The 55,367-nt window shown below is 60.4% G+C and carries 57 protein-coding genes and 2 tRNA genes (1 of these 59 running past the window's edge); 30 read left to right on the top strand and 29 right to left on the bottom strand.

The features are described from left to right. The 3 genes from iolE to ACODTZ_RS22505 form a co-directional block, all read left to right on the top strand. Positions 1-638, top strand: the 3' portion of a protein-coding gene (gene iolE / locus ACODTZ_RS22515; RefSeq protein ID WP_489028187.1) for a myo-inosose-2 dehydratase. It extends 262 nt beyond the left edge of the window; the window shows 638 of its 900 coding nt (coding positions 263-900); its start codon lies beyond the left edge, outside the window; its stop codon occupies positions 636-638. A gap of 274 nt (positions 639-912) precedes the next feature. Next, positions 913-1,149 (top strand): hypothetical protein, encoded by a 237-nt coding sequence (locus tag ACODTZ_RS22510; protein WP_489028185.1) that lies wholly within the window; start codon positions 913-915, stop codon positions 1,147-1,149. 36 nt (positions 1,150-1,185) lie between these two features. Further along, a complete protein-coding gene (locus ACODTZ_RS22505) occupies positions 1,186-2,346 on the top strand; it encodes a hypothetical protein (RefSeq protein ID WP_489028183.1) in 1,161 nt (386 codons plus the stop codon). Between the two features lie 88 nt (positions 2,347-2,434). On the opposite strand, the gene ACODTZ_RS22500 is transcribed toward ACODTZ_RS22505, so the two are convergent. From ACODTZ_RS22500 to ACODTZ_RS22480, 5 genes are all read right to left on the bottom strand, one after another. Next, positions 2,435-3,157, bottom strand: a complete 723-nt coding sequence (locus ACODTZ_RS22500; protein WP_489028181.1) for an Abi-alpha family protein — start codon at positions 3,155-3,157, stop codon at positions 2,435-2,437. A 246-nt stretch (positions 3,158-3,403) separates the two neighbouring features. Continuing rightward, the gene (locus tag ACODTZ_RS22495; protein WP_489028179.1) at positions 3,404-7,465 is read right to left on the bottom strand and encodes a KAP family P-loop NTPase fold protein; all 4,062 of its coding nucleotides are present in this window, start codon (positions 7,463-7,465) and stop codon (positions 3,404-3,406) included. A gap of 511 nt (positions 7,466-7,976) precedes the next feature. Next, on the bottom strand, positions 7,977-8,486 hold the full coding sequence (locus tag ACODTZ_RS22490) for a thermonuclease family protein (RefSeq protein WP_489028177.1): 510 nt from the start codon (positions 8,484-8,486) through the stop codon (positions 7,977-7,979). A 96-nt stretch (positions 8,487-8,582) separates the two neighbouring features. Beyond that, complete coding sequence (locus ACODTZ_RS22485; RefSeq protein ID WP_489028175.1) at positions 8,583-8,933, bottom strand: hypothetical protein; 351 nt, start codon at positions 8,931-8,933, stop codon at positions 8,583-8,585. Positions 8,934-9,008: 75 nt separating this feature from the next. Then, positions 9,009-9,716 (bottom strand): hypothetical protein, encoded by a 708-nt coding sequence (locus ACODTZ_RS22480; RefSeq protein ID WP_489028173.1) that lies wholly within the window; start codon positions 9,714-9,716, stop codon positions 9,009-9,011. 234 nt (positions 9,717-9,950) lie between these two features. Here ACODTZ_RS22480 and ACODTZ_RS22475 point away from each other — a divergent pair, with 234 nt between their 5' ends. The 3 genes from ACODTZ_RS22475 (at position 9,951) to ACODTZ_RS22465 (ending at position 11,598) form a co-directional block, all read left to right on the top strand. Continuing rightward, complete coding sequence (locus ACODTZ_RS22475) at positions 9,951-10,250, top strand: hypothetical protein (RefSeq protein ID WP_489028171.1); 300 nt, start codon at positions 9,951-9,953, stop codon at positions 10,248-10,250. Beyond that, positions 10,247-10,492 carry a hypothetical protein gene (locus tag ACODTZ_RS22470; RefSeq protein WP_489028169.1) on the top strand — a complete coding sequence of 82 codons (246 nt, stop codon included), beginning with the start codon at positions 10,247-10,249 and terminating at the stop codon, positions 10,490-10,492. Before ACODTZ_RS22475 ends, ACODTZ_RS22470 begins: the two co-directional genes overlap by 4 nt. 527 nt (positions 10,493-11,019) lie before the next feature. Further along, on the top strand, positions 11,020-11,598 hold the full coding sequence (locus ACODTZ_RS22465; RefSeq protein WP_489028167.1) for a hypothetical protein: 579 nt from the start codon (positions 11,020-11,022) through the stop codon (positions 11,596-11,598). 221 nt (positions 11,599-11,819) lie between these two features. Here the strand turns inward: ACODTZ_RS22465 and dcm are convergent, their stop codons facing one another. Both dcm and ACODTZ_RS22455 read right to left on the bottom strand, forming a co-directional pair. Then, positions 11,820-13,205, bottom strand: a complete 1,386-nt coding sequence (gene dcm / locus ACODTZ_RS22460) for a DNA (cytosine-5-)-methyltransferase (protein ID WP_489028165.1) — start codon at positions 13,203-13,205, stop codon at positions 11,820-11,822. A 245-nt stretch (positions 13,206-13,450) separates the two neighbouring features. After that, on the bottom strand, positions 13,451-13,729 hold the full coding sequence (locus ACODTZ_RS22455; protein ID WP_489028163.1) for a hypothetical protein: 279 nt from the start codon (positions 13,727-13,729) through the stop codon (positions 13,451-13,453). A gap of 139 nt (positions 13,730-13,868) precedes the next feature. On the opposite strand from ACODTZ_RS22455, the gene ACODTZ_RS22450 reads away from it, so the two are divergent. Continuing rightward, positions 13,869-14,438 (top strand): hypothetical protein, encoded by a 570-nt coding sequence (locus ACODTZ_RS22450; protein WP_489028161.1) that lies wholly within the window; start codon positions 13,869-13,871, stop codon positions 14,436-14,438. Between the two features lie 138 nt (positions 14,439-14,576). On the opposite strand, the gene ACODTZ_RS22445 is transcribed toward ACODTZ_RS22450, so the two are convergent. Next, positions 14,577-14,888, bottom strand: coding sequence for a hypothetical protein (locus ACODTZ_RS22445; protein ID WP_489028159.1), 312 nt, complete (start codon positions 14,886-14,888; stop codon positions 14,577-14,579). A gap of 140 nt (positions 14,889-15,028) precedes the next feature. Here ACODTZ_RS22445 and ACODTZ_RS22440 point away from each other — a divergent pair, with 140 nt between their 5' ends. Both ACODTZ_RS22440 and ACODTZ_RS22435 read left to right on the top strand, forming a co-directional pair. Further along, positions 15,029-15,271, top strand: a complete 243-nt coding sequence (locus ACODTZ_RS22440; RefSeq protein WP_489028157.1) for a hypothetical protein — start codon at positions 15,029-15,031, stop codon at positions 15,269-15,271. 348 nt (positions 15,272-15,619) lie between these two features. Further along, entirely contained in the window at positions 15,620-16,855 is a 1,236-nt protein-coding gene (locus ACODTZ_RS22435; protein WP_489028155.1) for a hypothetical protein, read from the top strand. Between the two features lie 20 nt (positions 16,856-16,875). Here ACODTZ_RS22435 and ACODTZ_RS22430 read toward each other — a convergent pair whose 3' ends face one another. Continuing rightward, entirely contained in the window at positions 16,876-17,658 is a 783-nt protein-coding gene (locus ACODTZ_RS22430) for a hypothetical protein (protein ID WP_489028153.1), read from the bottom strand. 15 nt (positions 17,659-17,673) lie between these two features. On the opposite strand from ACODTZ_RS22430, the gene ligD reads away from it, so the two are divergent. Continuing rightward, the gene (gene ligD / locus ACODTZ_RS22425) at positions 17,674-18,708 is read left to right on the top strand and encodes a non-homologous end-joining DNA ligase (RefSeq protein WP_489028151.1); all 1,035 of its coding nucleotides are present in this window, start codon (positions 17,674-17,676) and stop codon (positions 18,706-18,708) included. A 470-nt stretch (positions 18,709-19,178) separates the two neighbouring features. Here the strand turns inward: ligD and ACODTZ_RS22420 are convergent. Next, positions 19,179-19,255, bottom strand: a tRNA-Pro gene (locus tag ACODTZ_RS22420). Positions 19,256-19,524: 269 nt separating this feature from the next. On the opposite strand from ACODTZ_RS22420, the gene ACODTZ_RS22415 reads away from it, so the two are divergent. Continuing rightward, complete coding sequence (locus ACODTZ_RS22415) at positions 19,525-19,944, top strand: hypothetical protein (protein WP_111564467.1); 420 nt, start codon at positions 19,525-19,527, stop codon at positions 19,942-19,944. A 140-nt stretch (positions 19,945-20,084) separates the two neighbouring features. On the opposite strand, the gene ACODTZ_RS22410 is transcribed toward ACODTZ_RS22415, so the two are convergent. Together ACODTZ_RS22410 and ACODTZ_RS22405 are read right to left on the bottom strand one after the other, a co-directional pair. Beyond that, positions 20,085-20,777: a DUF4145 domain-containing protein gene (locus ACODTZ_RS22410; protein ID WP_156144788.1), complete on the bottom strand. Its 693-nt coding sequence runs from the start codon at positions 20,775-20,777 to the stop codon at positions 20,085-20,087. A gap of 302 nt (positions 20,778-21,079) precedes the next feature. After that, positions 21,080-21,154, bottom strand: a tRNA-Gln gene (locus ACODTZ_RS22405). Between the two features lie 187 nt (positions 21,155-21,341). Between ACODTZ_RS22405 and ACODTZ_RS22400 the strand changes: the two genes are divergently transcribed. Continuing rightward, entirely contained in the window at positions 21,342-21,638 is a 297-nt protein-coding gene (locus tag ACODTZ_RS22400; protein ID WP_489028149.1) for a cupin domain-containing protein, read from the top strand. Between the two features lie 30 nt (positions 21,639-21,668). Then, positions 21,669-22,583 (top strand): MBL fold metallo-hydrolase, encoded by a 915-nt coding sequence (locus tag ACODTZ_RS22395; RefSeq protein WP_489028147.1) that lies wholly within the window; start codon positions 21,669-21,671, stop codon positions 22,581-22,583. 19 nt (positions 22,584-22,602) lie between these two features. On the opposite strand, the gene ACODTZ_RS22390 is transcribed toward ACODTZ_RS22395, so the two are convergent. Then, a complete protein-coding gene (locus ACODTZ_RS22390; RefSeq protein ID WP_489028145.1) occupies positions 22,603-23,541 on the bottom strand; it encodes a DUF1499 domain-containing protein in 939 nt (312 codons plus the stop codon). A gap of 243 nt (positions 23,542-23,784) precedes the next feature. On the opposite strand from ACODTZ_RS22390, the gene ACODTZ_RS22385 reads away from it, so the two are divergent. Continuing rightward, positions 23,785-24,171: a hypothetical protein gene (locus ACODTZ_RS22385; protein ID WP_018899033.1), complete on the top strand. Its 387-nt coding sequence runs from the start codon at positions 23,785-23,787 to the stop codon at positions 24,169-24,171. A 6-nt stretch (positions 24,172-24,177) separates the two neighbouring features. Here the strand turns inward: ACODTZ_RS22385 and ACODTZ_RS22380 are convergent, their stop codons facing one another. After that, positions 24,178-24,423: a hypothetical protein gene (locus ACODTZ_RS22380; protein WP_018899034.1), complete on the bottom strand. Its 246-nt coding sequence runs from the start codon at positions 24,421-24,423 to the stop codon at positions 24,178-24,180. A 105-nt stretch (positions 24,424-24,528) separates the two neighbouring features. Here ACODTZ_RS22380 and ACODTZ_RS22375 point away from each other — a divergent pair, with 105 nt between their 5' ends. Beyond that, positions 24,529-24,726 (top strand): hypothetical protein, encoded by a 198-nt coding sequence (locus ACODTZ_RS22375; protein WP_018899035.1) that lies wholly within the window; start codon positions 24,529-24,531, stop codon positions 24,724-24,726. 91 nt (positions 24,727-24,817) lie between these two features. Next, positions 24,818-25,090, top strand: coding sequence for a hypothetical protein (locus ACODTZ_RS22370; RefSeq protein WP_047507856.1), 273 nt, complete (start codon positions 24,818-24,820; stop codon positions 25,088-25,090). A 3-nt stretch (positions 25,091-25,093) separates the two neighbouring features. Here the strand turns inward: ACODTZ_RS22370 and ppdK are convergent, their stop codons facing one another. The 5 genes from ppdK to ACODTZ_RS22345 form a co-directional block, all read right to left on the bottom strand. Continuing rightward, positions 25,094-27,763 (bottom strand): pyruvate, phosphate dikinase, encoded by a 2,670-nt coding sequence (ppdK, locus tag ACODTZ_RS22365; RefSeq protein WP_489028142.1) that lies wholly within the window; start codon positions 27,761-27,763, stop codon positions 25,094-25,096. A 395-nt stretch (positions 27,764-28,158) separates the two neighbouring features. Continuing rightward, a complete protein-coding gene (gene smc, locus ACODTZ_RS22360) occupies positions 28,159-31,620 on the bottom strand; it encodes a chromosome segregation protein SMC (protein WP_489028140.1) in 3,462 nt (1,153 codons plus the stop codon). Positions 31,621-31,704: 84 nt separating this feature from the next. After that, positions 31,705-32,397, bottom strand: a complete 693-nt coding sequence (locus tag ACODTZ_RS22355) for a DsbA family protein (protein ID WP_489028138.1) — start codon at positions 32,395-32,397, stop codon at positions 31,705-31,707. Between the two features lie 165 nt (positions 32,398-32,562). Next, positions 32,563-32,742: a hypothetical protein gene (locus tag ACODTZ_RS22350; RefSeq protein WP_489028136.1), complete on the bottom strand. Its 180-nt coding sequence runs from the start codon at positions 32,740-32,742 to the stop codon at positions 32,563-32,565. Between the two features lie 36 nt (positions 32,743-32,778). Continuing rightward, the gene (locus tag ACODTZ_RS22345; protein ID WP_111564363.1) at positions 32,779-33,267 is read right to left on the bottom strand and encodes a DUF721 domain-containing protein; all 489 of its coding nucleotides are present in this window, start codon (positions 33,265-33,267) and stop codon (positions 32,779-32,781) included. Positions 33,268-33,361: 94 nt separating this feature from the next. Between ACODTZ_RS22345 and mutY the strand changes: the two genes are divergently transcribed. From mutY to ACODTZ_RS22325, 4 genes are all read left to right on the top strand, one after another. Further along, positions 33,362-34,459 (top strand): A/G-specific adenine glycosylase, encoded by a 1,098-nt coding sequence (gene mutY, locus ACODTZ_RS22340; protein WP_489028134.1) that lies wholly within the window; start codon positions 33,362-33,364, stop codon positions 34,457-34,459. Beyond that, a complete protein-coding gene (locus ACODTZ_RS22335; protein WP_489028132.1) occupies positions 34,460-35,068 on the top strand; it encodes an HAD family hydrolase in 609 nt (202 codons plus the stop codon). 2 nt (positions 35,069-35,070) lie between these two features. After that, positions 35,071-35,436: a nuclear transport factor 2 family protein gene (locus ACODTZ_RS22330; protein WP_489028130.1), complete on the top strand. Its 366-nt coding sequence runs from the start codon at positions 35,071-35,073 to the stop codon at positions 35,434-35,436. A gap of 237 nt (positions 35,437-35,673) precedes the next feature. Beyond that, the gene (locus ACODTZ_RS22325) at positions 35,674-36,591 is read left to right on the top strand and encodes a hypothetical protein (protein WP_489028128.1); all 918 of its coding nucleotides are present in this window, start codon (positions 35,674-35,676) and stop codon (positions 36,589-36,591) included. A 174-nt stretch (positions 36,592-36,765) separates the two neighbouring features. Here the strand turns inward: ACODTZ_RS22325 and ACODTZ_RS22320 are convergent, their stop codons facing one another. After that, complete coding sequence (locus ACODTZ_RS22320; protein ID WP_047507873.1) at positions 36,766-37,896, bottom strand: site-specific DNA-methyltransferase; 1,131 nt, start codon at positions 37,894-37,896, stop codon at positions 36,766-36,768. Between the two features lie 143 nt (positions 37,897-38,039). Here ACODTZ_RS22320 and ACODTZ_RS22315 point away from each other — a divergent pair, with 143 nt between their 5' ends. After that, positions 38,040-38,345, top strand: coding sequence for a nucleotidyltransferase family protein (locus ACODTZ_RS22315; protein WP_489028126.1), 306 nt, complete (start codon positions 38,040-38,042; stop codon positions 38,343-38,345). 98 nt (positions 38,346-38,443) lie between these two features. Further along, positions 38,444-39,280, top strand: a complete 837-nt coding sequence (locus ACODTZ_RS22310) for a carbon-nitrogen hydrolase family protein (RefSeq protein ID WP_489028124.1) — start codon at positions 38,444-38,446, stop codon at positions 39,278-39,280. A gap of 6 nt (positions 39,281-39,286) precedes the next feature. On the opposite strand, the gene ACODTZ_RS22305 is transcribed toward ACODTZ_RS22310, so the two are convergent. Both ACODTZ_RS22305 and ACODTZ_RS22300 read right to left on the bottom strand, forming a co-directional pair. Continuing rightward, the gene (locus ACODTZ_RS22305; protein WP_489028122.1) at positions 39,287-39,640 is read right to left on the bottom strand and encodes an antibiotic biosynthesis monooxygenase family protein; all 354 of its coding nucleotides are present in this window, start codon (positions 39,638-39,640) and stop codon (positions 39,287-39,289) included. Continuing rightward, positions 39,637-39,966 (bottom strand): NIPSNAP family protein, encoded by a 330-nt coding sequence (locus ACODTZ_RS22300; RefSeq protein WP_489028120.1) that lies wholly within the window; start codon positions 39,964-39,966, stop codon positions 39,637-39,639. Before ACODTZ_RS22300 ends, ACODTZ_RS22305 begins: the two co-directional genes overlap by 4 nt. A gap of 101 nt (positions 39,967-40,067) precedes the next feature. Here ACODTZ_RS22300 and ACODTZ_RS22295 point away from each other — a divergent pair, with 101 nt between their 5' ends. Continuing rightward, on the top strand, positions 40,068-40,766 hold the full coding sequence (locus ACODTZ_RS22295; protein ID WP_489028118.1) for an ArsR/SmtB family transcription factor: 699 nt from the start codon (positions 40,068-40,070) through the stop codon (positions 40,764-40,766). 77 nt (positions 40,767-40,843) lie between these two features. Here ACODTZ_RS22295 and ACODTZ_RS22290 read toward each other — a convergent pair whose 3' ends face one another. The 3 genes from ACODTZ_RS22290 to ACODTZ_RS22280 form a co-directional block, all read right to left on the bottom strand. Then, on the bottom strand, positions 40,844-41,269 hold the full coding sequence (locus ACODTZ_RS22290; RefSeq protein ID WP_489028116.1) for a DUF1284 domain-containing protein: 426 nt from the start codon (positions 41,267-41,269) through the stop codon (positions 40,844-40,846). A 1-nt stretch (position 41,270) separates the two neighbouring features. Then, entirely contained in the window at positions 41,271-41,849 is a 579-nt protein-coding gene (locus ACODTZ_RS22285) for a biotin transporter BioY (protein WP_489028114.1), read from the bottom strand. A 201-nt stretch (positions 41,850-42,050) separates the two neighbouring features. Continuing rightward, positions 42,051-42,722, bottom strand: a complete 672-nt coding sequence (locus ACODTZ_RS22280) for a GntR family transcriptional regulator (RefSeq protein WP_413394124.1) — start codon at positions 42,720-42,722, stop codon at positions 42,051-42,053. Positions 42,723-42,936: 214 nt separating this feature from the next. On the opposite strand from ACODTZ_RS22280, the gene ACODTZ_RS22275 reads away from it, so the two are divergent. Continuing rightward, positions 42,937-43,626 carry an HAD family hydrolase gene (locus ACODTZ_RS22275; RefSeq protein ID WP_018899055.1) on the top strand — a complete coding sequence of 230 codons (690 nt, stop codon included), beginning with the start codon at positions 42,937-42,939 and terminating at the stop codon, positions 43,624-43,626. Positions 43,627-43,867: 241 nt separating this feature from the next. Here the strand turns inward: ACODTZ_RS22275 and ACODTZ_RS22270 are convergent, their stop codons facing one another. Continuing rightward, entirely contained in the window at positions 43,868-44,527 is a 660-nt protein-coding gene (locus ACODTZ_RS22270; RefSeq protein WP_489028451.1) for a hypothetical protein, read from the bottom strand. Positions 44,528-44,759: 232 nt separating this feature from the next. Between ACODTZ_RS22270 and thrC the strand changes: the two genes are divergently transcribed. The 4 genes from thrC to ACODTZ_RS22250 are packed head-to-tail and all read left to right on the top strand — an operon-like array spanning position 44,760 to position 51,039. Further along, positions 44,760-46,160, top strand: coding sequence for a threonine synthase (gene thrC, locus ACODTZ_RS22265; protein WP_113235630.1), 1,401 nt, complete (start codon positions 44,760-44,762; stop codon positions 46,158-46,160). A 27-nt stretch (positions 46,161-46,187) separates the two neighbouring features. Then, positions 46,188-47,486, top strand: coding sequence for a M16 family metallopeptidase (locus tag ACODTZ_RS22260; protein WP_489028111.1), 1,299 nt, complete (start codon positions 46,188-46,190; stop codon positions 47,484-47,486). A 29-nt stretch (positions 47,487-47,515) separates the two neighbouring features. Continuing rightward, positions 47,516-48,130: a GNAT family N-acetyltransferase gene (locus ACODTZ_RS22255; protein WP_018899059.1), complete on the top strand. Its 615-nt coding sequence runs from the start codon at positions 47,516-47,518 to the stop codon at positions 48,128-48,130. Continuing rightward, positions 48,127-51,039, top strand: coding sequence for an EAL domain-containing protein (locus tag ACODTZ_RS22250; RefSeq protein ID WP_489028109.1), 2,913 nt, complete (start codon positions 48,127-48,129; stop codon positions 51,037-51,039). Before ACODTZ_RS22255 ends, ACODTZ_RS22250 begins: the two co-directional genes overlap by 4 nt. Before the next feature lie 36 nt (positions 51,040-51,075). On the opposite strand, the gene ACODTZ_RS22245 is transcribed toward ACODTZ_RS22250, so the two are convergent. The 3 genes from ACODTZ_RS22245 to ACODTZ_RS22235 form a co-directional block, all read right to left on the bottom strand. Then, entirely contained in the window at positions 51,076-52,161 is a 1,086-nt protein-coding gene (locus ACODTZ_RS22245) for a zinc-binding metallopeptidase family protein (RefSeq protein ID WP_489028107.1), read from the bottom strand. 80 nt (positions 52,162-52,241) lie between these two features. Further along, positions 52,242-52,433, bottom strand: coding sequence for a CsbD family protein (locus ACODTZ_RS22240; RefSeq protein WP_111561915.1), 192 nt, complete (start codon positions 52,431-52,433; stop codon positions 52,242-52,244). An 87-nt stretch (positions 52,434-52,520) separates the two neighbouring features. Continuing rightward, complete coding sequence (locus ACODTZ_RS22235) at positions 52,521-53,126, bottom strand: YqgE/AlgH family protein (RefSeq protein ID WP_018899063.1); 606 nt, start codon at positions 53,124-53,126, stop codon at positions 52,521-52,523. Between the two features lie 139 nt (positions 53,127-53,265). On the opposite strand from ACODTZ_RS22235, the gene ACODTZ_RS22230 reads away from it, so the two are divergent. Together ACODTZ_RS22230 and ACODTZ_RS22225 are read left to right on the top strand one after the other, a co-directional pair. Beyond that, positions 53,266-54,102 (top strand): protein-disulfide reductase DsbD domain-containing protein, encoded by an 837-nt coding sequence (locus ACODTZ_RS22230; RefSeq protein ID WP_489028105.1) that lies wholly within the window; start codon positions 53,266-53,268, stop codon positions 54,100-54,102. An 81-nt stretch (positions 54,103-54,183) separates the two neighbouring features. Next, positions 54,184-54,669 (top strand): peroxiredoxin, encoded by a 486-nt coding sequence (locus ACODTZ_RS22225; RefSeq protein WP_018899065.1) that lies wholly within the window; start codon positions 54,184-54,186, stop codon positions 54,667-54,669. Positions 54,670-55,367 lie beyond the last annotated feature (698 nt).

Below are 55,367 nucleotides of genomic sequence, written 5' to 3'. Positions count from 1 at the left end.
AGCAGATGGAGCTGTTCAAAGCAGTGAACGCACCCTGCATCGTCTATGGCGAAACGGCCGGCACTATCCAGGGTGACCGTACCGCGCCGCTGGCCACCAAGCGAAAGCTCACGGAAGATGAAGTGAAGGTCTACGGTCGCAAGATGACCGAGTTCGCGGAATGGTGCGCCGAGCAAGGGATGCCGATCTCCTACCACCACCATATGGCGGCCCCGATTGAAACCGAGCATGAGCTTGATCTTTTGATGAAGCATTCGGGCGACGCTCTTCCGCTGCTGTTTGACACCGGTCACATGGCGTTCGCTGGCGGCGATGTTCTCCGCGTCATCGACAAACATCATGGCCGCATTACCCACGTTCACACGAAGGACGTCCGCCTCGACGTGATCAACGGGCTGGATCGGACCAAAGAGAGTTTCTTGGACGCGGTGATCAAGGGAGCGTTCACGGTGCCCGGAGATGGTAGCCTGGATTTCGAGGTCATCGTGAGGCGTCTGGCGTCCTACGGCTATGAGGGATGGTTCGTCGTGGAAGCCGAGCAAGACCCGGTCAAGAACCCGCCTCTGGAAATGGCGAAGAAGGGCCACAAGGAGCTTCTGCGAGTGATGGCCGCAGCTGGCTACCAAGTCCAAGCTTAGGGCACCGGTCACGCATTGCGACGAGATTTCTGCGTCGCAATGCGTATTACCGAGCACTCCATGAGCCTCGTGGCTAGTGCATTAGTTCGGCTCTACACCGTATAAAGGTTCGCCGCGCAGAATAGATGCAGTTCGGGTCTGCGGACGTTCGAGAATGCAGATTTCTCAATACCGAGCCTTGCGAAAGAGCGTTTGTCGACAAGAAACCGGCTTTTTGGCTTCCCCTCGATGCGTTGGACTTGCTAGAACCTCCGTCGACAAAGAGGAGTCTATCGTGAAGCCGCCAAAGAAAACTGCGAAGGTCTCGCGGCTATCTGAGATCGAAAGCGCCATCTATATGAGGATGTCGCCGGAGCTTCTCGTCCACTTCACGAAACACGCCGTAAAATACAAGGAAAGTACCAAGCTGGCCTGTGTCGAGGACTGTGGCGGTCGCTGGTATCAAAAGAAAGACCTGGACGCCTTCAACAGCTATTTGCGCCAGCATTGGCCAAAACCTCCGAACGCATAGCGTCCGAAGCTGCCAGGCAAAATCAGAAACGAGATTATGCTGGAAGCGGCAGCGGTCTGCGCGATCTGCGGATTCGAGTCCGCCGGCGAGGCCGCACACCTCGAGGCTGTCTCAACCAGCCACAGCCATCATCCCGAAAATCTGCTGTGGCTCTGCCCCAACCACCACACCGTCGTCGATGACGTCGCGCAAGTAAGCAACGTCAAAATGCACGTCGCAAAGGCCATGAAGGAGGTCTTGGTCGACAGAAAGCTTCGCATGTTGAGGCACGAGTATGCCCTCGACAAGGGCATACTCGATCTGATCCGCCTCATCGAAGGCGCGACGGAGATGCTGGCGAACGCCAGCCTCAAGGAAGCGCAGGGCGGCATTGAGGCCCTCGCTTCAATAGACCTGAAAGAGCTCGCTAGCGTGGCCAAAACGGCAATTACAGCCAAGTCGCATGGAAGCGACGAGACCTCGGCTCCTCTGAAGACACTCGCGGAAAAAGTCTCCACGTCGGCGGCCAAGGCTTCGGTTAAGAACCCATCTTCTCTTGTGAGCTTGAAAGAAGAAGCCGATGAAGCACGTGCTGAGTACCTAGCAGCGACCGGGCAAGTAGACTGCCCACTCTGTCGTGGCAGCGGTCGTCATAATCATATGGATTGCCCAGTTTGTCAGAGCGATGGAGTGATCGACAGAGAGGACGAAGACAAGATTGACCTTGCCCAGTTCGACCTCGTTGAATGCCCTGTCTGTGACGGCTCAGGCCGACTTCGCGGCGATACCTGCCCTGAATGTGACGGGGATGCCCGAATGGAGAGAAGGTACGCTGATAGCATCGATCCGCGGCGATATGATTTGGTCGATTGCCCTCTTTGCGAAGGCACTGGGCATTATGACAGGGAGCTATGCCAGGCATGTGGCGGTGAGAAGCAGATGGAAGCACGCCGCGCCGAACAAATAGACTTGTCGGATTACAGCCACGTCGAATGTAGGTTGTGCGAGGGCACAGGTCGATTTGACGGATTTGACTGCCCGCCATGTGGCGGCGGGGGAAAACTGCTCAAGCAAGACTCAGACCGAACCGACTGGAGCGAATTTGACCTGGTCCGCTGTCCTACCTGCAAAGGGACAGGCGAATCGGAGTGGGGAGGTGATTGCACCTCCTGCGGAGGAAACCGCAAGATATTCCGACGCGGAGCCGATAGGATTTAAACTGTCTGCCTCATGGTGGCCGGCTGAGCCGAAGCCATGATCGTTTTACGAACCTGACGATTGCGTCGTTCGTTCCTGCCGGCAGGCATCAAAGCCTCGGCAGGGAGGCTTTCGCGAGAAGATCGCCGAGGTCCGTCAGCCGATACTCATAAGACTGCCGACTTCCAGTTTGCTGATCCGTTTTAGGGATTGCCTCGTGGTCAGTGTTGAAAATTCCTGCGAGTCCAAGAGACCAGAGATGGTCTATATAGAAATTGAGCCGCCGCGGATAAATGAGCTCAGCTACCGGAAAGTCGTCGCGCTCAACGCTCTCCAGATAGGATTTACTCCCTTCAAAACGGAAAACGTTGATGCGTTGAAATGGAATTTGGTCCAGGCGGCTTTGCACGATCGCCTTGATAATGCGCGCTTCGTCAATAGAAAGCTGGCGGATTAGAAGTGGAAAGGCTGGGTGCGCGTCCCCCAGATTTTCGAAATCCATACTTCTGCTGAGCAGTTCCGCAAACATTGCCTCGATTTCCGTGCCAGCAGGCTCGTAACGCACGGCCTCGATGACGGGCCCGAGTATCTGAGGAGCGGGAAGCACCCGCTTCTCCTCAGGTACCCGTTCGACGGCCGAACGAAGGAAGTTCTCTAGCTGGGCCTGCGAGGCGGAACCGACTTGAATCGGAAACGTCGCAAGGCGAAGGCATTTAACGACATCTTCGAGCGTGTAACCCAGTTGCTTCATCGCCGGGGACAGAAGGTCCCCGTAAATCTGGCTCACAGGAAGGATTTTCGCGAGTTGTTCGACTAGATCAGAAGCGCCCACTACAACCTCGATACTGACTAAAATGACGGTCTCTCTCGTCTACCTATATGCGTTGCGAGGCGACCAAAACCAGTCAGGACATGAGATTTTTTCGACCTCCAAGTCTCTCCAAGCCCTCGGCGTCTATACGTGCCGGGGGCTTTCCTGCTGACCAAGCGGCGAACGCTCTTCGAGAGTGCAACATCCCCCTCCGATTGCAGAACGTAAGGTCGTCATGCGGTGATGGTCGATGACCCGCCGATCCCATCATTCCTCCTTCGCGCGCTGATCCAGTACTTTCTGCAGTGGCCTCGATTCAGGAAACTCTTCAGCAACAGCCGCGAGCTGTTCATCATCCAGCTCCGCCAGCACCGAGGAGTTCTTCTCCAGGCTCGCGGTTCCGCCTAAGTCTCGCACCAGGGGAGCCACCATTCTGATCTGAGCAACCGAACAGGATGGAAGGATAGAGATAAACGCGTTCGCCGTGGAACTCCGCTGACTTTGATTGCGCGCGAGCGCCGCGATCTCGTCGATCTGGGAGAACGCAAGCGTATTTGCCTTTACGCGCCCAGCGAACGTCAGGAGTAGCGCCAGATTGGTGACGAAAAACTGTTGGCCAAGCGAGTGCTTCCTTTCGAGGACCTGGGCGATAAGACGCTGGGCTTGATCATCAGTGATGAGCGGATCGGTCAGAACGTCGCGGAATGTGGCCGCAAACTCATTGCCCAACGCCTCAGCCCAAATCCACAGTGAACCATCCGGCTGCCCCTCAAAGGCAGTGGGTTGGGACGCGAGGATAGCTTTGGTGATCGCAACGCGACGACCGCTGTCGGCATCAACCGCGATCGCTTGAGCGATCTGCTTTGCCTCATTGGGTTCCGGTTTACTGCCGGCGAAGGCAGACGCGACTTGAGTTGGGGCAATTGACCCGACGATAGAACTAAGACTAGCGACTACGGAATCCGGTGCCCACGACCAGATTAGAGGCACTAAGCCAGCGATTGCAGGTCGCGATGTCTCGGACGCGATCCTCTTATCGACCATCTCGACCAACGACTCAAAGACGTGTCCAATTCCTTCGACGGAAGGCTGAGCCTGAATGAATTGGATGGCCCTTGCCGACAAATAATCGCCGTCGAACATCCCAACCTCGCTTCCTGGTGTTGGCCACTTCCCTTTGATCTCCCGATGAAGAGTGATGTAGCTCTCCGGAATCCCGAAGGCCTGCTCGAGCATCGTGTAGAGACTGTTTCCCGACGAACTCTTTGGAAGAGCAGGCATCAAGTGCAGAGCCGACGGAAAGAACGCGCCGACCACCTTGGGCTGCCCGGCCGAATTACTCACGCGGTCAGCCAACGATTGGGCATGGGCTTGCAATGGCGTGGTGGACCATTCAGCCACATCAGATGCCTCGATGATCTTGCGGTAGCGATCAACCTCATCATCATCCGACGGAGATTTGTTAAGTGCGGCGGAAAGCTGGGTGACCCATGTTGCCTTCTGGTCGTCCGAAAATTTCGCAAGGCTGCGGGCGATATACTGAAGGGCCTCTTCGCTAAGCCCCTTAATTGGCAGGGCTACAAGCTGGTTGATCAACGACTGCCATGCTTCGAGGTGCTCGGTTCTCATGATTTCTGCCGCACGCTCAAATTGGGCAGCGAGGTCATCATTTTCCGCCCACTCCATCAGCAATGGAAGAAGCGCTTCGGCGGTGCCCTTGTTAAGCGCGCTAGCCCATCCCCCAAAAAGGTCGAGGAAGTAGCTCGAACCGGCTCTCCAATCCAGTGGCCATGCTTTGTCGTCTTTTAGTTCTTTGACGAGCCGATCTGAGAACGAATGAAGGTACGCGTTTGCTTGGTCGGCCGACGCGCTACTCGCATATGTCGAAGCCGTTTCCCAAGCAGCGGCGACTGCGTCCTTGGGACGGAGAGCCACCATCGATGTTAGCTGCTTCCAAACGATTTCGCGGCTTTCCTGCCCCCCCCGCTCCTGAACCAGATGGATACTTCGAATGGTCGTCAGCGTTCGAGGTAAATTGGCGATTTGCGGTTTCGGAACTTTGAGTTCCACTATGCATCGGTCGACGTAGTCTGCTCCGAGAAGCGTAATGAGCCCCCTAGCCTGCTCCTCGACCCACGCCTCCAACGTGCGGAACGGCAGCGTTGTCGTTCCTTCCTTTGCCGTAACGCCTCGAACCAAGAGCCATTCCCTAAGGACCCTGTCTGTGGTTGGATTGAGGCCATCAGATTCTCGGACATCCAGCGCCAGCGAGACGGCGTCCTCCACGACCTCGACCAGCTCCCCAAGATTCGGCGTTTCGCCGTTGGGCAGTGTCCACTCCCCCTGCTGTGGCGTCACGAGGTCTGTAAGGAAACAACCCGCGACGTCGCGACGGTCTTCGGGACCAAGGGTCTCAATCACCGTTCGCGCCTGCTTCGGTCCAACGTTCACTCGGACTTGAGGAAGTTGGATCAAGCTACGGGCCAACGGGACCATAATTCCGTTACGGAACTCCGACGGGATTCGAGGTGCAATCGCAGCAAGTACCCTAGCTCCATTTATGCGCCTGGCTTCCGTCTCATCTGCCAAGTCCTCGGTCAATTCACGCAAGAGCAGCACGTCGTCGCGATCAAGCGGGCGGTTGTCCAGATGGCGGCCGAACACCTCGAGAACGCCTGTCACATCACCTGACACGAAGGCGTCGTTCAAAGCAGAAGCTCCATCACCAAACTTCCGACTCGTGGAGTCCTCGGCCAGAAGCAACAGCGGTTGCAACGATTTTGGCCAGCGCACGCTTGACAGGCTCGCTAGAAACTGACGAAGCTGCCGGTGCTCCGGCCGCACCTCACTTTGAATCTTCTCTTCTCGCACCACAAGGAATTCCCTCAAGGCGAATTCCGCCGCGGGTGCCAACCCGATGCTTTCTTCCCCGCGAAGCACGAAACGGTTGAATTCCTGAATTAGCTCGGGACGTTTTTGAAGCGCGTTGTAGAAATCGGGAAAGTCTACGCGGAGCACACATAGGGCAGCAAGCGCGATAGGATGTTTGGTGACGGCCCCGGCATACAGCCCACCAGGCAATCTGGAGCTATCCCCATCGCGTTCGCGCCTTACGGCCAGCCACCACGTCTGGGAGTAAGCGTTTATGAGCTGGATTGCGTTTCTGGGACTTTGGACACCCACGTGGATGAGCCGCTCGATGACATCCTGCAGGGACGCGCCACTGGCAACCCTGATCTCTTCTGCGATGGAGCCCGCCGAACCCAATTTATCGCTCGCAAATTGCCGCATATCCAACTTAGGGAACGGTGGAATTTCCAGGCGGAATTGAAACAGGCGATCAAGATACCTTCTAGCGTCTGCACGGGTGAAAACCGAACCCGGCAGCTCCGCCAAACGGCCTCGGTTCTTCGACAGGGCATCAGCAACACGGTCTTCGTCACAAGAAATGACGAAAATGACACCGAAATCATCGCTATCGGCCTTGGACGACAGTTCAAGAAAGGTCCGAATTGCGTCCAAACCGGAAACCATTTCGGTGGCAGACAGGCGGTCCAAGTCGTCCACGAAGACGACCAAACGCTCGCATCTTTTATTTCTTTTCCGGAACTCGCCAATTTGGCTCACCAAAAGCCTTTCATATTCCTCTGCGCTGGTGGTTGGGAATTTGATTGTCGTCTGTGGGTTGAAGAGTGCAGGCGAACGGAGCCTTAGGTCGACGACGTACTTCCCTAAGATTGCTGCTACGGTAGCGGCGATAGCCACTACCGCACTCGCGGTGAGCGCTCCAGCGCCACCAAGATAGAGAGCTGCAACGGTCAGGATTGCGACGCAGGCAAGTAGCAGGCCGCCGAATAGGACAAGCGAAGCGGTGACTTGGACCAGCGCCTCCTTAGACCATTCCCACCAACCTCGCTTAACCTGCGCAACAGCCGAGACCTGATTGTAGAGTTCGCGCCGGAGCGCGTCGTCATCACCGCCAAGTTCAGCGAATGCGTGTCGTAGGAGCGCGCGCTTTAGGTCTTGCTCGCCGCCGTAGCGCCAAGCATTGAATGTGATGGCACGAACTTTGTCCGTCCGGCGCTCGCCACGCGGTCCGGTTTTGTCGTCGGCCAGCGACTTGAGATACAGTTCCTTTATTGTGCTTTTGCCGGTACCCCAGGAACCGAGCAGCCCAATGCTGAAGGGCGGAGCATGTTCTCCTTCGATCAGGTTCTTGAGAACCTCAGCAAAGTGGTTGTGCCCGAAGGCGTCTCCAGAAAGTTCGGCAAGCTCCTTATCCAGGATGCTTGCCATCTTGTTCGTTGGAAATGATGTGATTTTATTCATGACGCCCCTAGCCTTGGTTAGGAGCGTACAACACGTTTCGGTAGCGTCAACATGGGCCGTAACCGATATCCACGGTCGTATGTCGCGCCTTGCTTACAAAGTGCTGCAAATCCCGTTGTCGTCACACTGGCAGAATGAAGGTGTTGAGGGTGCCCGCCTTTGGAAGCTAACGCCCCTCTGGTTCCAATCACTCATATGGCCATTTTAGGTGTCTGAGTTCCGATAACATTCATTATCGGAATTCAACAAAACCGCTCGAAAGCGGCATTCTGGAAAAGACTAGTTCGACTCCGCTTGGAGCGAGCAATCACTAGAACGCACGCTCGACAAATCGCCGACGCCCGTCGCGTGCATCAGCGCGTCGTGGACGAATTTGGCTGGGATACCTACGATGACATCGACTGATCCCGGCCCGGAGGATTGGGGCGAATGGTGGCCTGAGGCTTGGGCGCAGCGCGACCTCGACAATGCCTCGTCCGAGGCTCCGTCGGGCCTCCCTAGCGAGTGGTGGTCAGCACCACGGCTGCCGACGTCCCGTCCACGTCCTAGCAAGCCCTTCGGCTACGAGGATATCACCGAGGCTTCGACCGTCGCGGACGAGAACGCGTAACTTCCGCCCATACTTGTCCTCATCACGCCCGGGCCAAGCTCGCATTTCGAACGGCCCCTCGTTTACGAGTTCGACGAGGCGAGCCGTAGCTCTGTTGCCAAGCGCCAATTCCGATGCGCAGCGCGGTTCACTGACCTCGGGCGTGTCGATGTCGGCAACACGAATTTTCTGCCCACCGATCCAGATTGTGTCTCCATCGACTACACAATGATATCGCACGCTGCCGGAACAGACACCGTAAGCCGTTAGAGGCTTTGCGATGGTCGCGGCCGCCTTGGCGAGCGGGATATCGCCGAGGAGGTAATAACCGGCCGCGCCTCCGCCAAACGCGATGACGACCGCCGCGATGAGTGTCTTGGAGAAGCCGTCGGAGGACTTAGTATGCTGCGCCACTGGCTTACTGAATTTCACGACGTCGCACATCCCTATCCCCCAATACTAGACTGCCATTGTACGCGGTATGGTTGAAGCGAGGATGTAGTCGAAGTGTCAAATTTTATCGAGCGGTCAGTTGGTGCCGTTCTTGAGCGCAGCGTCGTAATCGTCCATGTTCTCACCGGCGAGGAAGGCTCGCGCACGATTGGTGTAGTAGGCACGGATCGCATTCCTGCCTTCCTCAGAGACCCCATCGAAACCCTTGTCTTTGTCGGGGTTGTCGGGAAACTGCATGCGGAACATCAAAAGCGCTGTCTCTTCGACCAGTTTCTCGTCAGGCTCTTCCTTTTTGATCGGTAGCTCCGCGTCATCTTTGACTTTGTCGCCGAGTTGAACAATCCACCCGTTCACCATTCTTCTGAACGACGGCACGAACAGATAGAGCGCTCCAAGGATGACAACCCATCCAACTACATTTTCCATTACGACTCCCCAGTCAGACGATAGTCTCTTCGCCTCATCAGTTTCCGATGAGGCGACAGGCTCCTCGGCTATAAGTCAGCCCGCCTTCACAAACCTGAAAGCCCTGCGGCACAGCCAAACGGCACTAGAAATCAACAAGAAGCCGACCAGAAACATCGAGTATGTTGTCGCGCGATACAGAACGCGGTCATTTTCCCATACACTGATTTCTTGGCTCAATTCTTTGCGGAGCACCTGAAGCATTTCCAAGCTGTCACCAGATGCTGTATAAAAAACACGTCCATCCCATTTCTCGTCGAAGCATCTCGACATGAACGTCCCATCTGGGAGATACGCTACGCTGTTGCAGCGCAGAACTATTGGCTCACCCGCGACGTTCGAACGTTCTTTCGGCCGCATTCCTAGAACGATGTCAGCGTTCCTGCCGACCAGCTGACTCATGTCCGCCTGTGCATTTGGCGGGTTCAAATCGTGAGGTGTAGCGCTGGTGATTCTGCCTTGGAGCGCCCTTTGACTGGCAGATGCCAGGTAGGTCATCGACGGCTTCTTTGACGGAGCGTCTTCAACATCGAACCAAGCTACGGATTTCTTCTGCTCTCTTTCGTAAGCGCTGCCGGAAAAATCTCCGAAGTGATTGCAATACTCGGTAGTCCCTATCTTCTCGCAAAGGAACGCCCTAAATTTGTAAGGGTATTGATTAATTACCTCTCCAAATAACACACCCATTAGAATAAGCGGTATAGTTACGACCAAAAGCAGTCGCTGATATTGTCGAAAAGTCACTTGATTCCCTCAACCCACAATCAGCCCAGATCGCGGATAACATCCCATGAATTGCAAATAAAGACTTAGTGGGAGGCGGAGTGTTTCTTTTCATCGGCAAATCGCTCGGGTGTACCGATGAGCGCACGATTGGAGACGAAACGATAGGGGATAGATTAGTCTCAGAAGCGCCCCGGACACGGTCTCCTTCTCGCGGTACAACACCCCGACCCGAGATGGAGCCCCGACACGCCGATGCTCACACCCTCCGAAGCCCGCCAACGCCTGTTCCAACATCTGGCCACCATGGTCGCGTACTGGTGCGATATTCCCGAGGCGCAGCTCCGCGCTGGCAATCCCGACGGCGATCCGGTTCAAGAGCGCCTGTCAGGCTTCTTGTTTTCCACGCTGGTCGCGCTCGACGGCAGCGCCGCGCTTCCGGGTTTCGACCTTGTCCCTCGTGACGACGAAGAGTGGCCCATCGTGTCGATCAACGCCGAGGTCGAGCTGCATGCAGCTTTTCCCGAGGGGATTATTCCAGCGAGACAACCATGATCATCCCAGCCGAGTTCCCGAGCCTGAAGCTGTTGTGTTGGAACCGCGATCCGTGCGACCCCATCGACCGAGAGACTGCGTGGGCTTTATACAGGCGCAACTGGCGGCTTGTCTGGCAAGATACTCTCGATGGGACCGAAACCGCACTGATCGAGAGCCTGCAAAACGAGTTCGGCCAAGTTCTCCTCGGCACCGACGGCGATCTGCCGCCCTGGGCGCAGCGCGGCGGATCGGAAACTTAAAATTGACCGGCAGAAAAGACCCCGCCAATCTCACGGGGTCTTTCTTTTTCATTATCTGACTTCGGTGATCGAGACCTCGAAGACTGTGCGGTTGATATCATTGACGACAACGATGATGTCGTCCTCGATGCTACGGCGATGTCGAAATCGTTGGACCTGGACCGCTGACCGATCGCTTTCGAGGGGAGACTTCGACGGTGACGATTTGCAAATAATTCACCACGCCGATGAAGCCGAACTTGCCTAAAGGAACATTTTTCTGACGCCCATGCATTAGACAGCCCGGATATACGTGCGGAATCCGGGCTGTAGTGCAAGAACTGTAAAATCCGATCGACGTCTGCACCGGCCTCGTAACCAGTTATCTTTACAGGCTCTTAGGCCGCCCCCGGATAGACCCCTCCTCGTCGAAACGAACTAGAGGAGCCGACGATTGTCTGACTTCATTTCCTTCCATGAGCGAATAGGTGCGACCCTGTAGCTCATGCCCGGATCATCGCACCGATCCGGGATCGAAAGGACTTGGCATGGCCAAGCTGAACAACCTCAACCGTCACGCACGTCGTAAGCAGAAGGCCCTCAACTGCGCTAGCTCTTACGAACTTGCAAAGTCCATCCTCGCCGACTTCCCTCCTGAATTGGAGGCGGTGCGCAATACTGCGCTCGCAATGGTCAAGCCTGGCGAGGCTGTCGCTCGCAAATTCCTCGATGAGGTTTTTGCGAACGAAGTGGATGCAATCTGCCATGTTCCGCTGTTCGCAGTTAAGCCTCACCGCTTCGCGTTCGTAGACATGACGAATCCTCCATCGGACTTTGCGGAGACGTTCTTGGCGGAGGGGGTGCGTGCTCGCTACGTCTTCCCCATCACGCCCTTGCGCGGCATCACCTTCGGGGCGATCGCGGACATGTTCCGCTTCGACCAAGAAGGAATGCTGATGTCGCTCACCTGCCTCGCGGCGATCCTCATTCGCTCCATCGAATGCGACGATGAGGAGGAAATGGCGAAAATGGAGAAGTTCACGCTGTACTTCGTCCAGCAGGTCTTCAACCGCTTCAACGGGGCGCTTGAAGCCAACGGAGCTGCGGACCCGGCGCGTACGCACTAGATTTCGACAGCCAAGGCCCCGGGGGAAACCTCGGGGCCTTTTGCGTTTTCGCCGGCCGATGGGGCTGCGCTGAATCTTGCAGATCACTTTGTCAGGCTTCCTGAAGATCAATTTCTCAGGAAGCCGCATGCGGCAGATCAGAAAAAGAGGAGTCGGGATTTCGAAGCGCGCCATCTCGGTGCAGCCGGAATCCGTTGACGATTCTGCCGGCCGTTTTCCTCTCATCGCGACGACGGAACCCCCCGTCCCCACGATGGTTCCCGACCCGAACAATCCCGAGGCGATGATCGAAGTCGACGAGGTTCTCCTCGCCGAAGGTCTGGACTTCTTGAGGCTCTCAGGAAGTCCAGGTTTGGAGTTGCGAAATGAAAACCGCGAAACGTCTCGCCTGGATCGTGGTCTTCACCATCGTCGCATTCAATGTCCTGACATCCTGCACTACCACGGCCCCCAAGACCATCGTCCAGGTCGTCGAGCGGATGGTCGAAGTCCCGAATTCCCTGCTGACCTGCGACGCCGAACCTATTGCCGGAACCGTCTGGCTCAAGGAACGCGACGTCGCGCGGTTCATGATCAAGCTTACTGAGGCGGGAGAGGACTGCCGAGTTAAGCTGGCGGCCGTGAAGCGCCTCTTCGACGCCAGATAGTCGCTGCAAGCGATAGAATTCGTATACCTGGTGGGCTGTCGAGCCAATAATGGCTCGCAGAACTGAGACAACGATCGAGTTACCGAATTGCCTGATCGCTTGACGCTCGCGAGGATGAAGAATGAAGTCCTCCGGAAAGCCCGAAACCCGAGCGCATTCTCGCGCAGTGAGAGTTCTCGGCTCTCCGTTCACGAGATAGACACCCGTGTTCGCGCCACCGCCTCCGCCGCCAGAGCACAGCGTTGTTCCCAAGCCCCGGGGATCGTAGACACGATATCCTTGGCCGCCGTTGCCGAACCGTCCAACACGTGCGATCCGGTTTTTCCGACCGTCGAAATCTTTTTCCGGAATAAACTCCTGGGACATCGGCTTCACGATGTCGAGGTCAAGCATATCCTCGACGCAGTACTGAACGACTGTCTTCCAAGGCCAAGAGAACCGATGCTCGAGTTTGATGTCATCGCGCAACGCAACGATGAAGATGCGTTCACGCTTCTGTGGGGACCCGTAGTCCGATGCGTCCAGGACTTTGCTGTGCACGCAATATCCGAGGTCCAGAAGGCACTGTCGCATCATTGCAAACGTCCGACCGCCATCGTGAGCTTCAAGATTTCGGACATTCTCCAAAAACATAACGCGCGGCTTGTGGTGCTTCGCAATACGAACAATCTCGAAAAAGAGCGTGCCGCGGGTATCTTCGAAGCCCAGCTTACGGCCTCCGATTGAGAAAGCCTGACACGGGAAGCCCGCGCAAAGGATGTCGTGTGCTGGAATATCCGTCTCGGCAATCTTTGTGATGTCGCCGGCTGGACGCAGGCCGTGGTTCTGCTCGTAGACATTGGCGGCACATTCATCGATTTCCGACGCGAAGACGCAGTCCGCGCCTACAGCTTTCAGGGCCAAATGAAATGCGCCGATGCCCGCAAAAAGATCGATAAATTTCCAGCCCTTGAATGACATGCTTCACCGCAAGAATGTTTCCTTATCAAAATGGTGTGTCGAAAATCTCGGGTATGCAAGTGAAGCCGAAGACTTTTATTCTCAAACAATTTCCGCCGGCGGACTTGTGCAGGGCAATGGCCGACCGCACTATGAATACAGGCGATCAACGAGCAGATGTCTCCCGATATCAAGCCCGATCGATCGACTGAAACATCTTGGATGTTCGCGAGCCCGGGGTTTCTTTCCCCGGGCTTTTTCTTTGCCTAGTCGAGACCCAGCTCGTGACGTCGTGCAAGATGCTCTTCAGAGTCGCGCCAGTAATATCCTTCAGGGAGCTTGATCGTGCCTGCCGGCGATTTCGGATCGCGAAACATGAAGGCAGGACGCGCGGAACGCTCGTAGACGGTTCCGTCCTCGCGGCGCTTGAGGATGACGATCATCGTCGGCGGTTCGGCGGCAGGACGAGACTTGATCGGTGCGGCAGCCTTTGGGTTTTGCGCGAGGTCTGCAAATGGACGTGTACGGTTGAATGGCATGGTCATTGATGTCTCCCTGTCGACCTGGATCGGTCGATTCAATCGTGCGACGGCCGGCGGATCGAAACAAATACGGCGATCAGATTTGTCGGTTGCCGCCGATCGGAGAACTCTGTGTCTGTCAACAAAGACAGGGAGACATAAGATGTTTAGAGCACTCGCGGCCGCAATAGCGCGGCTTTTCAAGATCGGGGTCGGTGGACTGAGGTGGGCTGAGAACCTGGTTCTGTCGCCCTTCCGAGCAATTTTTGGCGGTGGTGGAGCGATGCCCAACCCGGAGTTCACGCCAACAATGACGAGCACGGAGTTGCTTGAGGAGTACGAAGCTAACCGCAAAGCTCAGGCGACGTCTCAGCGCTTCAATCGCGATAGCGTCGAATGCGTCGTCAAATACGCAGCCGCGTCTCCAGCCGCTCGAGCAACGACCGATCTATCAGCCGTTCCGGCAGACGCGAGGCTCACGCTTCTGACGATGGACGATCTCGAACTCAAAGCTCTTGCTGGCGCAGGCCCTACGAAGGTCCGCAAGTGGATGGAAGGGAAGGAACACGGAATTTTCGGTGTTCCCGCAGTGATGACGTCCGCCAACCCCCTGAAACCAGCTACGCCTGCGATGCCACCGAGGGCGGTAATGACTCCGCAGGAGCAGATGATCTGGCGTGTACAGTCCCATCTCGGCAAGCCAGATCATTCCAAGGAATTCAGGCTCGCCTAACGAAAAGCCCGCCAATCGGCGGGCTTTCTCATTTGTTTTCCTCGAGGTATCGAAGCAGGACCGGAGCCAAATCTGGTCTTTCGTTGAGCAGTTCCCAGCCGAAAACTTCAGCGAGACGCTCCCATTCATCATCTGAAATCATACGCGGCGACCTTTGAGTACGTTGAGCGCTTGCTGACGTTGCGCGCATGCGGCGCGCAGGCGCGCGTTGTCGGCCTCAAGTTCCGAGAGCATCGTCAACGCTAGTTGCGCCAGTTCTTCCATATCGTTTGCATGGCGGGTCGCGGACGTGAGGGCATCGTCATATCGGCGCTCGTATCGAGCACGTGCCGTTGCCGCAATTGCGTCGCCGAGAGCATTGGCAAAACCGACGCCCGCAGCAGCGAGAACCATCATGCCGCCCGCGTTACCAATCATCGCGCTGTGTGCAGGATTTCCGTAGCCAGGCATGTGTCGGCCCTCCGTTTCGTTCAGACGCAGATATGCCGGGCTCGATTCCTTCCGGCAAGCCGTCCACGAAAATATAGCGATCGACTTATTAACGGAGCCCATGTAGATCGCGCGCGTTATCTGGGGGAAAGGTGTACGCCATGAAACATCCGAGGTTCATTCATGACTGGAGGAATTTTTGGGACCCGCCGGACCCTTGGGCGGCTCACCAGGCGCGGAATCAAGTCGGCCAAGCGCCGAGCGAGATACGCAAAAAACTGGAAGAAATCGAGCGCGAGCGGCTGGCCGATATGCCTCCGTACTGGGTGTCGTACTGCCAAATAACGGCCTGCGTTGTCCTGATCGGCTCGGTCCTCGGGGCAATCGTGTATTTCGCGTTCTAATCCCGAGGGAGGCGACCGAGGAGAATGCGATTGCCCTCGGTGTTGCCACATGCTCGGCATCGCAAACGCTTGGCGACCTCGGCAAGCACTATGCTCGACCGACCCCGCTGAAGGTCCCACCGATCTAGCCACGCCTCGCGCTCGCACTTGACGCATCGACCACCGACGCACTCCCACTCCATCATTTGCCGCAAATCCCTCGCGACATCTTCAAGCTCACCGACATATATCGGTGAGCCGCGGCCTTTCTGGAGATCAATTCCTCGTGGATGCTTCATAGCGTTCCTTTTTTGTTCCCTCTCTGGATAAGAGTCAAGGTGCTAGTGTCCGTGGAAAATGGAGGGTGTCGTGGGGCCGCTCACACTTTTCGACAAGTCGTTCTTGGAAATGCTGAGCGTAGATCAGGCTGTCCTGTTCGACCTGATGTTTTCGACCGTGATATCGCCCATCTTCTACGTCGAAGTTCTTGCCGACTTGGAGAAGGACGGTCCTAAAACTCGTACCCGAGAAAAGGTGGTAGCTGACGTCGCGAAAAAGACCCCCGTGATGCACTCTTACCCCAATATCTCACACGTCGCTTTGTGCCTGAACGAGCTGCTAGGCAGTCATATCGAAATGGACGGGCGGCCGGTCATCGAAGGCGGCATACCGGTGCTGCACAAAGGCAAGATAGCTGTCGTTAACGAGCAAACGCCGGAGTCAAAAGCCTTCGACCGTTGGCAGGACGAGAACTTCCACGAGGTCGAGCGGAGATTCGCCGTAGTATGGAGAAAGGCCCTGAAAGGCTTGGACAACGCGGCGCTGGCAACTTTGACCAAGAAAACACTCCTTATCGAGGACTCTCCGAAGAACCATGAGGATGCGCTCAGGATCGCACGCGCGGTGCTTGCGCGAAGTGGGCAGCACTTCCTAAACCTCAAGCTGGGCTATCATTTCCTCGGCCTTGATCCGTCTATGTGGAGAGCCGTGGAGGCAAGATGGAAGGCTGCCGGGCACCCGGCTTTGCCCGAATATGCGCCATATTTTACGTACTGTCTGACGATCGACATCTTCTTCAAGCTGCTGATGACGAAAAAGATCATCTCGCCTGACAGGCCGAGCAATCGCACCGACGTCGCCTACCTTTACTACCTTCCATTTACCAAGCTGTTTATTTCAGAGGACAGGCTCCACCGTCGCATTGTGCCACTTTTCCTTCGGGAAGATCAGAAGATAGTGACGGGTTCCGAAATAAAGGAAGACCTCATTAGGCTGGACGAACATTTCTCCGCGCTGCCAGAGGAACATCGCAAGGCAGGCATGTTTAGGTTGGCGTCTACACCACCTGATGACGACAAGTATCTCACTACACGTTTGTGGAGAGAGTGCGGTCATTCAACTGCCCCAAAACCGCCGATGCCAAAAAATCCAAGTCTTCACAAAGAGATCAGCCAGAATCTGCGTGAGGTTGTCGCGCTGTCCCGGCGACCGGCACGCAGAAGTTTTTCGCAGGCCGAACTGAAAGACCCGGATCAACGCATGATCAGAAGAATGATCCCGAGGCAGTGGGGAAAGTGGACCGTCATTCCTGACGACGTGAAGTAGCGTCTGGGCTGGAGAATTGATTATCTGCTCGAGTTGTATCCGGCCTTGAACTCGTCCACGGCATCGGTGACCGGCTTTGTCGTTTCCTTCCACCAGTTGTTCAAATCGGACGATGCCCTACCAAATTTCTCGCCGATATCGTGCATGGTGACCGTCTTAGCCTTCTCCATCTTCTTCTCGTAGCGAGACTGCATGACGCGAAACCGATATGCACATCTCTCCCACGAATTGTCGTAGTTCGCGATGTACGGTCGCCACGCTTCAAAATCACTCCTCGCGGCGTGGTAGGCGGCAAGATTGTCATCGACGAACGACGGGCTGCCTTCATTGACCTGTTTGACCCTGATCAGACAAGTCGCCTCGGCCGCCTTGTCGAAGGCAGCCGGGGAAAGAGGCTCGGTGATCTGGTAGCCGGCCCTTACGTGCTCCCCGACGCGGTTGAGTGTCAGGTGGTCGGGGTGCCTGGCGTCGACCGCGTCTGCGACGTCCCATCCCGAATATGCGATCTCGATGATCTTTCGGCTCTTGGTTGCCGGAGCATCCGGCGACGCCTCGATCCGATCGATCTCGGCGACACGCTGCGCGACTTCTCCAGAGCGCTCCCGCCGATCGAAGAATTCCTTCACGCTGACGACGCCGATCAGCACGACTAAGGCGGCAATGATAGTCAACGCGACCGCTGCCGACGCTTTCTGTACTTTTCCGATGTTCGCCATAATGATCCCCTCGAACGCAACGTAGGTTTGCACCAACACCACATAACATTCAATCTGGCCCAGCAACCTCGGCTTAAACTTTACCATTGATACTTACCATCTATGGTAAAGCGCCCCAGTAAACCTCTGCTTCATTCCGAGGAAACTTACCTGAAAGGGAAACCTCGGCGACGCCGCGACCCCGCGCAGCCGTCCCTGCCGTTCGATCCTATGCCGGATCGCATCGAACCCTGTCTCGCACTGCTCAAGGCCAAGCCACCCGTAGGTGGCAACTGGGCGTATGAGGTGAAATGGGATGGATACAGGATCGCCGTCCACTTGGATCACGGCCACGTGCGCATCTTGACCCGCGGCGGCCACGACTGGACCGACCGTTTTCCTGCCATCGCCGAGGCCGCCCGAAATCTCGGCGTGGCTATGGCTATCCTGGATGGCGAGGCGGTCGTCCTCGACGAACAGGGGCGATCAGATTTCGGTGCTCTCCAGCAGTCCTTGGGTGGGCGCGGCGGAAGGAAAACGTCAGACGCCTCGATCTTGATGGCATTCGACCTCCTCTATTTCGACGGCCACACCCTCATCGGCACGGAGTTATCGGTCCGACGTCACTTGCTCGAGGGTATCATTCCAAACGGGACCGAGGGGGCGATCCGCTTGTCGGAGGAGGTCGAAGCGGACGGCGCTGCACTCCTCGCGGCGGCGTGCGAACATGGACTCGAGGGGATCATCGGCAAAGATCGCGAGAGCCCGTATCGATCCGGTCGAGGAGGCGAGTGGGTCAAGGTCAAATGCGTTCAGAGCGATACGTTCGCTGTCGTTGGCTACGAGCATTCGTTGTCCGCTCGAGGTGGGATCGGTGCGTTGCTCCTGGCGGCGCGCAAGGATGGCAACTTGGTCTACGTCGGATCGGTTGGCACGGGTTTCAAAGAGGCGGCGGTATGGAAGCTGCGCGAGCAACTCGACAAGCTGGTGACGAAGAAGCCGGAGGTAAATTACAACGGTCGACGCAAGGATGTGGTTTGGGTACGCCCTCGCCTCTTCGCTGAAATCGAGTACCGGGCTTGGACGCATGATGGGAAGCTCAGGCATGCCTCGTACAAGGGGTTGCGGGATGCGGCCGACGTTTTCGAGATCGGGTAGGACCTACCGGCGAAATTTGCGGCTCGAATATCCGGATCAAAATATCCCCTCGGCGCTGATCATGGCGCTCAGGGAGTTTTACATGAGCGATTTCGAGTTCAAGCTGAATGGCCTTCGGGCCAGTCTGCACTCCTACAAGCTTCGGACGCACGTCTGCGGAGATGGAGCCTACGTCTTCCCAAAGCACATTCCGAACGGACTGCTGATCCACATAGACGGAGAAAAGCTGGACAGGCTCACGCCGCATGCCTTGGCCGAATACGTTTGCGCACGAATAGAAGAAGACCTGGCAGAGGAGCGGAGGGCCCCCAAGATGATCCCAACCCTTTTTAGAGGGGTTTCTCCTAACTCTGACAGAAAGGACAGAAACGGAGTTTCTGTCAGAGTTTCTGTCAGAGAGCCTCAATACAGAGGCTACAAAGAACAATTAGATGAAGCTAAAAAGCCTTTCGGGATAAGGCGTTATCGGCTGGTCGGAGTGAGAGGATTCGAACCTCCGACCCCCACGTCCCGAACGTGGTGCGCTACCAGACTGCGCTACACTCCGTGACCAGCGGCGCCTCTATAGACCGGCCCAACGGCTTGCGCAAGCACCAAAATCCAAAGCGGGTTGCATTTTTATGACGGCGGCGGCGGGAAGCGCGCCCAGGCTTGCGCGCGAGCAAAAAGCCACACCTGCCGCAAATTTTGCAATCGCGAAAAAGAGCTGATTTTCTTTTGCCGGGTTCCGCGCTAAAGCGCTGTCAGGACAGGCTGAAACGCTGCAGGGGCAGTGATTCCCGCCGCCGAATGCGCGACAAATCCAGGGACGACACCATGAAACTCCGCACTTTCGCAGCCGCAGCGCTGGCCATCGCTCTGGCCGGCTGCACGACCATCCCAACGGCCGCCGATCCGATCTCCAGCCGCTGGGTCGGCCAGTCCGCCGGCAAGTTCTTCGCAGCCTTCGGCCCGCCGCAGACCGACGCCGACAATGGCGGTGGCAATGTCTACACCTGGCAGGGCGGCTACAAGACCGTGACCATTCCGGCGAAATACGCCGATGGTACTGAGGGCAAGCGCGGCAAGCAGATCTCTCCCGCCCGCAAGCAGTATCTGCGCTGCAAGGCCGTGATCACCACCAGCTCGGACTACACGATCCGCAGCATCAAGGTATCCGGCGACCTGCCCGGCCTCAACGGCGGCCCATCCTACTGCGCCGAATTCCTGGCGCCTGCCCAGCCGGCCGCGCAGTAAGGCGCAGCAAAAGCGAGAGACACGAAAGGCGGGACGCAGGTTCCGCCTTTTTTTTGTTTTGGGGATCGGCGCTCAACTATAGAACGAAAGCAGACCAAGCAATGTTAGTCGTGAAGATTCTGAGATCGATGGACCGCGGCTTACACTTTCCTCTGTCCGGCCAAAATCTGCTTAGCTCTCACAGCTGCGATACGAGCAGGTTTGACGAACATTCTGTCGAGTAGGTCGAGTGTTAGATCCTCAAGAGCTTCAGCTTCCTCTGCTGTGTAAGGATCAACTTCGTGGACTGCATCATTGCCATCAACGGCAACCACGTCAGCTAATTCAACAATATCTTCTTCAAGCACTTTGAACTGGCCAAGTGCTTTGATCCTGACACGCAACGCCTCCGCTGGCCGCTTCTCAGCTAAGCGGGGATCGGTCTCAAATACAGCTTTAGTTGCGACGTCTATCGTCTTCCTAAACATTGCGCCAGCTGCGTCCGCCATCTGAAGGCGGCGGCACGTCGCTCCCTGTTTGAAAATAGAGGCAATATTTGCGGGGATTGCCTCATCTAGCTCAGGGGCATTCACAACGTTTAGGACAGCCTCTTCTTCTGCATCGACACCTCCGGTAAGATCAAGGTTGAAGTTATTCTGGGTGAGATTGAAAGCACTTTGGACGCGATAAACGTTTATTTGCAGACACTGATTGCAGGAGAACGCTGCCTCCCACCTGCCTTCCCCAATATGTGAATATCCGATTGCCGAAAGTTGAACTCCAACTGTCCCACATCGCACGCAGTCTCGCTTCATTATCGACGGCACGTCTGCAATCTCCTTTGAGTATTCCAACGAGACATTACCGCATTCAAAAGCATGAATTAAAGCGATATTGGCAGAATCCCCAGAATAAACCGTATTTGATCGCGAGCTTTACTGGCATATCCTATCGAACATTTCGCTCAAACTGAACATCGCGCCCAATTTCCAGAAGCGCATCCTGATTCGAGTTAAATCTCGGATCAAATCCCAACGAGTCGAGCAGCGATATACCGACCAGAATACTTAGGTCCGATCCCCTTTATCAGAAAGCAAATCCCGAAAAAAACTGCCGGTGCTTTCCGATAGTAAAAGTACAAGATGGCTGAAATGAATGGCTGGGGCGCCAGGATTCGAACCTGGGAATGCCGGTACCAAAAACCGGTGCCTTACCGCTTGGCGACGCCCCACCAGAGACTGGCAGCGAGAAATGCTTGCCAATTGCGTCGCCTGATTAGCAAAGGTCCGTGACCGTCACAATCATTAAGTTTCGGGACGAGCATATTTCTGTGCGGTCTTTTCTGCGTACTCTTTTCTGTGCGCTCTTTCCGGCGGCATGCTAGGTCTCTTCTCAGACCATACCGCTTCGGAGTGACAATGAGCCAGTATCGTGCCCGCCCGCCTGCCCTTGCCACGCTTCTCCTCGACGATGCTGTCGTCAGGATCACCCGTTGGGACTTCGAGCCCGGCGCCGATACCGGCGTGCATACGCATGGGATGGGCTATGTCGTGGTGCCGATGACGGACTGCCAGTTCCTGATCGAGGAGAATGGCGATAGCCGGCGGGTGGATATCGCGGCGGGTGCCGCCTATCGGCGCGATGCGGGCACCGAACACAATGTCGTCAATGCCGGCGACAGGCCGATGTCCTTCATCGAGATCGAGTACAAGTAGGTCGTTACAGGATACGACCGCAGGAACGACATGGCCAATCCAGACTTCAATCGCGCCTTCGAGCCCGCCTACGGCCAGGCCGTGCCGGTAGCACCCGGCGTCCAGCGGATCACGGTCAACAATCCGAGCGCGTTCACGTTTCACGGCACCAACAGCTATATCGTCGGCGACCGCTCGGTTGCGGTGATCGATCCCGGCCCTGAGGACGACGCGCATTTTTCGGCGCTGATGGCAGCGCTTAAGGGGCGCGAGGTCACGCATATCCTCGTCTCCCACACGCATCGCGACCACTCGCCGCTCTCGCGCCGGCTCAAGGAGGCGACGGGGGCCACCGTCGTCGCCGAAGGGCCGCATCGCGCGGCGCGGCCGCTGCATGCGGGGGAGACCAATCCCTTCGCCGAGAGCTCCGACATGGCGTTTCGTCCCGATATCGCGCTTGCCGACGGCGAAGCAATCGAGGGCGATGGCTGGCGACTGACGGGCGTGCATACGCCGGGGCACGCGGCCAATCACATGGCGTTCGCGCTTGAAGACACCGGCATCCTGTTTTCGGCCGATCACGTCATGGCCTGGGCGACCTCGATCGTCGCGCCGCCGGATGGCTCGATGGCCGATTACATGACTTCGCTCGACAAGCTGATCGCAAGGCGCGACCGGCTGCTCCTGCCCGGCCATGGCGGCCCGGTGCGCAAGCCGATCTCCTTCATGCGCGCGCTGAAGACGCACAGGCGGATGCGCGAGCGCGCGGTGCTGGGGCGGATCAGGGCCGGCGATACCAATATCCCCGACATGGTGAAGGTGATCTACCGCGACACCGATCCGCGGCTGCACGGCGCGGCCGCGCTTTCCGTGCTGGCGCATATCGAGGATCTGATCGAGCGCGGCGAAATCGAGACCGATGGCCCGCCGGCGCTTTTGGGGTCGTATCGGATGGCCGGGAAATAGGTCGAGGCAGACGACTCGATCAGCTGCCGGCGATGCCGAGCAGTTCGGCGTCCAGCGCCTTCAGGTAATCCTCCGCGATGTCGGCACTGAAGCCGAGGTCGGAGGGGCCGTAGCGGGAGGCGACGCGGACGTCGACGAAGGTCGTCTCGGCTTCCTCGCGCAGCCGGATGATGACGTCGAAGCGCAGGCCGAGAACCAGCGTGCGCGTCTCGCCCTGCAACGTCACGCCATTGGCGCGGCGGATCAGCTGGGCGACGTCGTCGTCATAGGGACGCGGCGTCGGGACGGGCACGACATCGGGGGCCTCGTCGGGCACGGCGGTGTTGTCGGCGGCTTGGTTCTGGGCTTGGGACTGGGTCTGGGGCTTGGCGGCCGGTTTGTCTTCCGGATCGCGGGTCGGCACGCTGTCGCCTTCGGCGCGCGTGATGCGGATGCCGTTCAGCTTGGCGACCTTCTTGACGGCTTCCAGCACGCGGTCGATGGCGCCGTCGTAGCGACGGCCTGTCAGTTCCGGATAGGCTTCGAGCTGCTTTTCGCGATCCTCAGGCGTCACCGGAATCCGCTTCAGCCAGATCTGGTCGGCGCTTGGGGTCTTCAGCCAATCCGGCACCGAGACGGGATCGGTGGAGACGTCATAGATGACCGGCATGCTGAGATAGCGCTCCACCGCCAGCCCGCCGATCACCAGCGGCAATGCCGCGAAGATCAGCGCCTTCAGCGCATCATGCCCGCCCTCGGCGCCCGTCAGCCACAGGCTGCGCAGGCCGGCTGCGGCGAGCACGGCGGCCAGGATGCTGAAGCCGGTGGCGACGATGAGGATGAGAACGAGATAGGGCGTGGCGAGGCCGGCGAAGCGGTGACCGATCAGCGCCGCCAGGCACAAGACCAGCGCAAAGGCCGCGAACCGCCTGGAAAAGCGGGCGGCAGTGGAAATGGGGCGGTCGAAACGGATTGCCATCAAACTTACCGGTTAGTCGCAAGCGGCGCGTCCCGCATGAACACGCAAATCGCCCAAGCACTTGTTTAGTGCAAGATTCGCCTAAATTGAAACTGTTGTCTTACGCGAGCGTGTCCAATCCACGATGAACCCACGTTTTAGACCACCAAAGCGGGCATGGATTACGTGAGCATTTTCTGATATTGAGTTGATTTCCCGCAGTTGCAGCATGTTCATCGGTCACGGACGAACAGGAGAAAAGCAATGATCGCATCCGAGCTTGCAGTGGAAAGCCCCATGCCGACGCTATCAGGGGCCGATGCGAGCGATCCGCTTCTGCCGATGGAGCTTCTGGAGCTAGAGCTTTCGCTCGAAAGCTATGATGGCGACAGCGACTTCTGCGATGCGGTGCGCACGGCGGCGGGAAAGAGCGGCGGCGAATTCCTGTTCGATCTCCCGGCAGAAGGGCTGATCGACGATTGCAAGCGGATCGCGGTGCTGCGCATCCCGTCCGCTTCCACCGACATGCGGATCGTGCTTGCGGTACTCGATCAGAACGGCACCGATATCCGCATGGAGAGCCCGGCGCCCGAGACCGCCCATATCGCGCAGTTCGCCGATGCCTTTATCGAGGTGCTTGAGCGGTTCTAGTCTCGTTCAATCGCGGCCGGATGCGGCTTCGGCCAGCGTGCGGAAGGCGAACTTGCGGCCGCATTCGCATTTGATCACACTGGTTTCCTGAAAATTGGTCTGGCGCTGGACGAAAAGCCCGCGCGGCAGCTGGTCGATGTTGAAGCCGGGATGCTTGCGCTTCGGATCGTCCGTCTCGGAGGCTTCGGCAAAACCGCTATTGCCGCATTGCGGGCAGGTCAGCTTTTTCGAGAATCGATCACGCAGTGCCATCAGTCGCTTCCATTTCCGTGAGGCGTCTTCTTATAGCGGTTCTCATCCGGGCGAAAGTCGGAACCAAAGCTTGGGGGCATCGTTTTCCCTTGAAAGGAGACAATCATGCCCAATCGCGACCCGATCCCCGTCCCCACGCCTGAGACCCCGCGCGGCCCGACGCCGACACCCGGCATTCCCGACCGCGTGCAGGAAAAGCCGCCGCTGACGCCGGCCCAGGACCCGGGCGACAGCAAGAACCCGAACGACCCGACGCTCGATCCGGCGCTGCTGCCGATCGGCGATCCAGCTGGAGCTGCATGACAACTTTTGCGGTTAACGGAGTTTTTAGTTGACGGTTAGTCAGGCTTGGCGTCTGCTATTTCAGCAAGATCAATCCGTTGAAGATAAAAAGATGCGTATTCTCCCGCTGACGCTCACCATCGCCGCCATTGCGATCGGCCTTTCGGCCTGCCAGACGATGACGCCGGAAGAACGGCGCGCGGCCGATGAGCGGCAATGCATGAGCTATGGCTTCAAGCGCGGTACCGAAGGCTTCGCCACCTGCCTGCAGCGCATTGACCTCAATCGACAGGCGCAGGCGCGGGCCGACAGCGCTTACGTGATGTCTGATATGTCGTGGCGCATGGGCGGCCCCTATTACGGCGGCCCCTACTACCGCTGGTGAGCTTTAAAGCGACCTCTCCTTGATCGCTGCCTGCGCCGCCGCCAATCTAGCGATCGGCACGCGGAAGGGCGAGCAGGAGACGTAGTCGAGGCCGATGCCCTCGCAGAAATGGATCGAGGCAGGGTCGCCGCCGTGTTCGCCGCAGATGCCGAGCTTCATGTCGGCGCGGGTTCGCCTGCCGCGCTCGGTAGCGATGCGAATGAGTTCACCGACACCATCGAAATCCAGCGAGATGAAGGGATCATGCTCGATGATGCCCTTGCGCTGGTAGGTCGGGATGAAGGCCGAAGCGTCGTCGCGCGAAATGCCGAAGGTGGTCTGCGTCAAATCGTTGGTGCCGAAGGAGAAGAATTCCGCGGCTTCGGCGATGATGTGGGCGCGCAGTGCCGCGCGCGGCAGCTCGATCATCGTGCCGACGAGATAGTCGATCTGCATATCGGCTTCCGTCATCACGTCGCGGGCGATGGCATCGATTCGATCCTTGACGTAATCGAGCTCGGAGCGCAGGCCGACGAGCGGCACCATGATCTCGGGCACGACTGCGGCACCCGTCTCGCGCGCCGCATGGACGGCGGCCTCGAAAATGGCGCGTGCCTGCATCTCGACGATCTCGGGATAGGAGATCGCCAGACGGCAGCCGCGATGGCCGAGCATCGGGTTGAACTCGTGCAGAGCATCGACGCGCTGGCGAAGCGCTGTCGCATCCATGTTCATGGCGGCTGCGACATCGGCGATTTCCTCGTCGGTCTTCGGCAGGAATTCGTGCAATGGCGGATCGAGCAATCTGATCGTCACTGGCAGGCCGTGCATGACGTTGAAGAGGCTCTCGAAATCCTCGCGCTGCATGGGGAGCAGCCTGTCGAGCGCCGCGCGGCGCCCCGCCTCGTCTTCCGCCAAAATCATCTCGCGCATGACATGGATGCGCTCGCCTTCGAAGAACATGTGCTCGGTGCGGCAAAGGCCGATGCCCTCGGCGCCGAAGGAGCGCGCGGCCCGCGCGTCGGCCGGCGTATCGGCGTTGGTGCGCACCGTCATGCGGCGGACGCGGTCAGCCCATTCCATGATGCGGCCGAAATCGCCGGAGAGCGCTGGCTGCACCATCGGCACCTCGCCCTTCAGCACCTGCCCGGCCGATCCGTCGATGGTGATGATGTCGCCCTTCTTCAGCGTCACGCCCATGCCGATCAGCCGCTCGTTGCGCAGATCGATGCGCATGGTGCCGGCGCCGACGACGCAGGGGATGCCCATGCCGCGCGCAACGACGGCCGCATGGCTGGTCATGCCACCACGGGTCGTGAGAATGCCTTCGGCCGCATGCATCCCGTGGATGTCCTCGGGGCTGGTCTCGACGCGCAGAAGAATGACCTTGCGCCCCTCCTCTTCCGCCATGACCGCTTCCTCGGCAGTGAAGACGATCTCGCCGGATGCAGCGCCCGGCGACGCCGGAAGGCCGGTGCCGATCACTTCGCGCGCAACGCGGGGGTCGATGGTCGGATGAAGCAGCTGGTCGAGTGAGGACGGCTCGATGCGCAGCACCGCCTGCTCCTCGGTAATCATCTTCTCATCCACCATATCGACGGCGATCTTCATTGCTGCGCGGGTCGAGCGCTTGCCTGACCGCGTCTGCAGAATCCACAGCGTGCCGCGCTCTATGGTGAACTCGATATCCTGCATGTCGAGATAATGCGCCTCGAGACGGTCGCAGATTGCCACGAACTCCCTAAAAGCCTCCGGCATCAGCTTTTCCATCGACGGCCGGTCGGAGCCGGAAGAGATGCGGGCTTCCTCGGTGATGCTCTGCGGCGTGCGGATGCCGGCGACGACGTCCTCGCCCTGGGCATTGACCAGAAACTCGCCGTAGAGCGACTTTTCGCCGGTCGACGGATTGCGGGTGAAGGCGACACCGGTGGCCGACGAATTGCCGAGGTTGCCGAAGACCATGGCCTGGATATTGACGGCGGTGCCCCAGCCTTCGGGAATATTGTGGAGATGGCGATAGGTGACGGCGCGGGCACTCATCCAGCTCGAAAACACCGCACCGACAGCGCCCCAGAGCTGCACCTGCGGATCCTGCGGGAACTCCTCGCCGAGTTCCTCTTCCAGCACTGCCTTGTAGAGATGAACGACGTGTTGCCACTCGCTCGCGGTCATCTCGGTATCGTATTCGTAGCCATGGCGGGCCTTCTCGTCTTCCAGGATTTCCTCGAAGACCTCGTTGTCGAGGCCCATGACGACATCGGCGTACATCTGGATGAAGCGGCGGTAGCTATCCCAGGCGAAGCGCGCGTCGCCGGCATCGTGGCCGAGCGCCTGAACGGTCTCGTCGTTGAGCCCGAGGTTGAGCACCGTGTCCATCATGCCCGGCATCGACACGCGCGCGCCGGAGCGAACCGACAGGAGCAACGGGCTGGCGCCCGCGCCGAAGCGGCGGCCGGTGACGGCCTCGATGCTTGCGATGCCCGACAGAACCTGCGCGCGCACCTCTTCCGATATGCGGCGACCATCGCGATAATAGGCGGAACAGGCGTCGGCTGTGATGGTCAAGCCGGGGGGAACGGGCAGGCCGAGGCTGCACATCTCGGCGAGATTGGCCCCCTTGCCGCCCAGCATCTCATGGTCGAGCGCTCGCCCCTCCGCCGCGCCGTTACCGAATGTATAGACCCACTTGGTCATGCTCTCCCCAACACCAAAATCGGGATCAGCTTAATCCCTTGGTGTTAAAATGAAAATCGCACAAATACGGCCAAAATGTTGCAGTGCACAACATCCGCGTATTCAAGCCGTTTGAATTTTCAGGAAGAGTAATAAAGCTTTGCGGGACCGCAACAAAGTCCCGCAAAGCCTTATTTCCGTCCGGCCAGGAAAACCGGACGGGGGGTTCAGCATGCCGATACAACGTGGAGGAAGCCTCAACACATGCGCACGGCAATCTGTACGCAAAACCGCTGGCGCGATCCCTGCGGACCGCACATACAGTTTCTTCTAATGCAAGATGGGTAAAAAGGCATCACCTTATTGGGTGAGAAGCCCATTCAGGGCTGACTTTTTTTGGGTGTTTCGCCTTGACCTCAGGCGATCTCGCGCAATTGCTCGGCGGTTTGCAGGTCGACGGAGACCAGCTGCGACACGCCCTGTTCCGCCATCGTCACGCCGAACAGGCGGTTCATGCGGGCCATGGTGATCGGGTTGTGGGTGATGATGACAAATCGCGTCTCGGTGGAAGCCGCCATCTCGTCCATCAGGTTGCAGTAGCGTTCGACATTGTGATCGTCGAGCGGCGCGTCCACTTCGTCGAGCACGCAGATCGGCGCCGGGTTGGTGAGAAACACCGCGAAGATCAGCGCCATCGCCGTCAGCGCCTGCTCACCACCCGAGAGCAGCGTCATGGTCTGTGGCTTCTTGCCCGGTGGGCGGGCGAGGATTTCGAGGCCTGCTTCCAGCGGATCGTCGGATTCGATCAGCTGCAGCTCGGCCGTGCCGCCGCCGAACAGGTGGGTGAAGAGGCGCTGGAACTGGGTATTGACGACGTCGAAGGCGGCGATCAGGCGCTCGCGGCCTTCGCGGTTCAGGCTCTGGATGGCGCCGCGCAGCTTGCGTATCGCGTCGATGACGTCGTCGCGCTCCTTGATCAGCGCCGCCAGCCGGTCGCTCAGTTCCTTCTGTTCTTCCTCGGCGCGTAGGTTGACGGCGCCCAGCCGCTCACGCTCCATCTTCAGCCGCTCCAGCTCGCGCTCGACCTCGCGCAGATCAGGCATTGCCTGCATGACATCGAGACCGGCGAGCCGGAAGGCTTCGTGCGGCGCGACGTTCAACGCCTCGCGGATGCGGGCTTCTGTCTCCACGCGCTTTTCGCGGGCCGAGACCAGGCGCTCTTCGGCGCGGCCGCGGCGTTCGCGGCTTTCGGCAAGTTCGGATAGCGCAATCGCCGCCTTGTGATCGACATCGCGCTGCATCAGCTCGGCTTCGGCCAGAAGATCGGCGGCAGCACGGCGTGCGTCGTCAGCCTTCTGCAGCTCGTTCAGCAGGCCACGGCGCTTGTCGTCGAATTCGTCGGGCGCCATTTCGAGATCGGCGGCTTCCTCGCGGGCCTCCTCCTCACGGTCGCGCAGCGTCGCGATGTGGTCCTCGGCGCTTGCCGCGCGCTGGCGCCAGGTCTCGCGCTCCTGGCCGATCGCGATGATGCGGCGCTGGCGGGCGTCGTTTTCGCGGTTGAGGCTCTCGTGGCGGGCGCGGGCCTCGGCAAGGGCGCCGCGATCGGTCGCCACATCGGCCTGCTGCAGCCGCAGGCGTTCGTCGAGTGCGGAGAGATCCGGTGCGTCGTCGAGCTCGATGCGGGCATTTTCTTCCTGGATGGCGATGTCTTCAAGCTGGCTCTGAAGCTGGCTGACGGCTTCGGCAATGACATCGCGGCGGCGGATGAGATCGCCGGAGGCACGCTCGGCAGCAGCCAGCGCCTCACGAGCTTCCGCCAGTTGGCGTGCGGCCATGCGCGCGGTATCGCGGGCGTCGGTCAGGCGATGTTCCTCGCCCGAGATGGCTTCGGCCGCGATCGCCAGCTGCTCTTCTGCCTCGGTCAACACGTCGCGGGCGATCGATGCTTCGCTCTCGAGCTCGGACAGACGGTTCTTCTGGGCGAGACGGAGTGCTGCGGCACTCGGCGCATCGGCGCCGGTGACGTGGCCATCCCAACGGTAGACGGCGCCATCGCGGGTGACGAGGCGCTGGCCGGGCTTGAGGCTCGCCATGAGAGCGGGCGCATCGGCGTCGGAGACGAGACCGATCTGCTTGAGGCGGCGGGCAAGGGCTGCCGGCGCTCGGACATGCGTGATCAGCGGCGTGACGCCTGACGGCAGCGCCGGATCGGCCGCGCCATCGCCGTTTTCCGACCAGTGGGCGGGCGCCTTCGGGTCGAGCGGGGATTCGAGATCGTCGCCGAGGGCAGCACCTACGGCGGTCTCGAAGCCGCGGTCGACCTTGAGCTCATCAGCGACAGGTGCGAATTCGCCGGCCGTGGCGCCGGATGCCAGCATGCGCGAAATGGTGCGCGCTTCGGTCTCGATGGCGTTCAGCTGGGCGCGGGCCTGATCGACAGGCGCGCGCGACATCGCCTCCGTCTGGCGGGCGGCGGCCAGCGCCTGCTCGACCGCCTGGATGGCGGCTTCGGCCTCGGCGACAGCGCTTTCGCCCGCTTCGACCACCATGCGCTTCTCGTCGGGATCGGGCAGCGTCGCGATGCGCTCGCCGATGCCTGACAGCTCGCGATTGGCCTCGTCCATCTGGCGCTCGAGCCGCATCTTGCGATCGGAGAGATCACGAATCGCGCGTTCGAGCTGGTTGCGGCCGGCGGCGGCCTCGGCGCGTTCCGATGTCAGGCCGGCGAAGATGCGCTCGCTATCGGCAAGCTTGGCGGCGGCCTCCTCGAAGGCCTCGCGGGTCTCTTCCGCGTAACGGCCGGAATCGGCGAGGATCTCGCTGATCTCCGCTTCCTCGGCATCGAGACGCTGCAGGATTTCGGCGTTGTCGGCGACGAGCCGTTCCTCGCGCCTGATATCCTCCGAGAGCTGCGCCAGGCGGCGGGTGAGCTCATCGCGGCGGCGCAGGATGCGGTTGGCGTCTTCTTCCAGCTGGGTCTTGGCGATCTGCAGGCGCTGCAGGGCAGCCGCCGCGCGGGCCTCGCCCTCGCGCAGTTCAGGAAGCTTGAGGCTCGATATGCCTTGCGACTTGGCGGCCTCCATCTGCATCTGCGCCTTTTCGGCGACGATGGAGGTGGCCTGGTTGAGCGCGCTGTCGGCCTCGGCTTCCGCTTCTTTGGCCTGAACCCAGCGGATATGCAGGAGCATCGCCTCGCGGGCGCGGATATCGGCGGAAAGCGACTTGAAACGATTGGCCTGACGGGCCTGGCGCTTCAGGCTCTCGATCTGACTTTCGAGCTGCGATGTCACGTCGTCGAGACGTTCGAGATTGCTTTCGGCGGCGCGCAGGCGCAGTTCCGCCTCGTGACGGCGCGAATGCAGGCCGGAAATGCCGGCGGCTTCTTCCAGCAACTGGCGACGGGCCTGCGGCTTGGCCGAGATCAGCTCGCCGATACGCCCCTGCCCGACCATCGACGGCGAGCGGGCGCCGGTGGAGGCGTCGGCGAAGAGCAGCTGGACGTCCTTGGCGCGGCTTTCCTTGCCGTTGATACGGTAGACCGAGCCCTGCTCTCGCTCGATGCGGCGGGTGACCTGGATCTCGTCGCTATCGTTGAAGCCGGCAGGTGCGGTGCGGTCGGCGTTGTCGAGGTAGAGTGCGACCTCTGCGGTGTTGCGGGCGGGCCGATTGCCGGAACCGGAAAAGATCACGTCGTCCATGCCCGACGCGCGCATGTTCTTGTACGAGTTCTCGCCCATCACCCAGCGAAGGGCCTCGACAAGATTGGACTTGCCGCAGCCATTCGGCCCGACGACACCGGTCAGACCGCGCTCGATGACGAATTCGGCGGGTTCGACGAAGGATTTGAAGCCGACGAGGCGGAGCTTGTTGAACTTCATGCGGTCGCCTCAGCCGGGCGCTGGCCCAACGAAAAAACGGGCGCACGGCTTCCGCCGTCGCCCGTCTTATAGGAACGGCTCAGCTTAAAGCAGGCTGTCGATAAGGGCCGACATGATGTCAACCGACATGTCTCCAGAGTAGCGCTTCCCGTTGATGAGGAAAGTCGGAGTGGCGTTGACGCCGAAATCCTTGGAACCCCGTTCCCGCGTCGCGTTCACTTCATCCAGCAGCTTCTGGTTCGTCAAGCACTTCGTGAAGCTTTCCTCACTAAATCCAGCGAGTTTGGACATCTGGAGGAGTGCGGCGCGGCCATCTTCGGCGGCGGCCCAGGTCTGCTGCTGCTTGAAGAGCATCGAGACCATCGGGAAATACTGCTCCGGCGTGCTCAGATCTTCCGGCTTGGACGGATTGCAGCGGGCCAGCATGAAGGCTGCGGCAGCGCGCGGGTCGAAGGGGAATTCGCGGATGATGAAGCGAGCCTTGCCGGTGTCGACATACTTCTTCTTGATCTCGTCGAAGGTGGTGGTGTGGAAGTGCGCGCAGTGCGGGCAGGTCATCGACATGTATTCGACGATGGTGACCTTGGCGTCTTCCTTGCCCAGCGCCATTTCCGGCAGAGCGCCCGGCTTCAGCACGGCTTCCATATCGACATCGCCGTCGGACTTCGGAATTTCCACAGCCGCATTGGCGCTGCTGAAGACCGCCAGTCCGGCGGTCGCGGCAGCTACGCCGCCCAGGAGCTGGCGCTTGGTCAGTTGCATTTCGGACATCTGCATAATTTCCTCATAAATGAGAGTAGCGGCTGGAAGTGCGATATAACGGCTGATCGCCGCTAACAAGGCACGCATGAACGAGTTTCTTCAAACAATTGTGACCTTGATGGGACGAAGGGGCGGGAGTGGCAAGCAACTATTGATTTTATTTGGCGCGGAAGGCGGCGTTTAGTCCTTGCCTTCGCGTCTCATGCGCTCAGCATGGCGACGCTCGATGCGATCGAAAACAACGTCGGCATCGACATCAGGTCTTGGGTCGTCGATTGCTTCGCGAATTTTTCTACGCATCACCTCATCCGAAAGAGGCGTAGTCTCGCCTGTTGCGCCAAATGACCGCTTGTTTGACATTTTTATCTCCTCGCCACGTTTGCAGCCGTAAAATGTCTACCGTCCCTTCTTCCCCAGCACCGCCGTGCCCAGACGCTTCACCGCCTCGCGCAGCTTCTCATTGTCGATACCCTCCATCATCCCCTCCAGCCGGCGGGCAGCCTCGCCTTTCAGCGGCGGCGGGGTGCGGGAGCGTTTGAAGGCTTGAGAGACCGGCTTCTGGACGATGCGGATCTGGTGGACGGCGGAGAAGCCGAAGAAGCTGTTGATACGCTGGATGAGCTCGCCCTGCGCATGCGTGAGGAACAAGGCGCGGGCGCCCTCGCAGGCGATGGTCAAAACGCCGGGGCGGAAGCTGCCGTCATCGCCGCCGCGCGCCCAGGCGATCTTTTCCGGGCGGGTGCAATCGGCGAAATCCTCGCCGGCAATCTCGTCCCAGGAGCCGAGCAGCGCGGTGTTGATGCCGGCGCGCTTGGCAAGCACGGGGTCGATCAGGCCGTTGGCCAGTTCGGAGATCTGTTTTTCACCTTTGCGTGGATAACTCATGGAAACCTTTGGATGCCGCCGCTATCGGGCGCCGCCGCCTTGATCGGGCGGCAATGCTTCGCCAAGTATAGGGCACTTCCCCTCCGCACGGCAAATGATGACCTTAAAGACCACCACCGCGCCCTTAGCAAAGCCCCTGCTCGACTGGTACGATCGCCATCACCGCGACCTGCCCTGGCGCGTTTCGCCGCCGATGGCCAAGCGCGGGATCAAGGCCGATCCCTATCATGTGTGGCTCTCCGAGGTCATGCTGCAGCAGACGACGGTTCCAGTCGTCAAAGCCTATTTCCTGAAATTCCTCGCGCGCTGGCCGACGGTTGATGATCTCGCCGCCGCACCCAGCGAGGACGTGATGGCGGCATGGGCGGGGCTTGGCTATTACGCGCGGGCCCGCAACCTGAAGAAATGTGCCGAGGCGGTGGCGTACGAACATGGCGGCGTGTTTCCGGATACCGAGGAAGGGCTGAAGGCGCTGCCGGGGATCGGCGATTATACGGCAGCGGCGGTGGCGGCGATCGCGTTCAACCGGCAGGCTTCCGTGATGGACGGCAATATCGAGCGGGTGATCTCGCGGCTCTATGCGATCTCGACGCCGCTGCCTGCAGCCAAGCCGTTGATGAAGCAGAAGGTGGCGCTGCTGACGCCGGCGGACCGGCCGGGTGATTTCGCGCAGGCGATGATGGATCTCGGCGCCACGATCTGTACGCCGAAGCGGCCCGCCTGCGCGCTCTGTCCCTTCAACGGATCGTGCGAGGCCTTGGCGCTTCACGATCCCGAACATTTCCCGGTCAAGGCCGCAAAGAAAGCGAAGCCCGTTCGCGTCGGCGCCGCCTTCGTGGCGGTGACTGATGATGGCGAGGTGCTGTTGCGGCGCCGGATCGAGAGCGGCTTGCTCGGCGGCATGACCGAGGTGCCGACGACCGGCTGGACGGCGCGGATCGACGGCGAGACCTCGGCGGACGCGGCTCCGTTCGCGGCCGACTGGCAGCCATCGGGCACCGTCACCCATGTGTTCACCCATTTCGAGCTCAGGCTTTCGATCTGGCGCGTGGCGATCCCCGCCAGGATCGAAGGGGATGACGGATGGTGGGAGCCGGTTACAAATCTTGACGCGCAGGCATTGCCCACAGTCATGAAAAAAGCGATCACAGCGGCTATTCCACGCGCGTTTCAACAGTCCAAGGACGGATAAATGCCTATTGATCATATCGTTTTCGATATCGGAAAAGTTCTTATCCATTACGATCCGAACATTCCCTTCAGCCGCATCATTCCGGATGCCACCGAGCGGCAGTGGTTCTTCGACAATGTCTGCACCCACGACTGGAACGTCGAACAGGATCGCGGTCGCACATGGGCGGATGCCGAGGCGCTTTTGATCGAGATGCATCCCGATCGCGAAGAGCATATCCGCGCCTTCCGCAAGCACTGGCACGAGATGGTATCGCATTCCTACGACGACAGCGTCGCCATCATGGAAGGGCTGATCGCTGAGGGACGCGACGTGACGATGCTGACGAACTTCGCCTCCGACACGTTCCGCGAAGCACAGGTGCGCTTCCCCTTCCTCACTAAGCCGCGCGGCGTTACCGTTTCGGGCGATATCGGCCTGATCAAGCCAGACATCGCGATCTACGAAGCACACACAGAGAGCTTCGGCCTCAATCCGGCGGCGACAATCTTCATCGACGATTCGGCGCCGAACATCGAAGGCGCCAAGAAGGCGGGCTGGGACGCGGTGCTCTTCACCGGTGCCGAGCAGCTGCGCGCCGATCTTGCAGAACGCGGCGTGAGGGTCTGACCATGGCATTCGATCCAGTCAAGGAAATCACCCTGTTTCACGACGCGATCAACAGGCTCGACTACCAGATGATCGAAGACTATTTCGCCGAGGACGCAACCTATGTCTCGAACGGCGTCGGCAGTCTTGCGGGCCGCGACGAGATCATGGCGGCGTTCCGCAAATATTTCGACGACTACCCCGACCAGACCGCCTTCAACACGCTGGTGGAGCGCGTCAGCCCCTATGCCGGGCGCGCCGTATGGTCGGTGCGCGCCACCCACAGCAAGACCGGCAAGCCGCTGGTGCGCGAGGGGGAGGAAACGATCACCTTCAACGAAGAGGGACGCGTGACGCGGGTGGATGTGAAGGACTATCAGGACTTCTAAGCCAGAGAAGCTGCCGGACCTCCCTGCCCGCGAAGAGAAACCGCAAATCTCTCATCGCGTTAGGAACAATCAGCGCCGTTGACGGTTTTGTGAGGACCCGCGCATGACGCGGTTTCGAGCAAACGATAAGTCAGCCGTGCTGACGGGAGGTTATGATGGGTAGAGGTATCTTGCTGTGGTTTCTGGGCGTTCCGATCCCGCTGATCCTGATCATCCTGCTGTTCTGGCACTAGGGGGTTGGCGATGTCCTTTACCTCCTCAACCGTGGTGACCGACGCACCATTGGAATCATCGGCTCCCGCCGTCAGCTGGGGGCCGATCATCGCCGGCACGCTGGCCGCCACGGCGATCTCGCTGATCTTCATCCTCATCGGCTCCGGCCTTGGCCTGACCATGGTATCGCCCTGGTCGCATGATAACGCCTCGCTGACGACGATCGGCGCGACTGCCGCGATCTGGCTGATCGTCGTTCAATGGGTTTCGGCCGCACTCGGCGGCTATCTGACCGGCCGTTTGCGGACCAAATGGGTCGGCGTCCACACCTACGAGGTTTTCTTCCGCGATACCGCGCATGGCTTCCTCTCCTGGGCGCTGGCGACCGTGGTCGTCGCCGGATTGCTGGGATCGGCGCTGTCATCGGTGATCAGCACCGGTACGCAGGCCACCGCAACAGCGGTGGGTGCCGTCGGCGCCGCGGGTGCTGGAGCCGCCGTCAGCGCCAGCGATGGCACGAGCGGTTTCTCCCCCGCCTATTTCACCGACGCCTTGCTGCGCCCGGCCAATACGGCGCCGGCAGCGGGCAACCAGAGTGATGAGGCGGTCAATGCCCAGGTGACGCGCGTGCTGGTGAACGGCATTGTCGACGGCAAGCTTTCGGCCGATGACCAGGCCTTTGTCGAGCAGGTGGTTGCGGCCCGCACCGGCCTTTCCGCGACCGATGCCAAGGCACGCGTCGATGCCGTCATGAAGCGCATCGACGACGCCAAGCTTGCTGCCAAGGAGGCTGCGGATAACGCCCGCAAGACGGCTTCGGCGGTTGCCCTGTTTGGCGCGCTGTCGCTGTTCGTCGGCGCCTTCATCGCCAGTGTCGCCGCCGCAATCGGCGGACGCCAGCGCGACGAGGACGAAGAGCGGATGGCGTTGCTGCGCCGCTAAGCGGTGAAGCTGAAGAACTGAAAAAGACGCTCGGAGCGATCCGGGCGTCTTTTGCTGTCTTGGAAGTCCAGAACTGAAGACGCCCGGGGTATGATCCCGGGCGCCTTTTGCCGTCTTCCGCAACTGGAGGTACAAAAACCGGTCGACGGCAGTCTCGATCGGGCCTTTCGCGGATCAGCCCGCGTTTGCCAGATCACTGCGGATGACGGCCCTGAGATCGTCGATCGGGCGCAGGGATTGCCCATCGTCGAAGTGCCAGAACGTCCATCCGTTGCATGCGTCGAAACCCTGGACCTTTGCGCCCATCCTGTGGATCGAACCCGCCTCGCCGCCTGCCGTAACCGTGCCGTCGGCGCGAACGATCGCGCTATAACGGCGCTTGGCGTCGGTCAGCACCTGGCCGGGCTTGATGAGGCCGCTTTCGACCAGCGTGTTGAAGGCCACGCGGACCTCCTGCTTCTTGCCGGTCATAACAGTCAGTTCCGCCTTGCCGAGCGGCTCGACTGCCTCGATGCGGGCAGAGGCCGCGTCGATATAGTCCTGCTCGCGTTCGATGCCGACGAAGTGGCGGCCGAGGCGCTTGGCGACGGCGCCGGTCGTGCCAGAGCCGAAGAACGGATCGAGGATGATGTCGCCCGGCTTCGAAGAGGCCATGATGACCCGGGCAAGCAGTGCTTCCGGCTTCTGCGTCGGATGCACCTTCTTGCCGTCCTCGCCCTTCAGGCGCTCGTGGCCGTTGCAGATCGGGAACAGCCAGTCGGAGCGCATCTGGACGTCGTCGTTCGAGGCCTTCAGCGCATCGTAATTGAAGGTGTAGCCCTTGGCCTTGGCGTTCGGGCTCGCCCAGATCATCGTCTCATGCGCGTTCTGGAAGCGACGGCCCTTGAAGTTCGGCATCGGGTTGGTCTTGCGCCAGACGATGTCGTTCAAGATCCAGAAGTTGAGATCCTGCAGCGTGGCGCCGACACGGAAGATGTTGTGATAGGAACCGATGACCCAGAGCGTGCCCGTCGGCTTCAGCACGCGGCGGCAGGCGAGCAGCCAGGCGCGGGTGAAGGCATCGTATGCTTCGAAGGAGGCGAACTGGTCCCATTCGTCGTCGACCGCATCGACCAGCGACTGATCGGGACGATGCAGATTGCCGCCGAGCTGCAGGTTATAGGGCGGATCGGCGAAAATGACGTCTACGGAATGGGTCGGGAGGGCTTCAAGAGCGGCAACGCAATCGCCCTTGATGATCGTGTCGATCCAGGAATCCGGCTTTGCGGAGGCCTTGAGATCGGCAAGCGGAAATACAGACGCCATCTTTTAACTCGCTCATACACATTACGCTCTTTACTGTCTGTTATGGTTACTCATCTTGGTTACCAAAGCCTGAACCGGGGTACGATTTCGGGAAAAAATTCAGGCCAATGGCAAAGTACATCCGGATACGCTAGGCTTGCGGCATGAGGAAAAGCGAAGCGCTCGAACGTCTGAAGAGCAATGCCGAGGCGGTGCGTGCGCTGGGCGCGACCTCGCTTTACCTGTTCGGCTCGGTTGCCCGCGACGAGGCGAAACAGGCAAGCGATATCGACCTTTTCATCGATTACGACCCTCAGAGCGGCTTCAACGCCTTCGATCTTATCGGCATCAAGCTGATGCTTGAGGAAAAGCTCGGAAGCCCTGTCGACATCACCACCCGCGACGGCCTGCACCCGCGCTTGAGAGAGCGGATCGAATCCTCGGCGATGCAGGTTTTCGCTGCCCGCTGAGCCTGTTTGCAAAAAGGTAGCGCGCCTTTGTCTTCGATATAAGCTCTCCTCCGCCCGTCACGCTGAGCAGCGTGAGTCGAGGATTCAGGGAGGCAGAGTTGCAAATAGCCACGGCCCAGACCTTTGTGTCATCCGACATTGCAGCCAATGTCGCCGCAATACGAGACCTGATCCGGCAAGCCGCTTCGGCCGGCGCACGATTGATCAATTTCTGCGAAGGCGCTCTTTCCGGATACGGAAAGATGCAGATCATGAGCCCCGAGGACTGGTCGACATTCGATTGGGCGGCGCAGCGAGCCGCTCTCCGCTCCATCGCCGAGATCTGCGGCGAACTTAGCATATTCGCAGTGGTCGGTGGGGCACACCGCTTCTCCGACAGTCAGCCGCCCCACAACAGTCTCTATGTGTTTTCCGACGCCGGCGCGTTGATCAATCGATACGACAAGCGCTTCCTTTCCAACTCGGAACTCCAAGGCTGGTATACGCCCGGCACAACGCCGGTCGTTTTTGATGTCGATGGTTATCGCTTCGGCTGCGCTATCTGCATAGAATCACAGTTTCAGGAGGTGTTCAGCGAATATGAGCGCCTCGGCGTGGACGCGGTTCTGTTTTCTTCCTACGGCGTCCCGCCGCGTTTCCAGACAGTCCTCAGAGCGCACGCGGATTTGAACTGCATCTGGATTGGCGCCGCCACGCCCGTGCAGAAAGCCCATAAGGGACCGGCGGGCACGATCGGCCCCGATGGAGAGTGGGTCGTGCAATGCCCCGCGGCGCCAGAATCCGGTTTTGCCGTGGCGACATTGGACCGGGATGATCCAGTCTACGACATCCCGCTCAAGAAGGCCCGTCCGTGGCGGGCCAGGGCAAGGCAGGGCGAGATCTATCGCACGCAAATGCGCGATGATGGCGAGAACGACGACCGCACCCAGTATTGAGGCCGACTAACCCACCGCATCATGCACAGCGCGGCTATCCGCCGGCGCCTCCGCCCGCTCCTTCATCCCGTAATCGCGCACGACATGGCCAATGCGCAAACGATAATCCGCGAAGATGCCACCTCGGCCGGCGGCCTGGGCGGCGCGGTGGTGTTCGAGGTTGCGCCAGCGTTTAACCGCTTCCTCGTCGCGCCAGAAGGAGAGCGAGAGCAGCTTGCCGCGCATCGTCAGGCTTTCGAAGCGCTCGATCGAGATGAAGCCATCCATCTTTTCCAGCTCGGCCCGCAGTTCGCCGGCGAGGTCGAGATAGGTGTGGCGCTCGCCCATATAGGGCAGGACTTCGAAGATGACGGCGATCATGGCAGCACCTTTGCGGCGTGGGGGAGCGAGACGTTCTTCAGGAAGATGCGGTCTTCCTTGAGGATGAAGCGTTCGCCTCTTGCGAATTCATAGTTTTCGCGGCCGAGCGGATCGGCGGCCAGGCGGGCGCGGTAGGCTTCGTAGGCGGCGAGGTTTTCGATGTTGTAGACGCCGTAGGCCGTGGTCGCCGAGCCCTCGTGCGGGGCGAAATAGCCGATGAGATCGGCGCCGTTGCGCGGGATCGCCTCGCCCCAATTGCGCGCGTATTCGGCGAAGGCATCCTTCTTGAACGGGTCGATTTCGTAGCGGATGAAACAGGTGATCATCTTTTTTCTCCTTGATTGCAGGATGGTTTTGCCATGTTGCGGGACGGAGATGCTTCGGCTACGGTCGAAGTATGGAAGATGAGATCCTGAGGAGATGAGCCGTGAAAGAAGGACCTGATATCGCGCAGATCGGCGCGCTGATCGGCGATCCCGCCCGCGCCAACATGCTGGCCGCGCTGACGGGTGGCAAGGCGCTGACGGCGACCGAGCTCGCCGCTGTCGGCGGCATCACACTGCAGACGGCGAGCGCGCATCTCGCCAAGCTCGAGGCCGGCGGGCTACTCCTTCCCCGCAAGCAGGGGCGGCATCGCTATTTCACCCTTGCCGACGAGACGGTGGCGCGGCTGATCGAAAGCATGATGGGCTTTGCAGCGAGCCGCGGACATCTGCGCCACCAGCCGGGGCCGAAGGAGCCGGCGCTGCGCAAGGCGCGGATCTGCTACGACCATCTGGCTGGCGACTACGGCGTGCGGATGCTGGATAGTCTCGTCGCCAGGGGCGCGATCGACGCCGTGGGCGACGGCTTGGCACTGACCGCTAAGGGCGAGGAGACGTTCAAGTGCATCGGGATTAATGTCGCCGACCTCAAGGCATCACGGCGGCCGCTCTGCCGCTCCTGCCTGGATTGGAGCGAGCGGCGGGCGCATCTGGCGGGCAGTCTCGGCAAGGCGCTGCTGGCGAATTTCTTCGACAGGGGCTGGGCACGGCGCACGGCGGGAAGCCGCTCGGTGATCTTTTCGCCTGATGGAGAGCGGCAGTTCGTGGCGCTGTTTCCGGTAGAGACGCCAGTCGCAGCCTGAAGCGCGACGCGCTTCAGGCTCTTGTTTTTGCGCATGTCTTTGTCCCGAAACCGGGAACCACTTTCGGGAGACATGCGTCAGCTTGGCGCGACCAGCACATCGGCAAAACCGCGCTCGGCGATATCGTTGCAGAGTTCGCTCCATTCACACTCGTCGCAAGCCTTGCGGATCGTGCCGAGAGCGAAATTGCGGCGCAGGCGTTTCAGCAGCGCAGCGTCGGGATAGATGCGGGTGCCCTTCCAGACCGCGATCCCCAGCAGACGGCCGACGGCTTGCGCCGCCGCCCTGTCGCGGACCACGACGCTTTCGCTGTGGCAATGCGCCGCCGTTCCTGAGAGCAGCGGCGCGCAGATGTCGTCGGGGCCATCGACCAGCTCGATCTCCTCGCCCGACGACAGGCGCCGGGCGATGCGGATGTAATTCTCGGTGAAGGCGGGCGTGTAGCCTTCACCGACGAAGGTCAGCATGCAGAGCAGGTGGTGGGCGCGCAGGCGAACGGTCATTTCAGCGGCCGGTGTAGATCCTGATACCCTTCAGCACGGCTGCCGCCAGCGCCGACTTCAGCACCGCGCCGAGGATGAAGGGCGCGACGCCGAGCAGCCAGGCCTTTTCCATGCCCAGCATATTTGCGAGCCACAGGCCGCCGATCGCCAGGCACAGGATATTGGCGGCGAAGTGGGCGGCGAAGCTGCGGATCACGGCGTCGCCGGTCCAGCCGCGCGCGGCAAGCCAGCCGGCAAGGGCCGCGACAATGGGGAAGGATGCGAGATAGCCCGCCGTCGGGCCGGCGAAGGGGGCCAGACCACCGGCGCCGCCAGCCAGAACTGGGAAGCCCATGGCTGCTTCAGCAAGCCAGGCCAACACCGTCGCCGCGCCGAGACGCCAGCCATAGAGCGCGCCGATCATTGTCACCGCGAAAGTCTGCATGGTGATCGGCACCGGCACCATCGGCACCGAGATCTGCGAGGCGAGCGCCAGGATGAGCGTGCCCGCCAGCACGAAGACGGCCTTGATGGCGGCCGGGCGGGCGGCGAGGCGCAGCGGGTCGAAACGGAAGTCGGACGATTGATCGAACAGGGACATGAACTCTCCTTCTCAAATTATAGATAATTTTTGATTCCCATCTATTTTATGAGAGAGATTTTTCGCGATAGCAAGCAGGCAAGATGCGATTGTGCGGTGGGCAAACGGGATCATGTGCACGATCAACCACGAGAACAGGCGTAAAGGCGCGATTTTCCGGGGAAATCACGTCGATCAGAAATTATCTATAATTTTGGAAAATCAGCCGACGATGGCGAAGGATTCGCCGTTTTCGCCGCTCTTGTTGGTGGATTTCGGCGCGCGGCCGATCCACTGGACGTGGCGCTCGAGGATGCCGGCCGCCTCTTCCGCCCTGCCCTGGCGCAAGGCCACGAGGATGGCGCGGTGGTCGTGGTCGGTGCGCTTTTCCCAGCCCGAACGCCAGGCGGAAAACAGAAAGCGGGCGCTGGCGGCGTGGAGATCGTCGATCGAGGCGAGCAGACGGCTCATGTTGCAGGGTGTTAGGATTAATCGATGGAAGCGGCGATTGGCCTCTTCCCAGGCGTGAACGTCGGCCGCGGCATCGCCCTCGCGGGTCGCCTCCTCGGCGGCGTCCAGAATGGCGGGCGTCAGGTGCTTGGCGGCGTGGCGCAGCGCCAGCACTTCGAGTGCGGCGCGCATCTCGGCCACTTCGCGCACTTCCTTGATATCGAAGGAGGCGACGCGCACGCCGCGACGCGGCTCGCTGATCGCCAGCCCCTGGGCCTCCAGGCGGCGGAAGGCTTCGCGCACGGGCACGTGGCTGGCGCCGAACTCCTCGGCGATATGGTCCTGGCGCAGACGGAAGCCGGCCGGCAGTTCGCCGCGAACGATGCGGTCGGCGAGCACGCGGCTGATGCGGCTTGCGATTGTGTCTTCCGGTTCCTTGGCCATAATCATCCATTAGATGGCGAGCCGTGGTTTGTCGAGATGGCTTGTCGAGGCGGCAAGCGTCTGCATCCGCAGGCATTTCAATTGAGCGCAACCCTAGCCACCCGGCACCCGCAGGCCAGCCATGACACCCGGCCGGTTGAGATCGGGCGAGGCATCGTGTAAAGCCGCAGCATCCCCTAAACCAAGGCCCCTCTAACGAAGGCTTGAGACTTATATGAACGGCTTCGACCTCATCCTTTTCGACTGCGACGGCGTTCTGGTCGATTCCGAAATCATCGCGGCGGACGTGGAGTCCAAGCTTCTGACGGAGGCCGGCTACCCGATCAGCATCGAGGAGATGGGCGAGCGCTTCTCCGGCATGACCTGGCAGAACATCCTCATGGAAGTGGAGCGCGACGCCAGCATTCCGCTATCGGCCTCGCTGCTCGACAAGTCCGAGAAGCTGCTCGACATGCGCCTCGCTTCCGACGTACAGGCGATCGCCGGCGTCGAGGCGGCCATCAAGCGCATTGATCTCAAGCGCTGCATCTGCTCGAACTCGTCAAGCGCGCGGCTCACCATGATGCTCTCCAAGGTCGGGCTCAGCCAGTTCTTCGCGCCGAACATCTTCTCCGCCAAGGACCTCGGCGCCGATCGCGTCAAGCCGAAGCCCGACATCTTCCTGCACGGCGCCAAGCAGATGGGCGCTTCGCCGTCGCGCTGCGTGGTGGTCGAGGATTCCGTGCACGGCGTCCACGCGGCGCGCGCCGCCGGCATGCGTGTGATCGGCTTCACCGGCGCCTCGCATACCTACCCCTCGCACGCCGACCGGTTGACGGATGCGGGTGCCGAGACGGTGATCTCGCGGATGGTGGATCTGCCGGGTGTGGTTGCGGCGCTGGCGGAGTGGGAAGGCGTGGCCTGAGTTTGGATTGAGATGTTTGAGGGGTGACTTGTTGGCGCTGTGCCGTGAAGCCCCCTCATCCGACCCTTCGGGCCACCTTCTCCCCGTGGGGCGAAGGGGAGGTTGAGCGAGCGGCCAGCCCCGAGTCTCTTCTCCCCAGCGGGGAGAAGGTGGCGGCAGCCGGATGAGGGGGCCACACGGCACCACCTCAAACTTTGAAATCGCGACGCAACTGCAACCGCGATCCCCTACCCCAAAAACCTTAGCTGGACTTCTTCTTGCCCTTGCCCTTGGCAGGCGCGCCCTGGTCGAAGCCGACGTTGACGCGGACGAGTGCGCCGGAGCCGACGGGCAGTTTGATGTCGTCCTTGCGGAACAGCACCTGGGTGGCGCCGGTCGGGTCGATCTGGGCGGGGAAGTAGGTGACTTCCGAATAGAGCGCGTCTTCGCCGTCGAAGACGGAGATGCGGATCGGCAGCGTGACGTTGCCACCGGTGCCGGCCGGACCTGCGACGACGCGGACCTGAGCCACGACGGTCATCACGAGGTTCTGGTCGTTCAGCGTGCACTGGCGCGTGTAGTTGCCGATCGAGGCCTGGAAGGAAAGCTTGTCCGGTTCTCCGGTCTTGGCGCCGCCGGCGTAGCGGTAGAGGATCGCGTCGGCGTCCTTCATGTAGATGGTCGGGCAAGCGCCCTGGACGACGCGCGCCGTGGTGCCGGATGCTGTCGTGGCGGTGCCGATCGACGGGTCGTTGGAGGACGGGTTGGCCGGCGACATCGGCATGATCTGGCCAGTGGCGCCTGATGGTGCCGTTTCCGCCGTCTTCGTCTCACCACCGCCCATCCCGAGCGAGTTGCAGCCGACCAGAACAGCCGCGAAGGATACGGAAGCGATAAGACGAGAGACCTTGCCGAGCACGATTATTCCACCCTCTTCACAAAGTTTTTTGCCAGGCCTGCTGAGTGAAAACAGGGCCTTTCGTGACAGTTTGCGATGGTCTATATCAGCGGCGCAAACAAAAATCGATTGGGTAAGCACTGTTTTGATGCACATTTCGGGATTGCAGCCGGCGAAGGCCAGAGCTGCGGCCAAGAGGCGGCGCGACACAGGTTTTCTCTTCAATCCGGATTTTATCTAGGCCGGCACATCAAGGATGACGACAGTGGAATATATCTCGACCCGCGGCAAAGCCCCTGCTCTCGGTTTCTGCGATGCATTGCTGGCGGGTCTGGCGCGTGACGGTGGCCTCTATGTGCCGCGCGAATGGCCGCAATTCTCCAAGAAGGAAATCCGGGCGCTGCGCGGCAAGAGCTACCAGGAGATCGCCTTCACCATCCTGTCGCCGTTCACCAACGGTGAAATCCCAGCCGACACGTTTCGGGCGATGATCGACGAAGCCTACGGCACCTTCCGCCATCCGGCGATCGCACCCCTGGTGCAGACCGGCCCGAACAGCTTCGTCATGGAGCTCTTCCACGGCACGACGCTCGCTTTCAAGGATGTGGCGATGCAGCTTCTGGCGCGGCTGATGGACTATGCGCTGGAAAAGCGCGGCGAGCGTGCCACCATCGTCGGCGCCACCTCGGGCGACACGGGCGGGGCCGCGATCGACGCATTCGCCGGCCGCGAGCGCACCGACATCTTCATTCTCTTCCCGCATGGCAAGGTTTCGCCGGTTCAGCAGCGGCAGATGACGACGTCGACGGCATCGAACGTGCATGCGCTTGCCGTCGAGGGCAATTTCGACGATTGTCAGAACCTTGTGAAGGCGATGTTCAACGACGGCGCCTTCCGCGACAAGGTGAAGCTCTCGGGCGTCAACTCGATCAACTGGGCGCGCATCATGGCGCAGATCGTCTATTATTTCACGACGGCGATCACGCTTGGCGCACCTGATCGCAAGGTCTCGTTCACCGTGCCGACGGGCAATTTCGGTGATATCTTCGCCGGTTACTGCGCCAAGCGCATGGGCCTGCCGATCGGCAAGCTGGTCGTTGCCACCAACGAAAACGACATCATGGCGCGCACGATCAAGACCGGCCGCTACGAGATGAAGGACGTCAAGGCGACGACCTCGCCGTCGATGGATATCCAGATCTCGTCGAACTTCGAACGGCTGCTGTTCGAGGCCTATGGCCGCGATGCCTCGAAGGTTCGCGCCGCCATGGACAGCCTGAAGCAGTCGAACGGCTTCGACATTTCCGCCGACGCCATGTCCTTCATCAAGAAGGATTTCCGCGCCGGCCGCGCCAGCGAAAAGCAGGTGGCCGAGACGATCAAGACCACGCTCGAAAAGACCGGCTATCTGCTCGATCCGCATTCGGCGATCGGCGTTTTCGTTGCCGACAAGCACGAAAAGGCTAATTCGCCGATGGTGACGCTGGCCACCGCGCATCCGGCTAAGTTCCCCGCCGCCGTAAAATCCGCATCCGGTATTGACCCCGCGCTTCCGACGTGGCTTGCTGATTTGATGGACAAGGAGGAGCGCTTTCAGATCGTTAAGCCCGAGCTCAAAGAGGTAGAAACATTTATCGACGAGCATTCCCGGGCCTAATCGGCAGAAGGCGCAGAAAGATAGCCAATGACAGTTGAGTGCACCCGGCTCAAATCCGGGCTGACAGTAGTGACACAGACCATGCCGCATCTCGAAAGTGCAGCACTCGGGGTCTGGATCAAATCAGGTTCGCGCAACGAGACGACAGACGAGCATGGAATTGCCCACCTGCTCGAACACATGGCCTTCAAGGGAACCGCGCGCCGCAGCGCCCGCGAGATCGCCGAACAGATCGAGGATGTCGGTGGCGAAGTGAACGCCGCCACCTCGACCGAAACGACCTCCTACTACGCGCGCGTCCTGAAAGACCACGTGCCGCTCGCCGTCGATATCCTGGCTGACATCCTCACCGAATCCGCTTTCGAAGAGGAAGAGCTGGAGCGTGAGAAGCAGGTCATCCTGCAGGAAATCAACGCCGCCAACGACACGCCCGATGATGTGGTGTTCGACCGGTTTTCCGAAATCGCCTATCGCGACCAGACGCTCGGCCGCGCCATTCTCGGCACGCCGCAGACGGTGGTCTCCTTCACGCCGCAGCAGATTCGCGGCTACCTCAGCCGCAACTACACGACCGACCGCATGTTCGTGGTCGCCGCCGGCGCCGTGCAGCACGACGAGTTCGTGCGCATGGTCGAGGAGCGATTCGCGTCGCTGCCGACGGCGCCGAGTGCCACGCCGGTCATGGACCCCGCCAAGTATATCGGCGGCAACATCCGCGAGACGCGCGACCTGATGGACGCCCAGATCCTGCTCGGCTTCGAGGGCAAGGCCTATCACGCGCGCGACTTCTACTGTTCGCAGATCCTCGCCAACATCCTCGGCGGCGGCATGTCGTCCCGCCTGTTCCAGGAAGTGCGCGAAATCCGCGGGCTCTGCTATTCGATCTATGCCTTCCACTGGGGCTTTTCCGACACCGGCATCTTCGGCATTCATGCCGCGACCGGCGGCGAGAACCTGCCGGAACTGGTGCCCGTCATCATTGACGAGCTGCACAAGTCGGCGACCTCGATCGACCAGAAGGAAATCGAGCGTGCCCGCGCGCAGATCCGCGCCCAGCTTCTGATGGGCCAGGAAAGCCCGGCGGCGCGTGCCGGCCAGGTGGCGCGGCAGATGATGCTCTACGGTCGACCGATCTCCAATCCTGAAATGATGGAGCGGCTCGAAGGCATCACCATCGAACGCCTGACCGACCTTGCGGGCCGGCTGTTCTTCGACACCGTGCCGACGCTTTCGGCGATCGGCCCGCTCGAGCATCTGGCGCCGATGGAAGACATCGCCGCGTCGCTCACCTCGCCTGCCCCACAGGGCAAGCAAGCCGTACTTTAAACCTGCATTCGCGTTGCCGGGAGTGATCGATGCCAAAATCGGTGTTTCGGTTCCTGTCTCGGCAGCCGGAAGCAGTTGAAATCGAAGACGCCAATTATGTGCTGCGGCTGCCGCGCTATCAGGATTTCAACCAGTGGCACAAGCTGCGGTCGGCAAGCCGCGGCTTTCTCGAACGCTGGGAGCCGACCTGGCGCCGCGACGAGCTGACGGAAGGCTCGTACCGGGCGCGCGTCATTCGCGGCAAGCAGGAGTATGCATCGGGACAAGCCGTTCCGCTGCTTCTTTTCCACCGTGAAAACATGACGCTGCTCGGCGGCATCACCATCGGCTATATCAGGCGCGGGGCAGCGCAGAGCTGCATGATCGGCTACTGGATGGGCGAAGCACATGCCGGCCAGGGCCATATGTTCGCCGCACTTCAATTGGTTATACCCTACATCTTCGCAGGCCTTGAGTTGCACCGTATCGAAGCAGCCTGTATTCCAGACAATGCTCGGAGCATCCGCCTGCTTGAAAAAGCCGGGTTTCAGCGGGAAGGCTATCTGCGCGGATACTTGAAGATCAACGGTCAGTGGCATGATCACGTGATGTTTTCACTGCTCGCCACCGATACGGATAAAGGCAGGATAACCGACAGCCGATGACCAACAAACGCATGCTGCACCCATCACCATCTGGACGTTTCGTCGCGGTGATCGCAGCGCTTTTCCTGTCGGCTTTGGCGCTGATGGCAGGGGTCGCGCAGGCGGCCGAACCGGTGAAGATTTCCCGCGACGACACCGCGCTCGATCTGACCAAGACCACCGAGATCTACGCCAACCAGGGCGAGGCCTTCCAGGTCTCGACCGCGGCCGGCGCCGACGGCATCCGCCGGCGCATCGAGGTGCGGTCGAGCTCCGGCAACCACCAGGGCGACTGGGCGGTCTTCGCGCTTGCCAACGTTTCCGACGAGCAGCTGGAGCGCGTCATCGTCGCACCGCATTTCCGTCTGGTGAATTCCAAGCTGTTCTGGCCCGATCTCGGCTCGCAGCGCATCATCGCGATCACGCCGAGCGAAGGCTTCGCGCTCGACCGGCAGCCGAGCGACGATTCCGACGTCTTCCGCATCACGCTCAACCCGGGCTCCGTCATCACCTTCGTGGCCGAGCTTTCGACGCCGGAACTGCCGCAGATCTATTTGTGGGAGCCCGACGCCTACAAGGACACGATCAACGCGTTCACGCTCTATCGCGGCATCGTGCTCGGGATCGCCGGCCTGCTTGCGGTGTTCCTCACCATCCTTTTCGTCGTCAAGGGCACCTCGATGCTGCCGGCGACGGCAGCACTCGCCTGGGCGGTGCTCGGCTATATCTGCGTCGATTTCGGCTTTCTCGGCAAGCTCGTCAGCATCGCTTCCGCAGACCAGCGAATATGGCGCGCCTGCGCGGAAGTGGCGCTGGCATCGAGTTTCGTTATCTTCCTGTTCACCTACCTCAACCTCAACCGGTGGCATACGCATCTCGGCTACGTGACGCTGGCCTGGGTGCTGGGTCTGGCACTGCTCTTCGGCGTCGCGATCTACGACCCTGCGATTGCCGCCGGTATCGCCCGCCTCTCCTTCGCGCTCACCGCGACGCTGGGCCTGCTGCTCATCATCTATCTCGGCCTCAACCGCTATGACCGCGCCATTCTCTTGGTGCCCGCCTGGGCGCTGATCCTGGTATGGCTGTTCGGCGGCTGGCTGACGATCACCGGCCAGCTCGACAACGACATCATCCAGCCAGCGCTCGGCGGTGGCCTGGTGCTGATCGTGCTTCTGATCGGCTTTACCGTCATGCAGCACGCATTCGCCGGCGGGACGTTCCAGCAGGGGCTGTTCTCCGATCTTGAGCGACAATCGCTGGCGCTGACCGGCTCCGGCGACATGGTATGGGATTGGGACGTGGCACGCGACCGCGTCGTGACCATCCCAGATGTCTCCGTCAAGCTCGGCCTTTCGCCCGGCACGATGCATGGTGCCGCCCGCAACTGGTTGCCGCGCCTGCATCCTGATGATCGCGACCGCTTCCGCGCCACGCTCGACGTGCTGCTCGAACATCGCCGCGGCCGGCTGAACCACGAGTTCCGCATTCGCGCCGAGGACGGGCATTTCCACTGGCTCCTGATCCGCGCCCGGCCGGTGCTCGATTCCAACGGCGAAGTGATCCGCTGCGTCGGCACCGTCATCGACGTGACCGAGCAGAAGAACTCGATCGACCGGCTGCTGCAGGACGCACTGCACGACAACCTGACCGGCCTTCCCAACCGCCAGCTGTTCCTTGACCGCCTGCAGGGCGTGCTGGCGCTGGCGCCGGGCGGCGATACGCTGAGGCCGACGGTGATGGTGATCGATATCGATCGCTACAAGCTGGTGAACGACGCGCTCGGCGTTGCCGCCGGCGACAACATCCTGATCGCGCTGACGCGCCGTCTTCGCCGGCTCCTGAAGCCGCAGGACACGCTGGCGCGTCTCTCAGGCGACCAGTTCGGCCTCATCCTCGTGTCCGAGCGCGACCCCGCCAAGATAGCCGACTTCGCCGATGCGATCAGCAAGGCGATCATGGTGCCGATCAACTTCGCCAACCGCGAGATCATCCTGACGGCGTCGATCGGGCTTGCCTCCTTCGTCGACCAGCAGGAGAACGCAACGGGGATGCTGAGCGATTCCGAGCTTGCCATGTACCGGGCGAAACGCGCCGGCGGCAATCGCGTCGAGCCGTTCCAGCCCGCCTTCCGCGACTTCGGCGCCGACCGGCTGCAGCTGGAATCGGATCTCCGCCGTGCGCTGGAGCGTAAGGAACTGTCGATGGTCTACCAGCCGATCGCCGGCTTGGAGGATGTCGAGATCGCCGGTTTCGAGGCGCTGATGCGCTGGGAGCATCCGAAGCGCGGCAACATCCCGCCGTCGGAATTCATCCCGATCGCCGAGGCTTCCGACATCATCAACATGCTCGGCGTCTTCGCGCTCGAACAGGCGACCAACGACCTGATGGCCTGGGAAAGCCAGACCGGCGAGTTGCCGATCTTCGTGTCGATCAATCTCTCCAGCGCGCAGCTCCTCAACAACGATCTCTATGACGACGTGCGCTCGGTTCTGGCCAAGACCCATTGCGATCCGACCCGGCTGAAGCTGGAGCTGACCGAGACAATGGTGATGGAAAACCCCGAACAGGCGCGCCTCGTGCTGAGCAAGCTGCGCGAGATCGGGCTGGGGCTGGCGCTCGACGATTTCGGCACCGGCTATTCCTCGCTCTCCTATCTCACCCGCTTCCCGTTCGACACGATCAAGCTCGACAAGACGCTGGTCTGCGACACCAGCGACCGCAAGTCGACCGTGCTGCGCTCGGTGATCTCGATGGCGCGGGAGCTCGAGATGAAGGTCGTGGCCGAGGGTATCGAGTCCAACGAGGATGCGATCGAGCTGGCGAAGATGGGCTGTACCTACGGACAGAGCTATCTCTTCGGTCCGCCGATGGCGTCGGAATCGGTGCTGCGGCTGCTGAAGGAACGGTTTCCGCTGACCAAGCGCGCCTGAGGTCTCTCAGGCCGCCTAGGTTCAAGCACCTAATATTCAGGCCGCGGCTTGCCGTGGCTCGGCAACGCGATCCTGGATCAGCCGGTGCAGATATTCGAGCTTTTCGACGACAGCGTTCGAAAGCACGAAGGGGTAGGAATCCGGCTGGCCCATGCTGCGCTGGATGGCGTTGATCGCAACCGATAGCGGCACCCAGGCGCTGACCAGCTGCTCGGCGCTGGCTGCACGATAGGGGTTGAAATCCACCTCGGACGCCATTTCCTCATGGCCGCGTGGATCGATCGCGATGCCGAAGCCGCGCGCGGTCTCCAGCGTATCGACGATGTGCAGATAATGCGCGAAACACTCGGCGAAATCCTCCCAGGGATGGGCCGCCGCATAAGCGCTGATGAAGCTCTGCTGCCAGCCGAGAGGCGCGCCGTTCTGGTAATGGTTCTGCAGCGCCTGGCCATAATCCTGGCGCTCGTCGCCGAACACGGCGCGGAAGCCGTCGAAGGCATCGCGGTCGCGGACCAGGCGGTTCCACACGAAGTGCCCGATCTCGTGGCGGAAATGGCCAAGAAGCGTTCTATAGGGTTCATTCATCGAGGCGCGGGCTAGTTCGCGGGTGATGTCGTCGGCCTCGGCGGCGCGGATGGCGATGACGCCTTCGTCATGACCCGTCATGGCTGGAATGACATTGCCGTCGACCTGCACCTCATCCTCGAGAAAATCAAATACCAGGCCGCCTTGCGGATCCTCGATACGGTCAGGGGGCGGCAGGCGCCAGCGCAGCAGCGAATAGAAGAGATGGCGCTGCGCCTGGCTGATGCGGCGCCAGCGATCGATCCCCTCCTGCGTATGGGTGTTGGGCACCAAGCGATTGTAGCGGCAGGCGATGCAGAACGGATTTTCGTCATCGGCATTGACCAGCCAGTTGCAGATATCGAGACCGGCATTGGCGCAGAAACGCACGGCGCGCTGAGCATCCGACGTCAACTGCCACAGCGTCTCGTCGCGCGGCTCGAGCGCGCGCATCGAGAGATCATCGGGCAGGAAGCCGAGGCGATGATTGCAGCGGACGCATTGCCGGTTGTCGAAATGCACGACCTGATCGCAGTTATCGCAGGCGAAAAGCCGCATGGAACGCCCCATAGCGTGGAGTTGATACAAAACGACCCGCAGCGCGGATGCGCGACGGGCCATTGCGGGGATGTTTTCGATCACATGCGATCGACGACATCCTTGATCTTGCCTTTGGCATCGCCCTTGGCGGACTGGGCCTTGCCCTTGGCTTCCTGGACGGCGCCCTTGGCGCGGGTGGAATTGTCGCCAGTCGCCTTGCCGACAGCCTGCTTCGCCTTGCCGGCGATTTCGTTGGCCTTGCCGGAAATCTTGTCGCTGGTGCTACCCATCTGATGTCTCCTTTTGGTACGGGCCTCGTGCCCGGTGCGAAAAGAGAACGTGGTTCGCGGCTATTCGTTCCGCGAATTTTTGCGTCTTCAGGCGTGGCCGGCTTCGGTGGAGAGCATGGCCGCCGAAATGCCCATGCCGGCGAGTGCGCGCTCGTATTTGTCGTCGAGATTGGGATCGAAGATGAGGGCGTCGTTGGCCGGGCAATTCAGCCAGCCGTTGCTGGCGATCTCGGCTTCGAGTTGCCCCGCGCCCCAGCCGGCATAGCCGAGCAGCATGGTGGCGCGCTTCGGCCCCTCGCCCTTGGCGATGGCGCGGATGATGTCGAGCGTCGCCGTCATGCAGATATCGTCGCTGACGGGAATGCTGGAATCGCAGAGATAATCGTCGGAATGCAGAACAAAGCCGCGGCCGCTTTCCACCGGCCCGCCCGTCTGGATCGACAGGTCGCCGGATGGCGGCGGCATGAGGATCGCCTCGTCGCTCTTGATCATGTCGAGATGCATGAGCACGTCGGTGAACGAAAGCTCCTGAGAGCGATTGATGATGAAACCCATGGCGCCGGCGTCGGAATGGGCGCAGACATAGATGACCGTCCGGGCGAAATTGCTGTCCGACACGCCGGGCATGGCGATCAGGAACTGGCCGTCGAAGAAGCCGCGTTCACGTCTGTTTTTCAGGGTCGACAGGGACATGATACCTCCTGATGCCAGACCGCTCGAGGCGCCGACAAGAGAAACATGGGCCAATGTCCTGTTTCAATCAACTGAAAATGAAAATTAAATCGGATGCGGCTGCTGGCGAAGGGCAGCGGATTTGAATAACGATTGCCGCATGACCTTTGCCCCGCACAAAAGACGCTTCGTCCTGATCATCGCCACGGCTCTTGGCCTGTCCCTGCCCGCGCTCTCCGCAGCGCAGGCGGGCACCAGCGAATGGGTCGACAATGCCGGCGGGCGGATGCGGCTGGTGGCGATGGCGCCCGACGCGCACGGCAAGATCCGCGCCGGGCTGCAGATCGAACCCAATGCCGGATGGATCACTTATTGGCGCGAGCCGGGCAACAGCGGCATCCCCCCGCAGATCACGATCGCGCCCGAGACGGGCGTGACGCTCCATGCGATCGGCTACCCGATCCCGAAGCACATCAAGGACGACAGACTCGACGACATCGGCTACGACGCGCCGGTGACGCTGCCGCTCACGCTTTCGGCCAAGAGCGGCGCGACTGAGATCAAGGCCCAGGCTTTCATCGGCATCTGCAAGGATATCTGCGTGCCCTTCCAGGCCGATCTCACCGTCGCCCTTTCGGCGGCGGGGCAATCGCAGCCGGAGGAGAAGGCCATACTCGATGCCGCCGACGCGCGGCTGCCGGAGGCACCCTCCTCCAAGTTCAAGGTGACCAAGCACACGCTGTCGGCAGACCAGAAGGAGCTGACGCTTGATATCACGCTCCCCGATATCGGCGACACGACGCCCGATGTCGTCATTGCCGGCCCGAGCGGCTATGTCTTCACCAAGCAGCTGATGAGCAAGCGCGATGGCACGTCGCTGACGACGACGGTTGCGATCGGCAAGCTGCCGAAGAATTACGACATATCGGGCAAAAGCTGGAGCGCGCTGGTGATCGACGGAGCGCGGGCCATCGAAAGCCCGCTTGCTTTCAAATAGGCCGATCCTATCATTCACACCTGCCCTCGATCTCAACGTCTGCGCCCCACGGCGCCTTACAAACAAAACCAGGAGATAGTCATGACCATTGCAATCGGCGACACGCTGCCTTCGGCGACCTTCAAGGAAAAGACGGCTGACGGCCCGGTCGAGACCACGACCGAGGCTCTGTTCAAGGGGAAGCGCGTCGTGCTCTTCGCCGTCCCCGGCGCCTTCACGCCCACCTGCTCGCTCAACCACCTGCCCGGCTATCTCGAAAACCGCGACACCATTCTCGGCAAGGGCGTAGACGACATCGCGGTCATCGCCGTCAACGACTGGCACGTGATGGGCGCCTGGGCGCAATCCTCCGGCGGCATGGGCAAGATCCATTTCCTCCCCGACTGGGACGCCTCCTTCACCAAGGCCATCGGGCTCGACGCCGACCTCTCCGGCGGCGGCCTCGGCGTGCGCTCCAAGCGCTACTCGATGCTGGTCGAGGACGGCGTCGTGAAGTCGCTCAACGTCGAGGACAATCCGGGCCAGGCGACGGTTTCGAGCGCTGCGACGATGATCGAGCAGCTTTGATGTGATGTTGCGGGGTGGGCCTGAGCGTGGTGGTTTCGGCCTGCGCTTGGCCACGCTGACGCGCTGGCTTCCGTGGCTGGTTGCGGCGCTTGGCGCCCTTCCGCTCTTGCTGCGCCGTTGTATTCCTGGTGGCGTGCTTAGATCCTCGGGACGAGCCCGAGGATGACGTCGAGAGCGTGGGAAGCGGCGTCTTTTCAATAGCTTGACGACCCGGTAGATTGACGACGGCCCATCCCCACGACCGTCATACTCGGGCTTGTCCCGAGTATCTGCTGCGGGCGCAATTGGCTCGACGTGCATAGACGCTGGGCGAGGACGGGGCTGCGGGTGCCCAGGCGCCAATACATATCCTTCCGCTTATTCCAGTGGCTCGCGCCCCTTTTACTCCCCTGCACCGTCGCATTCCTGGAGGCGTGCTTAGATCCTCGGCACCTTGGCCGAGGATGACGACGAGAGCGTGGGAAGTGACGCTCTTTCAACATGTTAGCGACGAAGTAGGCTAGCGGCGCATCATCCCCACGACCGTCATACTCGGGCTCGTCCCGAGTATCTGCTGCGGGTGCAATTGGTTCGACGTGAATGGACGCTGGGCGAGAACGGGGCTGCGGGTGCCTTGGAGCCAATACACGTCCTCCCGCTAATTCAGTGGCTCGCGCCCCTTTTACTCCCCTGCACCGTCGCATTCCTGGAGGCGTGCT

The organism is Rhizobium sp. FG113 (assembly GCF_057809895.1).
Note: the sequence above shows the minus strand (reverse complement) of the source record. Positions and strands in the feature narration are given on the sequence as shown.

Bases quoted from the DNA above. Each gene is read 5' to 3' on its own strand.
- ACODTZ_RS22320 (WP_047507873.1), bottom strand. From the start codon at position 37,896: ATGGCGTCTGTATTTCCGCTTGCCGATCTCAAGGCCTCCGCAAAGCCG.
- ACODTZ_RS22455 (WP_489028163.1), bottom strand. From the start codon at position 13,729: ATGACCATGCCATTCAACCGTACACGTCCATTTGCAGACCTCGCGCAA.
- ACODTZ_RS22450 (WP_489028161.1), top strand. From the start codon at position 13,869: ATGTTTAGAGCACTCGCGGCCGCAATAGCGCGGCTTTTCAAGATCGGG.
- ACODTZ_RS22290 (WP_489028116.1), bottom strand. From the start codon at position 41,269: ATGACCGTTCGCCTGCGCGCCCACCACCTGCTCTGCATGCTGACCTTC.
- ACODTZ_RS22440 (WP_489028157.1), top strand. From the start codon at position 15,029: ATGAAACATCCGAGGTTCATTCATGACTGGAGGAATTTTTGGGACCCG.
- ACODTZ_RS22255 (WP_018899059.1), top strand. From the start codon at position 47,516: ATGCCAAAATCGGTGTTTCGGTTCCTGTCTCGGCAGCCGGAAGCAGTT.
- ACODTZ_RS22305 (WP_489028122.1), bottom strand. From the start codon at position 39,640: ATGATCGCCGTCATCTTCGAAGTCCTGCCCTATATGGGCGAGCGCCAC.
- ACODTZ_RS22275 (WP_018899055.1), top strand. From the start codon at position 42,937: ATGAACGGCTTCGACCTCATCCTTTTCGACTGCGACGGCGTTCTGGTC.
- smc (WP_489028140.1), bottom strand. From the start codon at position 31,620: ATGAAGTTCAACAAGCTCCGCCTCGTCGGCTTCAAATCCTTCGTCGAA.
- ACODTZ_RS22395 (WP_489028147.1), top strand. From the start codon at position 21,669: ATGGCCAATCCAGACTTCAATCGCGCCTTCGAGCCCGCCTACGGCCAG.
- ACODTZ_RS22370 (WP_047507856.1), top strand. From the start codon at position 24,818: ATGCGTATTCTCCCGCTGACGCTCACCATCGCCGCCATTGCGATCGGC.
- ACODTZ_RS22285 (WP_489028114.1), bottom strand. From the start codon at position 41,849: ATGTCCCTGTTCGATCAATCGTCCGACTTCCGTTTCGACCCGCTGCGC.
- ACODTZ_RS22375 (WP_018899035.1), top strand. From the start codon at position 24,529: ATGCCCAATCGCGACCCGATCCCCGTCCCCACGCCTGAGACCCCGCGC.
- ACODTZ_RS22430 (WP_489028153.1), bottom strand. From the start codon at position 17,658: ATGGTAAAGTTTAAGCCGAGGTTGCTGGGCCAGATTGAATGTTATGTG.
- ACODTZ_RS22485 (WP_489028175.1), bottom strand. From the start codon at position 8,933: ATGGAAAATGTAGTTGGATGGGTTGTCATCCTTGGAGCGCTCTATCTG.
- ACODTZ_RS22415 (WP_111564467.1), top strand. From the start codon at position 19,525: ATGAAACTCCGCACTTTCGCAGCCGCAGCGCTGGCCATCGCTCTGGCC.
- ACODTZ_RS22380 (WP_018899034.1), bottom strand. From the start codon at position 24,423: ATGGCACTGCGTGATCGATTCTCGAAAAAGCTGACCTGCCCGCAATGC.
- ACODTZ_RS22350 (WP_489028136.1), bottom strand. From the start codon at position 32,742: ATGTCAAACAAGCGGTCATTTGGCGCAACAGGCGAGACTACGCCTCTT.
- ACODTZ_RS22235 (WP_018899063.1), bottom strand. From the start codon at position 53,126: ATGTCCCTGTCGACCCTGAAAAACAGACGTGAACGCGGCTTCTTCGAC.
- ACODTZ_RS22260 (WP_489028111.1), top strand. From the start codon at position 46,188: ATGACAGTTGAGTGCACCCGGCTCAAATCCGGGCTGACAGTAGTGACA.
- ACODTZ_RS22390 (WP_489028145.1), bottom strand. From the start codon at position 23,541: ATGGCAATCCGTTTCGACCGCCCCATTTCCACTGCCGCCCGCTTTTCC.
- ACODTZ_RS22245 (WP_489028107.1), bottom strand. From the start codon at position 52,161: ATGCGGCTTTTCGCCTGCGATAACTGCGATCAGGTCGTGCATTTCGAC.
- ACODTZ_RS22400 (WP_489028149.1), top strand. From the start codon at position 21,342: ATGAGCCAGTATCGTGCCCGCCCGCCTGCCCTTGCCACGCTTCTCCTC.
- ACODTZ_RS22505 (WP_489028183.1), top strand. From the start codon at position 1,186: ATGCTGGAAGCGGCAGCGGTCTGCGCGATCTGCGGATTCGAGTCCGCC.
- ACODTZ_RS22355 (WP_489028138.1), bottom strand. From the start codon at position 32,397: ATGCAGATGTCCGAAATGCAACTGACCAAGCGCCAGCTCCTGGGCGGC.
- ligD (WP_489028151.1), top strand. From the start codon at position 17,674: ATGGTAAAGCGCCCCAGTAAACCTCTGCTTCATTCCGAGGAAACTTAC.
- ACODTZ_RS22465 (WP_489028167.1), top strand. From the start codon at position 11,020: ATGGCCAAGCTGAACAACCTCAACCGTCACGCACGTCGTAAGCAGAAG.
- ACODTZ_RS22250 (WP_489028109.1), top strand. From the start codon at position 48,127: ATGACCAACAAACGCATGCTGCACCCATCACCATCTGGACGTTTCGTC.
- dcm (WP_489028165.1), bottom strand. From the start codon at position 13,205: ATGTCATTCAAGGGCTGGAAATTTATCGATCTTTTTGCGGGCATCGGC.
- ACODTZ_RS22225 (WP_018899065.1), top strand. From the start codon at position 54,184: ATGACCATTGCAATCGGCGACACGCTGCCTTCGGCGACCTTCAAGGAA.
- ACODTZ_RS22470 (WP_489028169.1), top strand. From the start codon at position 10,247: ATGATCATCCCAGCCGAGTTCCCGAGCCTGAAGCTGTTGTGTTGGAAC.
- ACODTZ_RS22445 (WP_489028159.1), bottom strand. From the start codon at position 14,888: ATGCCTGGCTACGGAAATCCTGCACACAGCGCGATGATTGGTAACGCG.
- ACODTZ_RS22230 (WP_489028105.1), top strand. From the start codon at position 53,266: ATGACCTTTGCCCCGCACAAAAGACGCTTCGTCCTGATCATCGCCACG.
- ACODTZ_RS22495 (WP_489028179.1), bottom strand. From the start codon at position 7,465: ATGAATAAAATCACATCATTTCCAACGAACAAGATGGCAAGCATCCTG.
- ACODTZ_RS22475 (WP_489028171.1), top strand. From the start codon at position 9,951: ATGCTCACACCCTCCGAAGCCCGCCAACGCCTGTTCCAACATCTGGCC.
- ACODTZ_RS22280 (WP_413394124.1), bottom strand. From the start codon at position 42,722: ATGGCCAAGGAACCGGAAGACACAATCGCAAGCCGCATCAGCCGCGTG.
- ACODTZ_RS22335 (WP_489028132.1), top strand. From the start codon at position 34,460: ATGCCTATTGATCATATCGTTTTCGATATCGGAAAAGTTCTTATCCAT.
- thrC (WP_113235630.1), top strand. From the start codon at position 44,760: ATGACGACAGTGGAATATATCTCGACCCGCGGCAAAGCCCCTGCTCTC.
- ACODTZ_RS22330 (WP_489028130.1), top strand. From the start codon at position 35,071: ATGGCATTCGATCCAGTCAAGGAAATCACCCTGTTTCACGACGCGATC.
- ppdK (WP_489028142.1), bottom strand. From the start codon at position 27,763: ATGACCAAGTGGGTCTATACATTCGGTAACGGCGCGGCGGAGGGGCGA.
- ACODTZ_RS22300 (WP_489028120.1), bottom strand. From the start codon at position 39,966: ATGATCACCTGTTTCATCCGCTACGAAATCGACCCGTTCAAGAAGGAT.
- ACODTZ_RS22240 (WP_111561915.1), bottom strand. From the start codon at position 52,433: ATGGGTAGCACCAGCGACAAGATTTCCGGCAAGGCCAACGAAATCGCC.
- ACODTZ_RS22345 (WP_111564363.1), bottom strand. From the start codon at position 33,267: ATGAGTTATCCACGCAAAGGTGAAAAACAGATCTCCGAACTGGCCAAC.
- ACODTZ_RS22385 (WP_018899033.1), top strand. From the start codon at position 23,785: ATGATCGCATCCGAGCTTGCAGTGGAAAGCCCCATGCCGACGCTATCA.
- mutY (WP_489028134.1), top strand. From the start codon at position 33,362: ATGATGACCTTAAAGACCACCACCGCGCCCTTAGCAAAGCCCCTGCTC.
- ACODTZ_RS22315 (WP_489028126.1), top strand. From the start codon at position 38,040: ATGAGGAAAAGCGAAGCGCTCGAACGTCTGAAGAGCAATGCCGAGGCG.